49 protein-coding genes (2 of these 49 only partly in view) are annotated in these 57,671 nt (G+C 51.3%); 33 read left to right on the top strand and 16 right to left on the bottom strand.

Features of this window, described 5'->3' with window-relative positions:
- Positions 1-2,889: the 5' portion of a type VI secretion system membrane subunit TssM gene (tssM, locus tag P6574_RS12555; protein WP_310620622.1), read on the bottom strand. Its footprint begins 702 nt before the window's first position; only the first 2,889 of its 3,591 coding nucleotides appear in the window; its start codon is at positions 2,887-2,889; its stop codon lies off the left edge, out of view.
- A 288-nt stretch (positions 2,890-3,177) separates the two neighbouring features.
- Here tssM and tssB point away from each other — a divergent pair, with 288 nt between their 5' ends.
- The 12 genes from tssB to P6574_RS12495 all read left to right on the top strand — a co-directional run bounded on the left by tssB (position 3,178) and on the right by P6574_RS12495 (position 18,061).
- On the top strand, positions 3,178-3,675 hold the full coding sequence (gene tssB, locus P6574_RS12550) for a type VI secretion system contractile sheath small subunit (RefSeq protein WP_310620621.1): 498 nt from the start codon (positions 3,178-3,180) through the stop codon (positions 3,673-3,675).
- Positions 3,676-3,768: 93 nt separating this feature from the next.
- Complete coding sequence (gene tssC, locus P6574_RS12545) at positions 3,769-5,262, top strand: type VI secretion system contractile sheath large subunit (protein ID WP_310620620.1); 1,494 nt, start codon at positions 3,769-3,771, stop codon at positions 5,260-5,262.
- Between the two features lie 14 nt (positions 5,263-5,276).
- Complete coding sequence (gene tssE / locus P6574_RS12540; protein WP_310620619.1) at positions 5,277-5,735, top strand: type VI secretion system baseplate subunit TssE; 459 nt, start codon at positions 5,277-5,279, stop codon at positions 5,733-5,735.
- 24 nt (positions 5,736-5,759) lie between these two features.
- A complete protein-coding gene (tssF, locus tag P6574_RS12535) occupies positions 5,760-7,547 on the top strand; it encodes a type VI secretion system baseplate subunit TssF (RefSeq protein WP_310620618.1) in 1,788 nt (595 codons plus the stop codon).
- Positions 7,511-8,539 carry a type VI secretion system baseplate subunit TssG gene (gene tssG, locus P6574_RS12530; RefSeq protein ID WP_310620617.1) on the top strand — a complete coding sequence of 343 codons (1,029 nt, stop codon included), beginning with the start codon at positions 7,511-7,513 and terminating at the stop codon, positions 8,537-8,539. Before tssF ends, tssG begins: the two co-directional genes overlap by 37 nt.
- An 11-nt stretch (positions 8,540-8,550) precedes the next feature.
- Positions 8,551-10,059 carry a type VI secretion system-associated FHA domain protein TagH gene (tagH, locus tag P6574_RS12525; RefSeq protein WP_310620616.1) on the top strand — a complete coding sequence of 503 codons (1,509 nt, stop codon included), beginning with the start codon at positions 8,551-8,553 and terminating at the stop codon, positions 10,057-10,059.
- 39 nt (positions 10,060-10,098) lie between these two features.
- Entirely contained in the window at positions 10,099-10,659 is a 561-nt protein-coding gene (gene tssJ, locus P6574_RS12520; RefSeq protein WP_310620615.1) for a type VI secretion system lipoprotein TssJ, read from the top strand.
- A gap of 22 nt (positions 10,660-10,681) precedes the next feature.
- Complete coding sequence (gene tssK, locus P6574_RS12515; protein ID WP_310620614.1) at positions 10,682-12,031, top strand: type VI secretion system baseplate subunit TssK; 1,350 nt, start codon at positions 10,682-10,684, stop codon at positions 12,029-12,031.
- Entirely contained in the window at positions 12,031-12,852 is an 822-nt protein-coding gene (gene icmH, locus P6574_RS12510) for a type IVB secretion system protein IcmH/DotU (RefSeq protein ID WP_310620613.1), read from the top strand. Before tssK ends, icmH begins: the two co-directional genes overlap by 1 nt.
- A gap of 15 nt (positions 12,853-12,867) precedes the next feature.
- Positions 12,868-15,579, top strand: coding sequence for a type VI secretion system ATPase TssH (tssH, locus tag P6574_RS12505; protein WP_310620612.1), 2,712 nt, complete (start codon positions 12,868-12,870; stop codon positions 15,577-15,579).
- An 8-nt stretch (positions 15,580-15,587) separates the two neighbouring features.
- Positions 15,588-17,171 carry a sigma-54 interaction domain-containing protein gene (locus tag P6574_RS12500; protein ID WP_310620611.1) on the top strand — a complete coding sequence of 528 codons (1,584 nt, stop codon included), beginning with the start codon at positions 15,588-15,590 and terminating at the stop codon, positions 17,169-17,171.
- A 2-nt stretch (positions 17,172-17,173) separates the two neighbouring features.
- Positions 17,174-18,061 carry a type VI secretion system-associated protein TagO gene (locus P6574_RS12495; protein ID WP_310620610.1) on the top strand — a complete coding sequence of 296 codons (888 nt, stop codon included), beginning with the start codon at positions 17,174-17,176 and terminating at the stop codon, positions 18,059-18,061.
- A 391-nt stretch (positions 18,062-18,452) separates the two neighbouring features.
- On the opposite strand, the gene P6574_RS12490 is transcribed toward P6574_RS12495, so the two are convergent.
- The 3 genes from P6574_RS12490 to P6574_RS12480 all read right to left on the bottom strand — a co-directional run bounded on the left by P6574_RS12490 (position 18,453) and on the right by P6574_RS12480 (position 22,809).
- Positions 18,453-20,138: a cache domain-containing protein gene (locus P6574_RS12490; RefSeq protein ID WP_310620609.1), complete on the bottom strand. Its 1,686-nt coding sequence runs from the start codon at positions 20,136-20,138 to the stop codon at positions 18,453-18,455.
- A 652-nt stretch (positions 20,139-20,790) separates the two neighbouring features.
- Entirely contained in the window at positions 20,791-21,171 is a 381-nt protein-coding gene (locus P6574_RS12485; protein WP_310620608.1) for a DUF4345 domain-containing protein, read from the bottom strand.
- 45 nt (positions 21,172-21,216) lie between these two features.
- Positions 21,217-22,809 (bottom strand): arylsulfatase, encoded by a 1,593-nt coding sequence (locus P6574_RS12480; protein WP_310620607.1) that lies wholly within the window; start codon positions 22,807-22,809, stop codon positions 21,217-21,219.
- Positions 22,810-23,008: 199 nt separating this feature from the next.
- On the opposite strand from P6574_RS12480, the gene P6574_RS12475 reads away from it, so the two are divergent.
- The gene (locus tag P6574_RS12475) at positions 23,009-23,833 is read left to right on the top strand and encodes a hypothetical protein (RefSeq protein WP_310620606.1); all 825 of its coding nucleotides are present in this window, start codon (positions 23,009-23,011) and stop codon (positions 23,831-23,833) included.
- A gap of 82 nt (positions 23,834-23,915) precedes the next feature.
- Here the strand turns inward: P6574_RS12475 and P6574_RS12470 are convergent, their stop codons facing one another.
- From P6574_RS12470 to P6574_RS12445, 6 genes are all read right to left on the bottom strand, one after another.
- On the bottom strand, positions 23,916-25,853 hold the full coding sequence (locus P6574_RS12470) for a nitric oxide reductase activation protein NorD (RefSeq protein WP_310620605.1): 1,938 nt from the start codon (positions 25,851-25,853) through the stop codon (positions 23,916-23,918).
- Between the two features lie 10 nt (positions 25,854-25,863).
- Positions 25,864-26,673 (bottom strand): CbbQ/NirQ/NorQ/GpvN family protein, encoded by an 810-nt coding sequence (locus P6574_RS12465; RefSeq protein WP_310620604.1) that lies wholly within the window; start codon positions 26,671-26,673, stop codon positions 25,864-25,866.
- Between the two features lie 5 nt (positions 26,674-26,678).
- Entirely contained in the window at positions 26,679-28,049 is a 1,371-nt protein-coding gene (locus tag P6574_RS12460; RefSeq protein ID WP_310620603.1) for a cbb3-type cytochrome c oxidase subunit I, read from the bottom strand.
- A 23-nt stretch (positions 28,050-28,072) separates the two neighbouring features.
- Positions 28,073-28,525 (bottom strand): c-type cytochrome, encoded by a 453-nt coding sequence (locus P6574_RS12455; protein WP_310620602.1) that lies wholly within the window; start codon positions 28,523-28,525, stop codon positions 28,073-28,075.
- A 351-nt stretch (positions 28,526-28,876) separates the two neighbouring features.
- Positions 28,877-29,434, bottom strand: coding sequence for a DUF4202 domain-containing protein (locus tag P6574_RS12450; RefSeq protein ID WP_310620601.1), 558 nt, complete (start codon positions 29,432-29,434; stop codon positions 28,877-28,879).
- Positions 29,431-30,183 (bottom strand): Crp/Fnr family transcriptional regulator, encoded by a 753-nt coding sequence (locus tag P6574_RS12445; protein ID WP_310620600.1) that lies wholly within the window; start codon positions 30,181-30,183, stop codon positions 29,431-29,433. The genes P6574_RS12450 and P6574_RS12445 overlap by 4 nt, the downstream gene beginning before the upstream one ends.
- 527 nt (positions 30,184-30,710) lie before the next feature.
- Between P6574_RS12445 and P6574_RS12440 the strand changes: the two genes are divergently transcribed.
- From P6574_RS12440 to P6574_RS12345, 20 genes are all read left to right on the top strand, one after another.
- Positions 30,711-32,387 (top strand): cytochrome D1 domain-containing protein, encoded by a 1,677-nt coding sequence (locus P6574_RS12440; RefSeq protein ID WP_310620599.1) that lies wholly within the window; start codon positions 30,711-30,713, stop codon positions 32,385-32,387.
- Between the two features lie 163 nt (positions 32,388-32,550).
- Positions 32,551-34,341 (top strand): NapC/NirT family cytochrome c, encoded by a 1,791-nt coding sequence (locus P6574_RS12435; RefSeq protein WP_310620598.1) that lies wholly within the window; start codon positions 32,551-32,553, stop codon positions 34,339-34,341.
- 54 nt (positions 34,342-34,395) lie between these two features.
- Complete coding sequence (locus P6574_RS12430) at positions 34,396-34,815, top strand: cupredoxin domain-containing protein (protein WP_310620597.1); 420 nt, start codon at positions 34,396-34,398, stop codon at positions 34,813-34,815.
- Between the two features lie 117 nt (positions 34,816-34,932).
- Complete coding sequence (gene cobA, locus P6574_RS12425; RefSeq protein WP_310620596.1) at positions 34,933-35,730, top strand: uroporphyrinogen-III C-methyltransferase; 798 nt, start codon at positions 34,933-34,935, stop codon at positions 35,728-35,730.
- Positions 35,723-36,025 carry a c-type cytochrome gene (locus P6574_RS12420; RefSeq protein WP_310620595.1) on the top strand — a complete coding sequence of 101 codons (303 nt, stop codon included), beginning with the start codon at positions 35,723-35,725 and terminating at the stop codon, positions 36,023-36,025. The genes cobA and P6574_RS12420 overlap by 8 nt, the downstream gene beginning before the upstream one ends.
- A 14-nt stretch (positions 36,026-36,039) precedes the next feature.
- Positions 36,040-37,191, top strand: a complete 1,152-nt coding sequence (locus P6574_RS12415; RefSeq protein ID WP_310620594.1) for a cytochrome D1 domain-containing protein — start codon at positions 36,040-36,042, stop codon at positions 37,189-37,191.
- Between the two features lie 3 nt (positions 37,192-37,194).
- Entirely contained in the window at positions 37,195-38,187 is a 993-nt protein-coding gene (gene ahbB / locus P6574_RS12410) for a siroheme decarboxylase subunit beta (protein WP_310620593.1), read from the top strand.
- Positions 38,184-38,639 carry an Lrp/AsnC family transcriptional regulator gene (locus P6574_RS12405; RefSeq protein ID WP_310620592.1) on the top strand — a complete coding sequence of 152 codons (456 nt, stop codon included), beginning with the start codon at positions 38,184-38,186 and terminating at the stop codon, positions 38,637-38,639. Before ahbB (P6574_RS12410) ends, P6574_RS12405 begins: the two co-directional genes overlap by 4 nt.
- Positions 38,636-39,124 (top strand): siroheme decarboxylase subunit beta, encoded by a 489-nt coding sequence (gene ahbB, locus P6574_RS12400; protein WP_310620591.1) that lies wholly within the window; start codon positions 38,636-38,638, stop codon positions 39,122-39,124. Before P6574_RS12405 ends, ahbB (P6574_RS12400) begins: the two co-directional genes overlap by 4 nt.
- A gap of 3 nt (positions 39,125-39,127) precedes the next feature.
- Positions 39,128-40,348 (top strand): heme d1 biosynthesis radical SAM protein NirJ, encoded by a 1,221-nt coding sequence (nirJ, locus tag P6574_RS12395; protein WP_310620590.1) that lies wholly within the window; start codon positions 39,128-39,130, stop codon positions 40,346-40,348.
- The gene (locus P6574_RS12390) at positions 40,323-41,855 is read left to right on the top strand and encodes a cytochrome D1 domain-containing protein (protein WP_310620589.1); all 1,533 of its coding nucleotides are present in this window, start codon (positions 40,323-40,325) and stop codon (positions 41,853-41,855) included. Before nirJ ends, P6574_RS12390 begins: the two co-directional genes overlap by 26 nt.
- Positions 41,812-42,555 carry a sirohydrochlorin chelatase gene (locus P6574_RS12385; RefSeq protein WP_310620588.1) on the top strand — a complete coding sequence of 248 codons (744 nt, stop codon included), beginning with the start codon at positions 41,812-41,814 and terminating at the stop codon, positions 42,553-42,555. The genes P6574_RS12390 and P6574_RS12385 overlap by 44 nt, the downstream gene beginning before the upstream one ends.
- Positions 42,556-42,568: 13 nt before the next feature.
- Positions 42,569-42,784 carry a hypothetical protein gene (locus P6574_RS12380; protein WP_310620587.1) on the top strand — a complete coding sequence of 72 codons (216 nt, stop codon included), beginning with the start codon at positions 42,569-42,571 and terminating at the stop codon, positions 42,782-42,784.
- 209 nt (positions 42,785-42,993) lie between these two features.
- Positions 42,994-43,386, top strand: a complete 393-nt coding sequence (locus P6574_RS12375; RefSeq protein ID WP_310620586.1) for a DUF2946 family protein — start codon at positions 42,994-42,996, stop codon at positions 43,384-43,386.
- Entirely contained in the window at positions 43,380-45,602 is a 2,223-nt protein-coding gene (locus P6574_RS12370; protein WP_310620585.1) for a 4Fe-4S binding protein, read from the top strand. Before P6574_RS12375 ends, P6574_RS12370 begins: the two co-directional genes overlap by 7 nt.
- Positions 45,603-45,619: 17 nt before the next feature.
- Entirely contained in the window at positions 45,620-47,548 is a 1,929-nt protein-coding gene (gene nosZ / locus P6574_RS12365; RefSeq protein ID WP_310620584.1) for a TAT-dependent nitrous-oxide reductase, read from the top strand.
- On the top strand, positions 47,549-48,805 hold the full coding sequence (locus P6574_RS12360) for a nitrous oxide reductase family maturation protein NosD (RefSeq protein ID WP_310620583.1): 1,257 nt from the start codon (positions 47,549-47,551) through the stop codon (positions 48,803-48,805).
- Positions 48,802-49,689 (top strand): ABC transporter ATP-binding protein, encoded by an 888-nt coding sequence (locus P6574_RS12355; protein WP_310620582.1) that lies wholly within the window; start codon positions 48,802-48,804, stop codon positions 49,687-49,689. Before P6574_RS12360 ends, P6574_RS12355 begins: the two co-directional genes overlap by 4 nt.
- Positions 49,686-50,507 (top strand): ABC transporter permease, encoded by an 822-nt coding sequence (locus P6574_RS12350; protein WP_310620581.1) that lies wholly within the window; start codon positions 49,686-49,688, stop codon positions 50,505-50,507. The genes P6574_RS12355 and P6574_RS12350 overlap by 4 nt, the downstream gene beginning before the upstream one ends.
- On the top strand, positions 50,504-51,010 hold the full coding sequence (locus tag P6574_RS12345) for a nitrous oxide reductase accessory protein NosL (protein ID WP_310620580.1): 507 nt from the start codon (positions 50,504-50,506) through the stop codon (positions 51,008-51,010). The genes P6574_RS12350 and P6574_RS12345 overlap by 4 nt, the downstream gene beginning before the upstream one ends.
- 137 nt (positions 51,011-51,147) lie before the next feature.
- On the opposite strand, the gene P6574_RS12340 is transcribed toward P6574_RS12345, so the two are convergent.
- From P6574_RS12340 to P6574_RS12315, 6 genes are all read right to left on the bottom strand, one after another.
- Positions 51,148-53,649 carry an SEL1-like repeat protein gene (locus P6574_RS12340; protein WP_310620579.1) on the bottom strand — a complete coding sequence of 834 codons (2,502 nt, stop codon included), beginning with the start codon at positions 53,647-53,649 and terminating at the stop codon, positions 51,148-51,150.
- Positions 53,650-53,909: 260 nt separating this feature from the next.
- Complete coding sequence (phnE, locus tag P6574_RS12335; RefSeq protein ID WP_310620578.1) at positions 53,910-54,710, bottom strand: phosphonate ABC transporter, permease protein PhnE; 801 nt, start codon at positions 54,708-54,710, stop codon at positions 53,910-53,912.
- On the bottom strand, positions 54,707-55,519 hold the full coding sequence (gene phnE, locus P6574_RS12330) for a phosphonate ABC transporter, permease protein PhnE (protein ID WP_310620577.1): 813 nt from the start codon (positions 55,517-55,519) through the stop codon (positions 54,707-54,709). The genes phnE (P6574_RS12335) and phnE (P6574_RS12330) overlap by 4 nt, the downstream gene beginning before the upstream one ends.
- Positions 55,516-56,319 (bottom strand): phosphonate ABC transporter ATP-binding protein, encoded by an 804-nt coding sequence (phnC, locus tag P6574_RS12325; RefSeq protein ID WP_310620576.1) that lies wholly within the window; start codon positions 56,317-56,319, stop codon positions 55,516-55,518. Before phnC ends, phnE (P6574_RS12330) begins: the two co-directional genes overlap by 4 nt.
- Positions 56,320-56,391: 72 nt before the next feature.
- Entirely contained in the window at positions 56,392-57,363 is a 972-nt protein-coding gene (gene phnD, locus P6574_RS12320; protein ID WP_310620575.1) for a phosphate/phosphite/phosphonate ABC transporter substrate-binding protein, read from the bottom strand.
- A 250-nt stretch (positions 57,364-57,613) separates the two neighbouring features.
- Positions 57,614-57,671: the final stretch of a PepSY-associated TM helix domain-containing protein gene (locus P6574_RS12315; protein WP_310620574.1), read on the bottom strand. 1,367 nt of this gene lie beyond the right edge of the window; the window shows 58 of its 1,425 coding nt (coding positions 1,368-1,425); its start codon lies beyond the right edge, outside the window — the gene reads right to left on this strand; its stop codon occupies positions 57,614-57,616.

Here is a 57,671-nt window from a genome sequence, read left to right as displayed (position 1 = left end):
GCTTTGCAGAACCACCTTCCAGCTTTCATCGGCGATCGTGTCAAAGAAGCGGTTCAGTGGCTCAGGCAAATCGACACCAATACGGCGAATGACATAGATGGGATCATCCCCTTCAAGGTTTATTCTTGCCTTGGCCTTCGCAAGGGCCACTTCTCCAGAGCGCTCTCCAGCCTGCCGGATTTCCTTCAAGTACTCATAGAGGCGGTTCAGCGCCACATCCAGATCTTCCAGATAGGTCTTTTCCCCTTCCTCGGCCTCAATAATTTCATTAAGGCGACTGAAGGCTCTGCGAATGCGCAGCCCCTGTTCCCTGTTCAAATCAAAAGGAAGCGTGGCGTCTATGGCCTGCTCCGCTGAGAGTTCAATTGTTTTGGATTTATAGATTTCAGTTTCTTGCTTAATGCGCGTCAGCAAGCGACCCAACGGGTTTTCTGGGCCAGTGATTTCCTCAAGTACATCAACGGCATGATCCACGTTCTGGAATTTTGATATCTCAAGCTGGTTGAGAGCATTGCTCCAGCTTTCAATATAGTGGCTTGCATATCTGGTGGTCACTTTACGGCGAAATGCTTCAAGATCCTCATCGGAGTAATTAACCGTTTCACGCTCTCCAGCAACCCACGCATCCTCGATAGCAACAGTGGTGAGCTTGGAGTTTTGAGGAATAAAGAAATCGTGGAAGGCACCCTTGGTAAAGAATGGTTTCACCGTAACGGGGGTGCTTTCAGTAGCCTCCCTATCAGTTCTGGCAAATATTATATTATAGGCGGGGCCTATGTCATTGCGGAGGTTTACGGGAGAGACCAGCTGCCGGTCAGCAATTTGCTCAATATTTCGATAAAGGCGCAAGTCTCGTGAAATATCCCGAAGATCGGCTTGCGCGACTTTCACTAGATCGTCTTCAAGGTTTGCCTCAAGACCGGCTGTTTCAATAGCAAATTTCAGGTGCTTACGAAGAGAGCGTTGAACCGAAAGGTTTCCCTCGTAACTTTCCTGCCAGTGTTCACTCATCCAATCTAATACCAGCTTGGCATTACGTCGCTCAGAATCGCCAAGCATGAGGTATACCCTGAGAGCTTCCAGCCGTTCATTGCTATCTTTGCCCTTCGGGGTTTGCCCGAGTTCGACGATTATGTTGCGAATAAAACCGGCAATATCAGGAAGGTAATCCTCTTTCAGCATCTCCACATAAGCTGTCTCAATTTCCGGACCGACTTTTCGGCCCTGATTGAGTGTTGCGCTGGATGTCACCCAGTTGCTTTCACGGTAATCCCCAAAAATGGAGGAGGCATCACGCAAGGATTCCAGTGCCGCCAGATATTGGCTTGCTTGGCCTGTCTCCCGTGAATGCTGTGAGTTGCCCAGTTTTTTCTGTTGGAAGTTGTTGGCGACCACCAATACTTCGTCGGCTTTGGCTTTGTTGTCTTGGTAGGCAAGCCAGTAGAAGCTGGTAAAGCCTATGAACAACAGCGTGGAGGCAAACACGGACCCGGCAAACAAGAAGCGCTTTGACCTTTCAATGCGAATATTGTCACCTGCAAGGCCTGCTTCACGGAAAATAACCGAATGCAGAAGATCGCGGGCGAAATACTGTTTTGAACGCCCATTGTGTGCTGGCTGGATAGGGGCATCCATCTCATACTTATGGGAGGCAGCCGTTAGAATAGCATTGATAGGTGCGGCTTCCTGACGACTGGAAGCCATGAATATGCCGCGGACCTGTGGCGCCGTGGAAAAGTTATCGGATTGAAAAGCCTTGCTGAGGAATTCAAACAGAACCTCCCGAAGTCCGGAAAGCTGCCTCCCGAAGGCATAAAGGCGTCTTCTACTATCAGTGGAGCGTACATCCAGAAGTTTGTCCGATAATGTCCGGTTAATGTCCTCCATGAAACCTTCATAGGCTCCATCAAATTCTTTAAGCCAAGAGCTCCCGTCTTTTTCCGGGTAGACATCAAAGGCAAATCCAAAAGGCTCTGCTCTTTGTGAAGGGCGAAGGCCGGCAATAAACTCCTGAAATCCGTCAATAAGATCGAATTTTGTCAAAACCACATGGACCGTAAAACGGGTTCCCAGCTTTTCAGAGAGTTCAATAAGGCGCGCATGGAGCAATGAGGCATTATTTGCACGCGTCTGTGGATCACTGGTAATCAGGTCCACAACGTCAAGACATAGGATAGCGCCGTTAATGGGCCTTCTCGGTCTGAATTCTCTTAGTAAAGAGAGAAACTTATCCCAAATATGCGCGGATTCATCAATGATATCTTTTTTGATCCCAGACCGCTGATGACCAATTATCTGCCCGGCCACATCAAATAGAATCGCGTCATTAGTCACCCAGTAATCAACATCTTCCGTAGGTTCCACATGCTTGGCATCTTCCTGTGAGAAGAAATGTGCGAGAGGGAACTTTAGGTCTGACTCTACAATGAAAGAGGTTTTACCAGCAGCAGGAAAGCCGAGGACTACATACCAAGGCAAAGCATAGAAGGATTGCCGCCCCTTATTTTGCCCGGTCCCCATCCAGTTGTCTTTGACAATCCCCATCGCGGCACGAAATGAACGCTCAAAACCCTCAACTTTTTCCTTGAGTGGATCACGTGGTTTGACGGTCTCGACCTCTTTGGTTCCAGACTTCTTTTTGCGCTTTTGATACCACTCAATGATGAGATTATTTAAGCCCCAGAGAAATATCACCGCCGTAATTGCCACCATTCTAGTGAGCGGTGACGCTAGGGGACGCATGCTTGCGATCTTAATATTTGGCCCGAAAAACCAAATAGAAACAATGCATATGGCGATAAAGATTAAACTTAGAAATAAATATGATTTAATTACGCTTAGTAATTTCTTCAAATGTTTTATAGTGAAAGAAAGTAATTTCGATATCATTTTTCCATACGCAATGTAATTAAAGGCTAAAATAGATCATGTAGAGAGTCTAGTTTGTATTTACATGAAATAAATTTGGCTTCTAGGTGTCGTCGATGATTCGATTTACTATATTTCCCATTAAATAATATTCAAGATTAAATTTATCTTGCTTTTTTTATCTATGAATGTTCAAAAGATGCACTAAAGAATCACTCATATATTTATCTACAATTAAAAGTTGTGGGTTTGTGTGAGCATTTCGAATTGTGTTTTTGAAACTTCTCTTGATTGGAAAAGGTTACAGCGATGTCGGGTAAAGATGGATCAGTCGCTCCAAAGGAAAGAATTAATATACGCTATGTTCCCGCTACAGGAGATCAGCAGGAAGAAGTAGAGCTGCCTCTTCGTTTGGTGATGCTTGGCGACTATCTGGGGCGTGATGAAGAAGCTCCGCTGGAAGAGCGTGACATGCTTTCCGTTGACAAAAACACCTTTGGCTCGGTGATGCAGGAAGCGGGACTGGAAAAAGAAGTTAACGTTCAAAATACCTTGTCAGATGACGAAGATGCTCGCTTGGTGAGTAAGCTAAAGTTTTCATCTTTGAGTGACTTTGAGCCTGATGCGATTGTTAAACAGGTTCCTGAATTAAATAAGCTGATCGAGCTGCGTGAGGCCCTTGTCGCCTTGAAGGGGCCGCTTGGGAACATTCCGGCATTCAGAAAGCGTCTTGAGGCTATTTTGCAGGACGAGGAAGCGCGTAACAAGCTTCTTTCAGAGATAGATGCGTTAGAGAGCAAGGAATAGTCTTCTTTCTTTCAGCCTTCTGAGTGGTTGCGATTTATACGTACCGCTTTGATTAACCTTACCAATTCTTTAGTTCATTTAGGTATATAACTGATGGAAGAAACAGCAAATTCCTCCGCCGAAGTTTCTGGCGAAGGCGTTACTAAAACTCTCTCTCTTCTCGATCAAATCATGGAAGAAACCCGCATTCGTCCCGATGATGCGGAAAGCTATTCCATTGCCAAGCGTGGTGTGGAAGCGTTTATTGCAGATATTATTGCTAATAAGCAAACTGACCAGCGTGTTAACCGTGTGCTTGTGGACCGGATGATCGCGGAACTGGATCAGAAGGTCTCTACTCAGCTTGATCAGATTCTGCATGACCCAGGTTTTCAGGAAATGGAGTCCGCTTGGCGCGGTCTGAAGCTGTTGGTTGATCGCACTGATTTTCGCGAGAATATCAAAATTGACCTTCTCCCAATTTCAAAAGAAAAACTGTTGGAGGACTTTGAGACAAGCCCTGAAGTGGTGCAGGCGGGCTTGTATAAGCACGTTTATGCCTCCGGTTACGGTCAGTTTGGTGGTGAGCCTGTTGGTGCCATGATTGCCAATTACGACTTCGGCCCTAGTGCGCGTGATGTAAAACTCATGCAATTCGTGGCTTCGGTTGGTGCGATGGCACACGCTCCGTTTATCGCGGCTGCTTCTCCGAAAATGTTTGACGTAGATGACTTCGTTGATTTGCCTGCTCAAAAAGATCTGTTTTCCATTTATGAAGGCCCGCGCTTCCGCAAGTGGATGGGGTTCAGGCAAAGTGAAGATTCACGTTATGTGGGGCTGACTTGCCCGCGCTTCTTGCTTCGTACACCCTATGATGAAGAAGAAAATCCGATTAAGTCATTTGTCTATAATGAGAATGTGACGGAAAATCACGACAGCTACCTTTGGGGGAATACATCCTTCTTGATGGCAACGCGCTTGACAGAAAGCTTTGCCAAGTACCGTTGGTGTCCGAACATCATCGGTCCTCAGTCTGGTGGTGCAGTCTACGATCTGCCAGTTCATGTCTATGAAGCCTTTGGTCAGCTCGAAGAGAAAATCCCGACTGAAATTCTGGTCACAGACCGACGTGAATATGAACTTGCCGAGGAAGGGTTTATTTCCCTGACCATGCGCAAGGGCTCTGACAATGCTGCGTTTTTCTCTGCAAACTCTGCGCAGAAGCCAAAGCTTTTCCAGAACACCAAGGAAGGCAAGGAAGCCGAGACCAACTACAAGCTTGGAACTCAGCTGCCTTACATGATGATTGTGAACCGTCTGGCGCACTACATCAAAGTTCTGCAGCGCGAACAGATTGGCTCTTGGAAGGAGAAAGAGGATCTGGAACGCGAGCTGAACACGTGGCTGAAGCAGTATGTTGCTGATCAGGAAAATCCACCTGCCGATGTTCGCTCCCGTCGCCCACTGCGTGCCGCACAAGTGACAGTGTCCAGTGTAGAGGGGGATCCGGGCTGGTATCAGGTTTCCCTGAAGGTACGTCCGCACTTCAAGTACATGGGCGCCAACTTCGAGCTGTCATTGGTTGGCAAGCTTGATACGGATGATTGATCACAGCTTTAGCAATGTCAAAACGGGATGAGACACAGGTTTGGGATAGCGGCTTAAGGGCTGCTAGGGGAACTCTTTTTGAACGGCTGATTGCCGATGAAGAAGATGCTCCTCTTCCCACCGACCGGGATGGAATGAATGCCAAAATTCAGTCCATCAAGCGTCACCTGAAGAAGATCTTGAATGCCAGAGCGGGGGCAGCGCTAGCTGCTCCCGAGCTGGGTTTGGATGATCTTAATGTTGCGAATGCGAGTACGGGAGACTTGTCTCAGCATATCTCCATGTCAATTCGTAAGTGCATTGAAGAGTACGAGCCAAGAGTGACTGTCAGATCAATCGAGTTTGTTCCTGATCCTGATAGGCCATTGAGCTTGCTGTTCAAAATCCAGACAGCTGTCCCTGTGGGAAATCAAAAAGAGCAGTGTGTCATCGATATTTTGATGACGGATGGGCGCGTCTCAAAAGTTTATTAATGCGGTTTTATGCGAGTTTGATTAGTGAAAGCACGTTATTTTCAAGATGAGCTGGCCTATCTTCGGGAAAGTGGCCGCTTCTTTGCACAAAATAACCCGAAGCTTTCCAGATACCTTTCGGAGCGTTCAACAGATCCGGATGTTGAGCGGCTTCTAGAAGGGTTTGCCTTTTTAACGTCGAAGCTGCGGGAAAAGCTTGATGATGAGCTGCCGGAGCTGACGCACTCGGTCATCAACCTATTGATGCCGAACTTTCTGCGCCCGTTTCCGGCAACCACCTTGATGAAGCTTTCACCAGTTGAAAAGGCGTTCACGGAGCGTCATGTGGTTCCGGCGAAAAGCAAGATCCTCTCAAGGGCGGTTGACGATGTCATTTGTCCGTTCCGTACAACAGCAGATACAGACGTTTATCCGCTTGAGATTGTAGAGCAGCATCTGGAAAGGACGCGCCAGTCGACGGACTTGGCGGTGAAGTTCCAAACGCTTTCGGGCCTGCCGACCAGTAAGATCGGCCTGAAGGATTTACGGCTGTGGATGTGCGGTGATCCGGTATCTGCGCAGCTGCTATATCTTTGGATTGGCCGATACCTGAAGAAACTCACACTGGTTATACAAGGTGACGGAGAACAAGGCGAAATACAGCGTAAGTATGACGTACCGCTTCGCCAGCTCAGCCCCGGAGGGTTTGGAGCGGATGAATCAATTCTTCCCAATGGCAACGCCTCCTATGAGGGGTACCGCTTGCTTCAAGAGTACTTTGTGTTCCCTCACAAATTCCAGTGCTTCGACCTGAAGGGGTTAAGCTCTTATTTTCAGTCGGGTTCTGGAATTGAATTTACCCTACTATTTGAATTTGAAAGGCCGCTTCCGCCCAGTGTGAAAGTTCGTCCGGATAGTATCCGGCTTTATTGTGTGCCCGCCGTCAACCTTTTCCAGTATGATGCGGAGCCTATGAATGTGGACCACCGCAAATTGAGGTACCCTATTCGGCCCTCAGGCGATCCGAAAAATTCAATAGATATTTTCTCCATTACTAATGTGGTGAGCTGGCGGGCAGTGGAAGACCTGCATACCCGTTCTCACTTGCGCGAATATCCAACCTTCGAGTCCTTTCACCATGAAGTGGAGCGGGCCGATGGAATGATGCAGATTTATTATCGCTTGCGCCTGCGTGAAGCCTTGCGCGGACGCGGCATGGAACATTTGGTTTCCTTTGTACGCCATGACAGCCAGCCTGCGATACCTGAACACGAAGTGCTTTCTGCTGAGCTTCTTTGTTTTAACGGCCATCATGCGCAGGAACTGGCAACAGGAGATATTTGCATTCCAACGGAAGAAACGCCTTCCTATGTGAAGTTTGAAAACCTGTTGCAACCAACCCAGCCGGTGTTTCCACCTCTTGATGGAAGCCTTTACTGGTCTTTGATTTCCAATCTTTCGCTGAACTACGTGTCCTTGCTCAGTAAAGAAGCCTTGGAGACGGTTATCTCTGCCTACGATTTTCAGGCGCGATCTGACAGGCAGGCGGAGCGGGTCAGCAAGCAGCGGATGAAGGGTATTGTGTCCATTGATACCAAGCCCGTCGATAAGCTGTTTCGTGGGCAAGCGGTGCGCGGCTTAACATCACGCATGACCATGTCGGAAGAAGCTTTCCAGAGTGAAGGCGACATGTATGTTTTTGCCAGCGTTCTAGCTGAATTTTTCTCTCTATATTCCAGCGTCAACTCTTTTCATGAACTCATCATGGAAGGCGTTGAAAACAATGAAGTATATAAATGGCCAGCCAAAATCGGACGACAGCCCCTTATCTAAGGGAGAAAATTCAAGAGGACGCCCGCGATTGGTCATTTTTTCAGGCCGTCGAACACTTGCAGCGTCAGCATGACGACGGGCGGGAAGTTGGAACTCATCTCCTGCCAGAGGAGGAGAAGGTTCTGTTTGCCGTAAATCACGGTCTGGGCTTTCCGATTTCCGACGTTTTTTCCGCGCAGCCCTTCCTCGCGAGCGAGGACGAGCTCAAAGAGGCACTGCCGCTGCTGATTGAAGTGGGCTTCTTGGGCCTGCATGGCACCAGCTCTCCCTTACCCTCCTATTATCAGGAGGTCATTGCCCAATACGATCAAAAGGGGTCGTTGATTAAGGGCTTTTTTGACTTCTTTCATAATCGGGTTCTTGGTTTGCTGCATCGCGTGATGCGCAAGTACCGCTATTACATTCAGTATAAGCCAGAGGCTCAGGACCGTTTTTCCCACCAGATGTTTGCCATTTTCGGGATGGGAGATGAAGACGCTCGCAATTCCTCCGCAATCAATTGGGAGCGGATGCTTACCCATGCGGATGCCCTAGCTTCAAGAAACCGCTCGCCTAGCGTAATTGTGAGCGTTGTTGCCCATGCTTTCTTCCATCAAAGCGTGGAGGTTGAAGAGTGGGTCCAGCGCAAGGTGGATATCCCGGAGGATCAGCGCTCAAGCTTGGGTCAAAGCAATATGGTGCTGGGAGAAAATGCCATTGCCGGAGAGCGCGTACCGGACATTTCCAGCAAATTCAATATCTACCTGAAGAACCTGAAGTTCAATCGCTTCAAGGATTTTCTTCCTCATGGGCGGGATTATAAGCCATTGAGAGACCTCATAGATTTCATGCTGCGCGATCAGCACGCCTATGACATCAAGCTGGGGTTAGCAGAAGGTGAGGCCATTCCAGTTACCTTGAATAAGGACTGTGAAAGCCGTTTGGGCTGGTCTTCATTTCTGGGAGGCAGCGAGGCAGAGGCCCGTGATGTGCTTATAACGGCGCGTTTGTAGGAGGGGCGATAATGAGGCTAATTCTTATTGTCAATAATACAGTCAATCTGGAAAGCGGCGTGACCGCAACCTGCGCCTTTGAAGCTTCAGGGGGGCATATAGGCTCTTCGAAGGAAAGTGATTGGCAGCTTCTGGACCGCGAGCAATCCGTTGATCCGCATCATGTGCGAATTTTTGCGCGCGATAACGTGTTTTGCGCTGAACCGCTTTCTAAAAAAGGTGTTTTCGTCAATGGTTCCAACCGGCCTTTGCCCAAAGGCAAGCAGTTTGGAATATCCGATGGGGACATTTGGGTTCTTGGCAACTTTGAAATCTCCGCATACGTGGCATTTTCAGATGAAGACAAGAAACCCAGCATCTATCAGCGGGAGCAGTGGGCCGGGCGGTTTGCTTCTATTGAAACGCTTATTCCCGGAAGCCTTTCCAGCAAGCAGGATCAAGACCGCATAAGCGCCGAAGCCATACTTGCTGATGGGTCGGCCAGTGAGCTGACCGATGGAAGCTATTTTCAAAAAAAGAAAAATGCGAGCGAAGATAATTCAGATCCATTGGGGCATCTGGATAGCGAAGCTGAAAAGAGCGCGCCGCAGGTTTTAGATATCAACTCCCTTTTTGCATCGGAGCAGACAGTGACCAGTAAAGATCAAGAGCATGAGCTGCTTGAAGACCTCGAACTGACCCCGTCCAATGAGCGTGAAAGCGCTGGACTGGATGACCCCGAAGCGCAGCAGCAGTTTATCTCTGCCCCAAAGCTGGAACACATTTCAAGAGAACACTCACCAGCTGGGCAAACCATTGACAGTGAAATGGATGCTTATCTGGAGCAGCTGTCGGCTGGCGGTGTGCCACAAGCACAAGTGCCGCATTTGAGAGAGCAGGAAGAGTGGCACGGAACCTTGGCAGGTGCTGAAGGCGATACCCAGATGGTGGATCATGTGGTCCTTCGCCCGCTCTTTTCTGCGATGGGCCTGCCCATTGCCGACCTCTCTTTGCCGGAGACGAACCGTATTGCACGGGAAACCGGCGCTGCAATTAAAACTGCGGTGGAAGGCTTGATGAAACTGAATGCCATGCAGGCGGAAAAAAGAGCTTCCGCCCACTCTACCCAGCTGCACCCGGTTGAAGATAACCCCATTCGTCTGGGCGAGCGGCCGGAAGAAGTTATGCGGGACTTATTCTTGGAGCAAAGCCCTGTTTACCTCAGCCCATCAGCTGCAATTGAAGAAAGCCTGACGCAAATACGTCTTCATGAAGAAGCAAGCCAGATCGCCATAGATGAAGCGCTGGACACGGTGCTGGAAGCTCTGGCTCCCAAACATCTGGCCAGACGGTTTGCCCGCTACAAAGGGCACGCACCACGGGGTGGAAACACCGATGCATGGCACTGGCAAATGTATCAGCACTATTACAGCGAAATGAAATCCGGCCGTCAAAAGGGGTTGATGCGCATGTTCGAGGAGGTGTTCCGTCAGGTCTATGACAGGGAGCTGCGCGCGCGTTCCATTGCAGAAGAAATTTAATGGTTCAGGGCAGGCAGGCGGACAGAACGAAAATTAATTATGATGAGAATTCGTAGACTATTGCATTTACTTGGAACAAGACAGGGTGGGGTCCTTGCGCTCATGGCCCTACTGTTTCTGGGTGCTTGTGACGCAGCCAAAATACCTAAGAAAGTTGCCAAGGTTATCGCCGATCCGGGCATTGCCGTTGGAGAACCCAAAGACCAGCCCAGTTTGATTGATATTACGGTTTTCTCCGAACCGGGGGCAAACCGCAATGATGCGGGGGAACATGTTCCCATTGATGTGTGGGTCTTCCAGCTTTCGGATGATGGCAAGTTCTTTCAATCGGAATTTGACGTGGTGACGGAATCTCCAAAGAAGGCACTCCGATCTACGTTTATTGATCTCAGTGAAGTGCAGGTTGAGCCGGGAAATTCCAAAACAATTGATGAAGTGGAGCTGAATAAAAATACCAAGTTTATAGCGGTTGCCGGTGGTTACATCAATTATGACCAAATCGACTGGCGAGCTGTGGAGCAGGTGAAGTCAAAGGGAGAGCTTTACAAGCTTCTCGTAGTTCTGGGTGACAAGAAAATCATCACGAATTTGCATCGGTAATTTTAGCAGGACGACAACAAGAATGTCATTACGCAATCATGTAGTGTGGCGGGATGGGCTGTTTTTAAAGCCGCACCACTTTCAGCAGCAGCAACGCTATCTAGAACATCTGGTGCGCACCCGTATTGAAACTATCGACCCGTACCAAACGGGTCTGTCCAGATTGGAAATCAATCTGGAGAACCTCCTGCACGGCAAGGTTATGCTTAACCATGCCAGCGGGACGTTTCCTGATGGGACAGTGTTTGACGTCCCCGGCGAGACACCGCCGCCCGATGCGCTGGATGTGGCAGACAGGAACGTGGTGAATGAGCGGGTCTATCTGGCCTTGCCGCTGCGCTCCAACGGGATCCCTGAGATCAATGACCCGCTGAGTGCAAGTGATGCGACCCGTATGCGCTTTATTTCCCAAGAGGTGAGGGATATTGCCGGGGCGGATACTGAAGCGTTTCATATTGATGTGGCGCAGCATAAAGTCAAACTGCTGTTGGAGCATGAAGATCGCTCTTCGTATACCTGTTTGCCGATTGCCCGCATTCGGGAAAAGCGTTCTGACGGAACTGTTGTTCTGGATGAGGACTTCCTGCCAATGGCTACAACGCTGGAGGCAATGCCGAGGTTACAAAGGCAGCTGGATGACTTTGTCGGCCTGCTCAAGCAAAGGGCCCGGCAAATTGCTGACCGTCTGGGAGCACCCGGTCAGGGCGGCGTTTCCGAAGTAACAGATTTCTTGATGCTGCAAACGGTTAATCGTCTGTGGCCCGAATTTCGCCATTTTGCCACCATTAAAGGCGTTCATCCCAAAGAGCTGTACCGTGTGTTTGCGGGCGCAGCTGGAGAACTGGCGACGTTTACCCATGAGCAGCGTATGCCAGCTGCATGGCCCGCCTTCCATCAGGAAGAGCCGCAGGTTTGTTTTGAGCCGGTTATCGGGTCACTACGCCAATCCTTGACGGCCATATTCGAGGCGAGTGCAATTGCCCTGCCTCTAACCCGCCAAAAGTATGGGGTGATTACATCACCGCTGAACGACAGAAGCCTACTGGATACGGCGGTCTTTATTGTGGCAGTAAAAGCCAGTGTTCCACTGGATAAGTTGGCAAGAGACTTCCCGTCTCAAACTAAGGTTTCCTCCATTGAACGCATTCGTGAGTTGATCCAGCTCCATTTGCCAGGTGTGGTGTTGCAGCGGCTGTCTTCGCCGCCGCGCCACCTGCCGTATCACGCGGGCTATACCTACTTCCAGCTGGATAGCAATTCCGCTGGCTGGAAATATGTGCGCGATGCCAGCGGGTTTGCATTCCACATTGCTGGAGATTTCCCTGATTTAGATATGCAGTTCTGGGCCATTCGAAACGAGAGGGCAAGCTGATGGCTGAAGTCGCAGGCGTTTTTGCAGCCGAAGAAAATATGGTTGAGGCTTCAAATCAAGAAGCCCTGCCGAAAGGTGAAACTCCTCAGAAAATGAAGGATGTTTCTCCTGTTTATACGCAGCCAATCAGTTTTCCCATTCGCGGGAACAGTCTGAACCCGCTGGTGGATGCAAGCCAGTCTCTCATTGCGCTGATGATCCGCATTCCCGATGTCTCAAGCTTTTCGCAGATTGATCATCTTCATAAGGATGTGAAGACCGAAATTGAATCTCTTGAGTTGGAGCTGCACCGACAAGGATATGACCGGGCAACAATTCTGGCACACCGGTACTGCCTGTGCTCTGCAATTGACGAAGCGGTGATGTGCTCCAAGTGGGGGCAGGAAAGCGACTGGTCCGAGCGCAGCCTGCTGGCCCTGTTCCATAGCGAAACATGGGGCGGTGAGAAGTTCTTTATCGTGCTGAGCCGTTTGATGCGCGATCCCGAACGCTACATTGATCTTCTAGAGTTCCTTTATTTGGTTTTGTGTCTCGGGTTTGAGGGCAAATACCGTGTGATGCATAACGGACGCACACAGCTGGAGGATATTCTTCAGGAAGTGCATGCGGTTATTCAGCGCGAACGCGGTGACAGCCCCGAAGAGATCATGGGCTTTGCCGACAAAATCATCGACAAAGCCCATTATATTCGTAGGCAAACACCCGTTTCGTGGGTCTGGATAATATTCTCGGTGCTTTGCGTCCTGACCTACCTTGGCTTTCTCATTTCAATAAATAATTACACTGGGGACGTCATAGAGCAGCTGCAGGCTATTCTTTGACGTTTTGAGGGCAACATGACACGACTAGATATTAAATCACTTATTTCCCGTTTGAACCTTTGCTGCACCAAGGCCATTGAAGATGCGGCAAGCCTTTGCGTGACCAATTCGAACCGGGAAGTTACCATTGAACATCTGCTTATCGGGCTTGTTGAGCAGCACGAAACAGATTTCCGGCTTATTATGAAAACTCAGGACATTGATCCTGAAAAATTCATTGGGGCAGTGAAAGCAACGTTTCTCCGGTTCCGCCGTACGGAAAGCGATCGAGCACCAACATTTTCTCCGGTTCTTCAGGACATCCTGCAAGATGCGTGGTTGATCACCTCTGTTGAACTAGGGCAAGCCAAAATTCGCTCAGGTGCCATACTGGTTGCCCTGCTAAGTGACCTTGGTCGGTATGCACCTTTTGACTACTATAATAACCTGAAAGATCTTCCCACTGACTTTGTTCTGCGCAAGTTTGATGATCTGACTGCTGGTTCGATTGAAACAGTCCAGCCCTCGCATGCGGGCCTTGAGCAGCAGATCGGTGCCGCGCATGCGGCTGAACATGAGAGCGCTCTTTCCAAGTTTGGAACCAACTTTACCGAGCTGGCTCGGCAGGGGGAAATTGACCCCATCTTCTGCCGTGATCAGGAAATCCGTCAGATTATCGAAATCCTCTGCCGCCGCCGTAAAAACAACCCCATGTGCGTGGGGGAGGCGGGTGTTGGTAAAACCGCTTTGGCTGAAGGTATCGCTTTAAAGATTGTTGAAGGTGATATCCCTCCTTCGCTGGCCGACGTGGAGCTGTGGGGGCTTGATGTAGGGGCGTTACAGGCAGGGGCATCTCTCAAAGGAGAATTCGAAAAACGCCTGAAGGCCGTCATTGAAGAAGTGAAGTCCAGCCCGAAGCCGATCATTCTATTCATTGATGAAGCGCATACCCTGATTGGTGCAGGTGGGGACAAGGGTGGCTCGGATGCGGCCAACCTGCTCAAACCCGCACTTGCCAGAGGTGAACTGAGAACCATTGCTGCCACAACATGGTCCGAATACAAGCTGCACTTTGAAAAAGATCCGGCACTCACCCGCCGGTTCCAGCTTATCAAACTGGATGAGCCAACCGTTGAGCAGGCGATTGTGATCTTGCGTGGCCTGAAGCAGGCCTATGAGAAGAGCCACGGCATTTACATTAGTGAAGAAGCGATCAGCGCCGCAGTCAAACTCTCTGCTCGCTATATAACCGGACGCCAGCTTCCTGATAAAGCGATTGATGTTCTTGATACCGCATGTGCAAGGGTCAGGGCAGGGGATGCAACGCAACCTGTGCTGCTTGAAGAGCTGCGACAGGAAGAGGCGACCCTTATTCGGGAGCGGGATGGCCTGAAGCGCGATGCGTTGGCTGTTCGTTTGGATGAGGCGCAGCAGGAGCGCTTGGGAGCCATAAAGACCCGTCTTGACGTGATCGGGGAACGTGCGGACGAGCTGGAAGGCGAGTTTAACGCACAGGTGGAGTTGGTTCAGGCCTATCGGGATGAGCGCAATATTTTGATGGAACTCCTGGACTCCGATGAGGCGTATTCACAGGACCTCACAGACAGCCAAAGTAAACTTGTGGAGCTGCGTGGACAGCTGGAAAAAAGCCAAACGGAAAGCTCTCTGGTTTCAGTTGAGGTGGGACCGGCTGAGATTGCGGCCATTATCGGTGACTGGACCGGCATTCCGGTTACCTCAATGGTGGAGGATGATTATCACAGACTGCTGACCTTGGCTGAGACAATGAAGCAGACTATCAAGGGGCAGGATCACGCCCTTGATAAAATTGAGTCTCGCTTGCAAGCTTCCAGACTGGACCTTCATAAAAAAGGCCAGCCGCTGGGCGTCTTCCTGCTTGCTGGTCCCTCTGGTGTGGGTAAAACGGAAACCGCTCTGGAAATTGCGCGCCGTTTGTTCGGCGGGGAGCAGTTTATAACCACAATCAATATGTCCGAGTATCAGGAGCGGCATACCCTATCGCGCCTGATTGGGTCTCCCCCCGGCTATGTTGGCTATGGAGAAGGCGGCGTCCTGACGGAAGCCATCCGCAAACAGCCTTACTCCGTTGTTCTTCTGGATGAAGTTGAAAAAGCCGATCCCAACGTGCTCAACCTGTTCTATCAGGCTTTTGATAAGGGAGAACTGGCCGACGGCGAAGGGCGCATCATTGATTGCCGTAATATTGTGTTCTTCCTGACCAGTAATCTTGGCTCTGACCAGATTGAAAACTGGTTTGCAACCGCAGAAGAGGGAAAGATACCAAGCGCCGAAACTATGGCCCGCTCTCTAAATCCTCTGTTTGCGCAGCATTTCAAACCCGCTTTGCTGGCGCGCATGGAGCCCATTGTTTACCTGCCGCTCTCCGATGAAATTATGGCGAGCATTGTCCATATGCGTATTGCCGGATTGATTGAGCTGCTGAGAGAAAACCAAAACATCACACTGGATGTCACAAGCGAAGCTATTGAGAGCATTCAGAAAATGTGCGGCGTTGCTGCGAATGGGGCGCGGCTGGTGGATCAAGTGATCCAGCAAAAGCTTCTTCCGTCAATTTCCATCGAGATTCTGGAGGCAGGTCATAAGGGGGCGCACCTGTCGGAAATCTGCGTGGATTATGAAGGGGACGGTGTGAACAGCTTCACGTTTGCCGCCAAGGTTCTTGAAGAAGAGGAAAACAGCTCCAGCCCGGAAGTGGCTTTGGTCTAAGGGGTCTCATGTCTGAGTGCGCTCTTGTAAACCACCTATTGGCTTTGTCACACTGTCAAAGCGCTGCTCAGCTAGATGCCAGTTTTGCGTCTGGTACCTGCGCCCTTGCCCGTGGCAAGGCGCTGGTGGTTTACACACCTGATGTAACCGGACGCTCTATCATTCCGTTATTGAGTGAAGGGGGCTTTTCCCTGCAAAAGCTCCCCGATCTTCGCATCGGATTTCGCTCTATAAAGTACAGCTGCCTGGAGGTTTTAAGAACAAGGCCAAGTTACATAGAGCTTCCAAGCGCCCGTTTGCCAAATGGAGACTTAAAGCAGGTTCTTTTTGCGGAAAGAGGGCACTTTCGCGCCCACCGAGTTGATATTGAGGCGGCCAAAGGAAAGACCAATGGGAAGTACTATTTTTTCCTCATTGGCGAGCCTTTAAAACAGTCAGACCTTGAGCATGAATACTCATGTTTAAGTCAGCTGAGCGAAGCTTACTTTCAGCTAAAACCGCTGGTTTCGTCCTTTGAAAAGCAGGTACAGCTTAAAAAGGATGGCCCTTTATTAAAGCAAAAAGAAGAAAATCGCTTGGAGGCGATGCTCTCCGACAGGATGGTTGGAGCCTCCGCTCAGATAAGGGAGGTGCGCAGCAAACTGGCTCAGTTTGCACCGAGCTCTTATGCCACCTTGATTACGGGCGAAACCGGAACGGGTAAGGAACTGGCAGCAAAGTCTCTCCACCACCTCTCAGAATATTCCAGTGGTCCGTTCATTGCGGAAAATATATCAGCCCTTCCTGAGCACCTGATTGAAAGTGAACTGTTTGGGTATACCAAAGGGGCTTTTACCGGCGCGGACCAGAATAAGGAAGGTTTGCTGCATCGGGCGGAAGGAGGGACGCTGTTTCTGGATGAAATCGGGGATATGCGCATAGACCTGCAGGTGAAGCTGCTGCGGGTGTTACAGGAGAAGTCTGTCCGACCTTTGGGGAGCGATCACCCCAAGCCCGTTAACTTTAGGCTAGTGACGGCAACCCACCGCGATTTAGCCCTTGAAATAAACGAGGGGCGCTTTCGTGCTGATCTGTTTCACAGAATATCCCAGCTTAGGATTCATCTGCCGCCACTGCGGGAGAGAACGGGGGATATCGGTTACCTTGCCGAGTATTTCTTGAAAGAAGTGGCGTCAAGAAACGGCGAGCAGCCCAAGCATCTTTCAGATGAAGCCTATCTTTTCCTCGATGAGCAAGAATTTTCTGGAAATATCAGAGAGCTACAAAATTGCATTATCAACGCCTCGTTTCTGGCGGGGCATGAGCCTGTGATTTCAAAGGCCTTTCTCAAAGCTTCCATGGTTCCTCAACCTGTCAGCGCAAAAAAGAGCACTGCAGCTAAGTCGGAGGAGGAGACATTGCAGCCTATGGACGGGCATCTTACCGAAAGAGGCTTGAAGGAGAGTGTAAGCCAATTTGAACGGGGTATCTTGCTGTTCGCCTACAATAAATATGCGGGCAACCGCCGCGAAATGGCGCAGTACCTCAACCTGCCACAACGCACGCTCTCCAATAAGCTCAGCCAATTTAAGATTAAAGATCAGGGATTTTAGATATGTCTTTTTTCAAAGTGTTCATCAGGTCATCGCTGATCCTATCCGTTTGTACGGCAACCGTGTTGCCCTTTGAGACCGCAGGAGCGAAGACAACACTTATCGAAGTTGATAGCGACCTACTGGAAAGTTGCCGCTTGGAAGCAGACCGTGTGGACCGGCTGTCTTGTTTTGATGAGCTTCTCGGAACTGGCCTTACTGTAATCTCCAAGGAAACCGAACAGACCTCCAACACGCCTGCGAAAGCCTTGGAACCGGGCCGGTTGGAAGTGCTGGCGAATGAGGTGGAAGACCTCCGGCTTCCCGATGAAGGCGACTGGGTTGTGCGCTATCGTTATGGGACGAGCACAGACCTTTTGACGAAAGCTGAGCTGCAAGACTATATCACTACTTTGAAAAAGCAGGCGAAACAGACGTCCATACAAACAAATAGGGACGCCAGTCCGGAAAAGACAGCGGCATTGAACGGTGAAAAGAGCCAATTGACGTTTAACCCTTCGCTCAAACCCAATGTTTATCTCACAACCCGCGAGCTTCCCCCTTCTGATGTTGAAAGGTCCGCAGCTCTCGCCACTTTGATGATTTCTTGCGAAGAAGATATTACAACAGCCGCCGTGATTCTGGATGATCCTGTGGATCTGCGGCGCGTGTCGGTGAACATTCGTTTGAACTCCAAGCGGACAGATCAGGAAGTTTGGCGAACGACTGAAAACGGGAAAGTTATTCTGGCTCCTCGAGGGCTGGGGAGCATTAAGCAGATTAGCCGCTGGTTTGCCAGCAACCGGGTGCAAATTGACCTGCGCAATGAGGGCAAGCTAAAAAGCTACCTCTTTTCAATCTCAAAACTCTCGCGAGAAATAAAACCGCTCCGGGCCTCTTGTCATTGGTAGTTCAAAACAGGGCTGCCGAGAATTTTGAGCGCCGGAACGGCTTTGGGCTGATTGGAATAAACTTGTTTTTCCCAATTTGAAGTGAAGGGCGACCCCTTCACTTCATAAAGTGCGTTCCATTTGAGGGAAACCAATCAAACGACAGAAATTTCCTCAAGAGAGAGCACTTATACCAAGCAGTATGAACAGGGACCTATAGGGTCATTTATGGATACCGGCTCGGGGGCCAGTATAACCTTGTAGAGATTCTAGAGTGTCGCCCCGGACTTGATCCGGGGACCACGTTCGCCTGCGAGAGGAAACAAACATCTCAAGGTTTCACATAAAACAAAATGGCATTAGAGCACGAGGCGTGAATGTCGATGAACGCGACGTTCTCTAATGGGTGGTGTTATTGCCCCTGTACTTTATCGAGGAAACTATCCGTGCAGCTTACCAGCGCATTGATGCTGTCAGTTATTTGATCGGCACTCTTGCGCAGATCCTCAGCTTTCTTGCGGGTCTCTCCGGCAGAGGAGGCGACGTTGGAGAAGCTCTCATGCGCCGCTTCTGTGCCTTGGGCGGATGCTTGTGAACTCCGGCTGATTTCCTGTGTTGAAGCTTGCTGCTGTTCTATGGAGCCGCTGATGGCCGTCATAAATTCTACAACCTGCTCCACGTTCTGACTGATCTGGTTAAGGGAGGCAACATTGTTCTGCGTTCTGGAAGATGCAGAGGTCACATGGGCTTCCAGCTCGTCAGCGGCCTTTTCAGTTTGCTCTGCAAGCCCTTTTACTTCCATAGCCACGACGGCAAATCCTGCACCTTGTTCACCAGCCCGCGCCGCTTCTATTGTGGCATTCAGAGCAAGAAGTTTGGTTTTATTGGATATGCCTTTGATCTCTTCCAAAAATTCAGAAATGTCCGTGTTTAACCCCTGAAGAACAAGCGCATCCTCACGGCAGCCTTCAGCGCTGGCCTTTGTCGTGTCAACGAAAGAAACTGTCCGGTCAACCTGATGCCGAATTTCCTGAATGGAAGCAGTCAATTCTTCCGAAGCTGACGCAACACTTTGCACTTGGGAGGAAGCCTCTTCAGCTCCTGAAAACGCCATATTGGCACTTTGCTCGGATGTTTGTGCAAAGCCTCGGAATGCATGGGCCGCATTTTTCATATCCTGAGCCAATTCTCCCAGAGAGTTCATTGCCTCTTGATAGTCCTGCCGGAATTGCCCGATAGCGCTCATAACCTGTTTTTCGCGCTTCACGTTCGCATCAAAGTTCCTGCGAACGTTCTCCTCCATCTTTTTATGTTCCGCATTTTGCTCTCTGAACTGGTGCAGGGCACGGTGAACATCCCCTAATTCTCCAGTATCCTTCTTGAACTGGTCATCAAATTGCAGACGCCCGCTTGCAACACTCAAAAGGCTGGAGCAAAGCCAGTCTACCGCTGTGGCGACCCGGCGCCCCATGAGAAGCCCGATAAATAGTGCAAAGAGCACTAGAGGACCCAATATCAGAACGGGTTTGGATAGAGATTCTTTCAGGTTATCAAAGAGTTTATATTTATAGACACCGGAGCCGATAACCCACTTCCACTCGGGAAAGCTGACAACATAACTGATTTTGTCGTTGGCCTCTTTATTTTCATCTATATAATTATACTCAATGAAGCCTTGTCCTTTATAACGGCCTAAGTCGATAGTCTCACGCACATACTCCTTGCCATCAGCGTCTTTGGCGCCGGACAGATCTCGGCCCAAGAGCGCATCATTCAGCGGGTGCATAACTCCCCGATAATCGAAGCCGAAAATGAAAACATATTCATTCCCGTCATACCGGAGGCTTTTGAGTGATTCTGCGGCTCTTTGTTGCGCTTGTTCCTCTGTTAGAGTGCCATTTTCAAATTGTCTGTAGTAACCTTGTGTGATGGAGCGGGCAGAAGATACAACCGCTTTCAATTCATGACGTTTAGCCTCAAGTAAACTTTGATAAAGAACATAGGATTGAAACACTGTTCCTGCAATGAAACAGAGAAAAAGTATGGCAATGGCAATCCATATTCTGCTGCGCAGTGTTTTGGGTTGAAATCTAAGCATAAGTTGCCCCTGAATGTATCTATTTTTGGCAACCTATTCTTTTCCTGATTATGAAAATATTAATAGAAATTAATGTGAACCGGTTTTGAGTTAAATCTCAGAAGGCTTGAAAAGAAAACACAAAGAACAATCTGAAATATTATTCTACCTAGAATGTTCTCAAAAGTATGTTTTTCGTTAGATTAAGACCTACAAAAAAATGAGTTTTATAAGTATTCTCTTATATTATGAAAATAATCATATTTTTCAAATCGTTAAACAAATTACTTTTCTATTATTAGGTGTTTGATTGCTTTACCTAAAGTATCTGAATTTACAATATTACGCTTTGGTTGTGTATATAAAGAGTGGATAACAAAATAGCTCAACTGTATGTGGCAGTTTTTGCAGCTGTAGACAGCTAGTTGCTGATGAAACCTTGACTTTATAACCTCTGGGAGGTGATTAAACTATTGATGATCTGTGGTTGCTTCTCGTAGAAACCGGAAGGTAATTAGAACTCCATTTTACTATTAGTATGCTGTGTGGTTGCTGGCGTTTTGTAACTTGTATCTTACGGTTTAAAATGAGTAATTAAGCGTGAAAATATTTTACTCTAAAACTCTGAATGTAAATATAAATTGAAATTGCGAGCTGCATGGATAGTGCCTGTTTACGGTGCCTTCTTCGCTAGTAAGGCAAGTCCCAGCACGGCGCAGATGATTTCTAGAACAAGGTAGATTATCAATAGTTGGCTCGGGCCCCCGTCCATCATTAGGCTAAACAAGCGTCCAGCTGCAAGGCCCAGCATAAATACCACCAGACTCCACAGGGCAGCTGTGCGAATTGATGCTATGAATGCCCCGCAAATCCAGAAAATCAATGTGGCTAGATAAAGGCCCATCACCGCTCTAAATATGTGAACTTCATTGAGGGTTATGCCTTCAATGCCAAATAGGAAGGACAAACTGACATGAGGGGCTGCGCCATATGAAAGTGCAATGGGAAACAGCGCGACAGCAATAACTATCAGGTAAACACTTCTAATATCCATGAAGGCCTGTCCCTTTCTATTGAGTATTGGAGCGCGAGCGCTCGCTTACTGTGAAAATACATTTTCAAGCAGTTGTTGCGCCTTGTTTTTCCCCGAATTGGCCCCGCTTTTTGGTTCTCTCGGAGGAAATTCTTCCAGCGTTTCAAGATGGTATTGCACCAGACGTTGAACGGGGCCAAACGCCCACATTTTCTTTCCCAGCCACTTTATATACATCCCGGATTCAACTGCCACCTTCTCATAGGGGTCTCTACGTAGATTGTAAAGGATGGGCGCATTGAGTTTGACTTTAGGACCAAACCACCCCTCAGGTTGAATTACAAAATGTGCCTTCCAGTCACCATAGCGTATTGCTTGCAATTCTGTTCGCTCATAGAGAATAACCTCCTTGCGTTTTGACGGGCCGGTACCCTTCAGCAAATCGAGTTGGTTATACCCGTCCAGATGGACTTTATAGCCATCCATTCCCTCTTTTAGTTTAGCCGGCAGGTCTTGCGGGCCGCCAGCTGCCGCAACAAGTGTCGGCATCCAATCCATGGCATCAAATATCTGCTTTTCCACGTGGCCGGCAGGAACATTGTCTGGCCAGCGAATAATTGCGGGCACACGGAAGCCACCTTCCCATGTTGTTCCTTTTTCTCCGTGAAACAAGGTGGTGCCACCGTCGGGCCATGTCAGTGTTTCCGGTCCGTTGTCTGAGGTGAAAATTACAATGGTATTTTGTGAGATACCAAGCCGGTCCAGCGCCTCAAGCGCCTTGCCTACATTGTCATCCAGCTCTTTCATTATCACGTCTTGCAGGCCCAGCCCGTTCCCAAGCTGGTCTTCATATTCCTTTTTCAGGTAGGTCCAGACATGGGCGCGGGCAGGGGCCATCCAGACAAAAAAGGGCTTTTGTTCTTTCACCGACCGTTCCATGAAATCGATGGTGTAGCGGGTTACATCGTCATCCAGCGTTTTTTGCCGCTCTGGTGGAGCGGGGCCCTCATCCTGAATTTTTTGTTTACCAACCTTGCCCCATCTGGGATCAATTGTCGGGTCATCGTCTTCCTGCGCCCAGCTGTGAATCAGGTGGCGGGGGGCAAATTCGTCATTAAATTTGGGCTCGTCAGGCCAGTCTGGATCACTTTCATATTCCATTGCGTTGAGGTGATACAGCCAGCCCCAGTACTCATCAAAACCGTGTACGGTTGGCAGGAACTCATTGCGGTCGCCAAGATGGTTTTTCCCGAATTGACCGGTGGCATAACCGAGCTTCTTTAGCAGCTGGGCAAGGCTCGGGTCTTCTGCACTCAGCCCGATCGGGTCTCCGGGAAGGCCAACGGTGTGTAGCCCCGTACGTATGGGCAGCTGACCGGTGATGAAGGCTGAACGACCGGCGGTGCAAGTGGGCTGGGCATAGTAGTCGGTAAAGCGCATCCCCTCGGAGGCGAGACGATCCAGATTGGGAGTTTCGATGCTTTTAAGGTCCTGACTGTAAACGCCCACATTGTCCCAACTGACGTCATCGGCCATGATGACAAGAATGTTGGGTTTATCTGCGGTCTTCTGCTGCGCACTACTAGAAAATATTAGGGTAATGGATGCAGCTATGAAAAGACATAGTTTAAACCCCAGAGGAAAAGGCCGCACAATCACTGTTCCACTCCACTCATAGTCACAGGCTGCACAGAGTGTAGAAGAGTGCTTTCAAGATCATGTTTGCCAGATCCCTTAAATGTTATGTTTTGGGGTAACTTCCGCAGCAGATTGAAAAAATCCCCTTTAGGATTTCGGAGGGGACGAAAGGGTGGCGCTGTGCTTCATTGCCTAGGGTGGTATCTAGGCGGTGCAAGCTATGAGCGGTCAAAACTTAAGGGTATTTCTGGTTCTTTGTTATGCAGGTGCTTGGGGGCTATCCCACGCAGCACAAGCCACTGACCTTGAAGATACAAAAAATACGAGTGACCAGTTGGAACCCCGATCGTTTTTTGCGAACTGGGAGTTCACCATCCAGCCCTATTTTTTGCCACCTGCCATAACCGGAAGTGCGGCGGTCGGGATACTTCCCGAAACGTCCATTGACTTCAGCCATAGCGATATACTCAATAGTCTCCGCTTTGGAGTGTTGTTCCGGTTAGAGGCGCTTTATCGTCACCGTTTTGGTGTTGCAACGGACCTTGCCTATCTAAATGTCGGTACGGTTGACGAGGATGTCCTCCCCAATGCTAAAGTTCGGTTTAGCGCCGGTCAAACTATATGGGAGAGTTTTGCTTTCTATCGAATTTTGAGTGAACCTCGATACACGTTCGATGTGCTTGCCGGAGCCCGCTATTGGGATACAAATCTCTCACTCGATGTAAGCGGAACGCGCTTTGGTGACTTCTCTTTCGGGCTTGATAGCCGTTGGGTCGATCCTTTTGTGGGGCTGCGCGGGTTATACGGGCTGACAGATCAAATATTCGTTCAGGGGCAGGCAGATATCGGGGGCTTTGATGTGGGTTCCAAGATTGCATGGCATTTGCAAGGTAATTTGGGATACCAGATCAATTCGGACTGGCAAATGATGGCGGGTTATAAGGCTTTGAGCGTGGATTATAACAACCACAAGAGCGGGTCAGACCGCTTTATCTATGACACGATTACGCATGGTCCAATGGTGAGTGTGGCCTACCGTTTCTAGAGTCTATCGCATAAGAGGGGGCGTTAACCGGATGGAACACTGCCCGTGTGCACCCGGTTAACGCCCCCTCTTGTTTTTTTAATTAGCCACCAACCAGCTGACGATAGATTTGAGGTAGAGCCTGTGTCAGCTTGTCCGCTTCAGGAATAACGGCAAAGCCGCCCTGTCCGAAAAGCCTCGGGAACCAGGACTTTGCGGATTTGTCGATGGTGATGCCGAAGACAGCTTGTCCAAGTCTGCGTGCCTCGAGCACTGCCATGCGCGTGTCTTCAATGCCGTGTCGGCCCTCATAGTGGTCAAGGTCGTTCGGCTTGCCGTCTGTTATGACAAGCATCAGGCGGCGTTTTTTGGCTTGGCTTGCCAGCTCTTGTGAGCTGTGTCGAATGGCAGCGCCCAAGCGTGTATAGAACCCCGGTCTCAAACTACCGATTTTCATCTCGACCTGCTTTGACATGGGCTCCCCAAACCGCTTGCAGTTTTGCAAATAAACACGGTGGCGCTTGAGAGAGGAGAAAGCGGTGATGGAAAAGTCATCGCCGCAAGCATCCAGTCCCCACGACAAAGCGGTCAGGGCTTCGCGCTCAATGTCAATTACAGTGCGGTCGGCCACTGCACTTTCTGTAGAGCGTGAAACATCCAGCAGAATTGACACCGCCAGATTGCGCGCTTCTGGAAGTGATTGCAGCCAGATCCTCTCCGACCCTTCACCGGTCGCATAGCGCTCAACGCTGGAGCGAACAGTCGCATCCATATCAAGCTCATCGCCTTCCAGATGGCCGCGGGTGATAACACGCGCGGGCCTCAAGGCTTCAAACTGCCGTTTTACCGCTCGAATGCGGCGGGCAGTGCGAGGGTCCTTGGTAAAGTCGGCGTTCTCTTCCTTGATCTCTGCTTGGCTTGTGAGCGCGCATACATGGTCTTTCAAGTAGACACCGGTACGAACATCCCACTCAGGATAAAGCAGTTTGCCCGACAACCTCTCGCGGTCCACATCTTCAGGAGCAAGGTCCAGATGTAATTTTAGGCGGGTTGCAGGAGCTTTGGAGACTTGTCCAAGACCAATCTCATCGTGATCATCCGCTGCCTTCTTCGCGTTGTCCTCATCATCGTCATCAACGCGGCGGTTGAGATTTAGAAATTCGGTCCAGCTCAGAATTGCTTCGAATTTGTGCAAAATCAGGCTGTCATTGCGCTCTGCCTGATCCGTTTTATGCCGCTTGGCCCGCAGCATTTTCTCGCTGCCACTTTCTGCCGTCCCGTCGGTATCACGCGTTTCGACGGCTTCCCCCTCGTTAAATTCAACAGGCCTCAGCACTGGCCAAAGTGCCACAGGGCGATAAGGTTTATAACCGCGCGGCGCGGCGATATCACAGTAGTTTTCTGTTTCAATGGCGTGTTTGTAAGACAGGGCCAGTTCACCAAGCTCAAGCTGTTCGCCCAGCATGTGACGGATGAGCGCGTCAACCGCCGCCTCAGCCTTGGGCAAAGAGTGTTGCGGGCGCTGCTGAAGCAAGCCATCACACAGCGCTGCGTAACTCTGCTTTAATCCAGGTGCCCCTTTAAGGGTTTCTCGCACCATAACAGTGGCCACTTGTAATGCGCGCAGGTCCGCCCTTAACGGATCTTCATCACCATAGTATTGGGGGGCATGGGCAACAGCGGCTGCCAGCCAGATATAAAGGGCGGAGTTTGCTTCTCGGCTCGGAAAGACGGCAAGGCTTGAGGGCAAACGCAAGGTTTCACCATTGAAACTTGCGTTTGGTGTCAGTTCACTTTCTGTGCCAAGACGGCGCAGAAAGCTTAGCCTGTGTCCCGAGACTTCTTCGGAGACTGGGCGCAATTCCACACTGTGGCTACCTCCCAATCCCCGATATAGCACTGCAAGCCGCCCGACGACTTCATTGAAGTCGACCGCGGCCCCGTGATGCACCTCAGGTGCATCAAGGCGACTTGCGAATGCATGCCATAGTTTCCCGACGGTTTCTTCAGGTTCCCATGGCTCTATGTCGATCTTGCTCATTGGTCAGGCCTCACCCGAAAACGACCACGACAAGATCTTGGAGCCCGCGTTTCACATCCTCATCATCTGTGAGAGGTTCAATCATCGCGGCTTGTATTGCGCGGGGAATGCTCATCCCTTGCGCAATCAGTGTCGCTGCATAAACGACCAAGCGGGTAGAGACGCCTTCTTCCAGATCCTGCCCTTTGAGGGCACGTAATTTACCAGCTAGCCTGACAAGAGACTTTACAGTCGCTTTGTCCAGCCCGCTCTCTTGAACAACAATATCCACTTCTTGCTCAGGGGCAGGGAAGTCGAACTCAAGAGAGATAAAGCGCTGGCGTGTAGATGGTTTGAGTGTCTTTAAAATATTCTGATAACCGGGGTTATAGGAGGCAACCAGCATGAAATCTTTTGATGCCACCAGCTCTTCGCCGGTCCGGTCAATTGGCAGGGTGCGGCGATCATCCGTAAGCGGGTGCAGAACGACGGTCACGTCTTTGCGTGCCTCAACCACTTCATCCAGATAACAAATGGCGCCTTCACGTACAGCCCGGGTTAACGGGCCATCAACCCAAACGGTTTCACCACCCTTCAAGAGGTAACGACCGATAAGGTCTGCCGCCGACAGGTCATCATGGCAGGCGACGGTGTAGAGTTTACGGCCAAGCTTTTTAGCCATGTGGGCCACAAAGCGAGTTTTGCCGCAGCCAGTTGGGCCTTTGAGAAGCACTGGAAGACCGTTGTCATAGGCTGCGGCAAAAACAGAACACTCGTCCGATTGGGAGAGGTAGTAAGGGGCGTCAGCCGCCCCTTGTTTTGTTATTGTTGTTGCTTCCATAGGGTTTACTCCGCTGGAACTTCAGCTGTTGTGCTGCTTTGGATGACTTCCTTGCGCGGTACGGCAACGGAATAGATGAACAAGAACGCACCGATGACGAATACAAAGCCTGCGCCAAAACGCATCCAGTAGAACAGATCCATCTGACTTTGGACTTCCATGTAGTACTCACCCATAACCCGCTGCATGTGGGTTTGAATGGTTCCTGCAAAGGTCAGCACGAATGTCATGAACACCATGCCGCCGGACATGAGCCAGAAAGACGCCATGTTAAGCACTTGGTTGTATGGATCCCTGCCACGCAATATTGGCATTGCGTATGTGAAGATCGCCAAATTCAATGCAACATATGCTCCATAGAACGCCAGGTGACCATGAGCGGCGGTGATTTGAGTCCCGTGTGTGTAGTAGTTCACGCCGTGCAACGTGTGCAGGAAGCCCCAGACACCAGCGCCAAAGAAGGCGAGGGTGGCACAGCCGAGAGACCAAAGCAGAGCGGCCTTGTTCGGATGATCGCGGCGGCCTTTCCAAACCATCACGAAAGCGAATGCCATCATTCCAAAGAACGGGACAACTTCCAAGGCTGAGAAGATGGATCCGATCCACTGCCAGTAACCGGGTGCGCCGATCCAGTAGTAGTGGTGGCCTGTGCCCAAAATGCCGGAGAACAGAGCGGTAGCTACAATCACATAGAGCCATTTTTCAACGACTTCGCGGTCAACACCGGTCAGCTTCAGCATCAGGTAAGCCAGAATGGATGCCATGATAAGCTCCCAGACGCCTTCCACCCAAAGGTGCACAACATACCACCAGTACAGCTTGTCCAGCCCAAGGTTGCTTGGGTTGTAGAAGCTGAACAGGAACAGCAGAGCCAGACCCCAAAGACCAATCAGAAGAATATTCGTAATTGTAGTCTTGCGACCCTTCAAAACAGTCATGGTAATGTTGTAGAGGAAAATCAAAGCGGCAACGACAATGCCCATCTTGACCCATTTGGGTTGCTCAAGAAACTCACGTCCTTCCTTGCCCAGCAGCCAGTTGCCTTCGAACGGGTTGAACACATAGGTCACAACCACACCCAAAGTACCCACTATGAGAATAGCAAGCTGGAGATAAGCCAGTTTGGGCGAGTGCAACTCACGCTCTGCTTCCTCTGGAACAAGGAAGTAAGCTGCGCCAAAGAAGCCGGTAATGAGCCACACGATCAAGCTGTTTGTGTGCAGCATGCGGATGATGTTGAACGGGAGCAGTTCCGACAGGAAGTTGGGTTGAATGTAAACCCACCCTGCGAGCAGGCCGCCCAGCACCTGAATTGCAAATAATGCCATGGCAAAAGCAAAATACGCCAGAGCCACTTTTTGTGTTTGGTATTTCATCTTTCGTTCCCCCTGATCCTCGATTAACCTGCCTCGTTTGGCGGCCAACCTTGTGTGTCAATTTTGTTAGTCCAGATCAGGAAATCGGTTAGGTTGAGGATTTCTTCGTCGGAAAGGTTGAACTGAGGCATCTGACGGCGGCCTTCAATGCCTGTGGGCATGGCTTCCATCCAGCCTTTCAAGGATTCAAATGCTGCTTCACGATCGTCAAGCACGCCCCAGCGCGCCATTACGTTACCAACTTCCGGCGCAAAGTAGGCGCCTTCACCCAAAATGGTGTGGCAGTTGATGCAAGCTTTTTCTTCCCAGATATGCTTACCGGCCGCAACGCTGTCATTCAGCGTTTTTGCGTCAGTGGATGTGTTGTTGATGTAGAGGTGGCTATGTATGGAAAGTGCCACAAAGATGATGATGAAGAATAACGACCCGCCATAAAAAATATTGCGGGTCATGCTTTTTGTCATGACCTCGCGCATCGCGCGTTCCTTTGCCCCTTGGTTGCTCGTAGCTAAAGAATGTCATGGTTCACGGGAAACTTCTTAACCAAAGTCAATCCCACTTGGACTTCGTAGATTTCCCAAGGTGAGTATGTTGGACAGAGGTGGTTTTCCGGCTTTTTTGAGGGGCAAAAGCTGCTGTAAAATGCGGATAGATGACAGTAGGAGGGCGTAGAGGGCGAGCCCTATTTTGTTGTGTGTTGTTGGATGTCATCTCATCTAGAACGTGTTCCGTTTGATTGAGTTCAATCAAACGGCAAGAGTTTTCTCAAAAATAAAGAAGTTAAAGCGCGAGGCGTGAATGAAAATGAACGCAACGTGCTAAGGCGCTTATTTGAAAGCAAGTGCCAGATTTTCTGGTAAGGAGAATTCTTCCAGTACCCTGTTTCGGCCGGCCTCTGACATTTTTCTAGCTGTCTTGTTCACAATGCTCTCAACCTTTTCGGGCGTGTGCTTTGCGGCAAATGGTGCGAAGTACCATTTCAAGAATACAAAACAGATAGTGTCTTCCAAAGCCTGAACATCTTTATCCCGCTTGATCCCTTCCTTGCGCAACATGCGTGCTGCATGGGTACAGTCTTCCTCAGGGTATCCGGCGTCGCGCATAAGGGCGCTGACCCGCTCCGCATGGTGCTTGGCCAAATCCCGTCGCCAAGTGAGGTAGCCAACACGCCCTTCTGGATAATCTTTTCGTTTGAGTATCCACCGCTCTACATGCTGGCCGCGGGCCGCAATCTTCAATACCTCGGAGGCATCGGGAAACAGTCGGTTCATCTCTTCAAACATGCGCTCCCCATAAAGGAGGGCATCCGGACGACCTTCGCTGCTATTGGGGTCTTTGCTATTTGCCCCGTCAATAGCGGCAATAACTGTTTTCATCTGCGTCATTTCATCGAGCTCCAAGCTTCCACGTGATCTGTCTCGGCAAAAGAGCGAAGACGTTCAATATCTTCAATAATAGCGCTGTTTTTCTTGATTTGAACACCTACCGGACGCAGTCGTGCAAAAGAGCGAGAAAGGCTTTCCGGTTTCATGCCAAGACGACCGGCAATGAGAACCTTATCATAGGGCAGGGTCACCATATGGGTGCCGTGCTCAGCGCAGCACAGATCCAGCAAAAACTCGGCAACCCGCTGTGGCCCCGTTTGCGCCTTCAGCTGCTCCAGTTGCGATACCAGAAAATGTAGATGATTGAACGTGGAGGCAAGAATGGTAACAGCCACTTCCGGCTCTTCGCGAATAACATTAAGCAGTGCTGAGCTTGGTATACGCACCACTTCACATGCAGTGACCGCTTCAGCGGAAACAGGATACTCCTTTTTCTGGATAGCGACAGCTTCGCCAAAGCTCTCCCCTTTGGTGAACACATGCACGATAGCTTCACCGCCATTGGGGGTAATTCGGTAGAGTTTGACCCACCCGTCTATGACAATGTGAATTGCTGAAGCGGTTTCACCTTGAAAAAAAAGGGTCTCGCCCTTTTCATAGGTACGCCAACTCGACATGGATAGCAGCATGTCAACGTACTTTTCGGGTAAACTCTTCAAAAGCAATGAATTTTGCGCAATCTGTTTGCGTCGCTCACTCAGCATGCACTGTTCCCTCAGTTCCATAGCGCATTCAATCGTCGTTTCCATTGTGATTTCATGGGCAATCTAGAAAGTTAAACTGCAGTTTGTGCATCTGGCTTTATCACATGTCAAAGTTAATCGGTAAAAAGCGAAAAAAGCGGCCTTTAACGCTGGAAAACCGGGGACTATAGCCTCCAATTTCAGGGGGAAGAGAGGGATCTGCTGCATCTTCCCGCAAATCCCTGTCATAGCACCGTTGAATAGAAAGAGATTCGCAAGGGCTGAAAGCTCAAAAGGACACTCTGTGATCTGGAAAAACCACTAGGGCGAATCGATTACGTGTTCTTTGTCAAAACGAGGTCAAAAGGAAGTAGAGCAGGTGCGCTCCTTTGCTTTTCAAAGAGTATTTATCCTCATGCTTTCTTCTGGAGGTCAATCTGTCACACCCTGCGTGAACTCCCTTAGTTTTCTTTGGTTTCTAGCTGGTTGTCCTATTGGGATATCCACTCGCGGTTGTGGTCTTAACTTAAGTCAAGGAGTCGTCGCTCCGTTCAACTCACTGTGAGCAGGCCTCACCAGCAACGGAGTTTGAAATGTCACAACCAGCAAAGAGACGAGGATCGGGTTTCGCGATGGCGGCCAGCCTTGCGCTCCTGTTAGGCAGTGCAACGGCGCCAGCTTTTGCAGAAGGACCAACCTTAAGCGAGGAAGCGTTCGAGCGCTCCAAGCAGCTTTATTTTGAACAGTGTGCGGGCTGTCATGGTGTTCTTCGTAAAGGGGCTACAGGTAAGAACCTTGAGCCTCATTGGAAGAAAACCGCCGCAGATGGCACCGTCACAGAAGGAGGGACTCTTCAGCTTGGCCAGGATCGCCTAGAGAAAATTATCTCTTGGGGAACCGAAGGCGGCATGAACAACTTCTCGGAAATCCTGACCGAGCAAGAAATCAAGGATATGGCGACCTACATTATGTTGGAACCGCCAAAGCCGCCTGAAATGTCGCTCAACCAGATGAAGCAGACCCGTAAGGTCTATGTGGAAGAAAAGGATTATCCTGATAAGCCTCTGCATGGCCGCAACTGGGAAAACTTCTTTGTTGTGATCGAGCGTGACGCGGGTAAAGTTGCAGTCATCGACGGCGACACCAAGGAAGTTCTGGTTCACATTCCAACCGGTTATGCGGTGCATGTGATCAAGGCATCCGAGCATCACAAACTGGAAGAACCGGAGCAGCCAGGCCGCTTCTGGTACACCATGGGCCGTGATGGCAAGATGACCAAGATCGACCTCTGGCAAACACCAGACAAGATGCTTGTCTCTGAAGTGACTGTTGCCTACGACGCCCGCGATGTGGCCATTTCCGGCGATGGCAAGTACATCATCGGCGGTGCTTACTGGCCTCCACACTTCGTGATTTCTGATGCAGTGACCATGGAACCGCTTAAGGTTGTTTCGACCCGTGGCGTGAACCTGAACGGAGATTATGTAGAAGAAAGCCGTGTGGCCGCTATCTACACAACTCCAAATGAGCCTACATGGCTGGTTGCTGTTAAAGAACTTGGCCAGATGTGGCAGGTCGATTACTCCGATATCGATAATCTTCGTATCGACAAGATTGACTCTGCTCACTTCCTTCATGATGGCTTCTTCGATCCTACAGGTCGCTACTTCCAGATTGCTGCCAACGCATCCAATAAAATGGTTGTTGTCGACACCAAAGATCGCAAGCTTGAAGCAATGATCGATGTTGCAGCGCTTCCACACCCGGGACCTGGTGCGAACTGGAACGATCCTAAGTGTGGTCCTGTTGCAGGCACAACCCACCTCGGTGTTGGTACTGTCTCAGTCTGGGCGAACGACCCAGCAGGCCGTCCGGACGAGGCTTGGAAGAAGTGTTACGAAGTTGAAACAGACGGCCCGGGCCTCTTCATTCGTACACATCCGAACTCCAAGTACGTTTGGGCTGACCAGACCAAACATCCAGATCCTGAAATTCAGCAGGCTGTTCAGGTGATCTCGAAAGAAACCGGTGAGATTGTGAAAACAATCACCATCACCGAAACAGAGGGCAATGCCGCTGTTCACTTCGAGTTCAATGCAGACGGCACTGAAGTTTGGGTATCCAACTGGAATATGGGCGACTCTTTAGAGCCAAACGGTGAAATCGTTGTTTACGACGCTGACACCCTTGAAGAGAAAACCCGGATCAAGGGCCTTTATGCTCCAACTGGTAAGTTCAACGTTCACATTCGTTCGAACCACGTCACCTAATGAGTGAACCTAAAAAAATGAAAGGGGCGGGCGGTTCGTCCGCCCCTTTCATATACACCCCCTCGTGGAGCAAACCTGCCAGAAGCATTTATGAGTGCCACCTTTTCAGGATGGTCCAATGGCACCGCGAGGCTACCGTACTCAGCTACGAGGGAGCTTGGAAATGAGCCAGCCCAAAGTACCGGAAACGAAAAAGCCGATCTGGCGCAGGTATTTCCTCTGGGGGATGCCGGTCGCAGGTATCGCCGGGGCCTTCGTTGCCGGCATTGTTTTTTGGGGCGGTTTCAACACCGCCATGGAAGCGACAAATACAAAAGATTTTTGTGTCTCGTGTCACGAGATGAATGACTTTGTCTATCAAGAATATCAGGGCACAATTCACGATGTGAACCGCTCGGGCGTTGGTGCGGTGTGCTCTGATTGCCATGTTCCCAAAGACTGGACCCACAAAATGATCCGTAAGGTCAAGGCGTCCAAAGAGCTTTGGGGCAAAATGGTCGGCACGATCAATACCCCTGAAAAATTTGACAAGAAACGCATTCATCTGGCCATGAATGAATGGGAGCGGATGAAAGCGACCGACTCTCGCGAGTGCCGGAACTGTCATGATTTCGAATCCATGATGCCGGAGTTTCAGCGTCCGCGTGCCCGTCAGCAGCACATGAACGCCATGGAAACAGGTCAGACCTGTATCGATTGCCACAAAGGCATCGCGCACACAAATGTACGCGATCGGGCACCGGAAGAGTATCTGGAGAAAATTGAAGCCCCGAACTCCAAGTTTGCCCGCGAGATTCCGCAGGCATACCTTGAAAGTCTTGCACGGGTAGAAGCTAGAGAAGAAGCAGAAGCACAAGCGGTAAAGGCTGCAAAAAAGGCAGAGCGGGAAGCTGTTCAGGCTCAGATTGCTGCTGCTGTTGAAACCGCGCTGGCAGAAGAAAAAGCAAAAGCTTCTGGCGGAGCCGATGCTGAGCAGGCGGCAGGGGATGCAGTTGCATCACATGTTGACTGGAACTCTGTTGTACCTTCCGAGCTAACCCTGTTCTATCCCGGTCAAGCATCCTTCGAGTTTGTTCAAAACGGCAAACAACATGGCGGTGCACGCCCGCTGACCAAAGGGGGCGACCAGTGCACAACCTGTCACGCCAAAGAGCTTGAAACAATCGGCAACAAGATTGTGAAGGGGACGGATAACACCGAGCCAACTCCAATTCCGGGCAAGCGCGGTATCATCAACGCAACCGTGCAAGCTGCTCATGACGATGAAAACGTCTACTTCCGTCTGCAATGGCCAGATGCACCGCATGCTCCTGTTCCATTTGTGGAAGGCGGTAAGCTGGATCCGGATAACCAGATCAAAGTGGCCATGATGATCACTGGAACGGGGATCAAAATGGGTGAACAGGTGGGCTGCTGGGCAACATGCCATGCAGACAACACCTACATGCCGTTTGATCCGGATGACGAGGTCATTGCCAACTCCGGTGAGACTGCCGAGCGTTTGAATGCACTCAAGTCTGTCTCCAAGTACCTCAGCGAGTCTCGCACAAAGATCGAGGTCAAAGGTCGCCGCGGCAAGGCACAGGGTGGCTGGGACAAGCTGAAATCCGCTGAAGAGATCGACCAGCTCTTGAATGAGGGAACCTATATGGACCTGCTTCGCGTCTACGCAGATGGCAGCGCGTCCAATGGGTATCTTTTGGAGCGCCGTGTTGAGAATGAAGGCGAAATCAGCGCAACTGCGAACCTTGAAGGTGGCATGTGGACCGTTGTGTTCTCACGTCCCTTGAACTCGAAAGCAGTTGGAGATGTTCCTCTGGAACTCGGTAAAACCTACACAGTAGGGTTTGCCATTCACGATGACTTTGCATCGGCGCGGTTCCACCACGTCACACTCAACACCAGTCTGGCACTGGATGATGAGACAGCGCAAATCAACGTTGTGAAACAATAAACTCAAAGGGCGGCCTAATATTAGGCCGCCCTTATTCTCTTTAGGGCAGGCACTATGTTTTCAAAATTATCAGGTCTCACTCTCGCATTATCCGGTCTGCTGATAATGGGCTCAGATGTGCTGGCTGCCGATGACACCTCAAAATTATGCGCAAAAGCCGAGCAGCGTTATGTGGAGCTATATGGCCAGCCCTCTGCCAAGGTCAGCGATGCGGTTGTTGTGAAGATGTACAAATACCGCTTTTGCCCTGAGAAAGTGAGCGTGCGCGCGGGCACAACTGTGCGCTGGGTGAATGTGGACAAGCGCACCAGCCACACGGTGCATCTCAATGAAACAAACGAGCCTGAATCTCTTCGCCTTTTCCCAAAGGAGACTTTTGAATTCACCTTCTTGTCTGCAGGTGAGCAAAAGTATTTATGTGGCCCCCATTGGGAAACTCAGAAAATGATTGGCATGGTCAGCGTAACACCTTGACGAACATAGATAAAAGTTTTCCAAAGATTGCTGAGCTGCGTTGATTAAAGTCAAGCAAATCCCTCTCGAAATAAGCAATCATAACTTAACAAAAAATCTCAGGAGGTTTGAGGGTTCATGACTGGTAAAGTCTTTCTTATAGGGGCAGGACCCGGCGACGTTGAACTCCTTACCCTGCGCGCTGTGCGGATGATTAAAGAAGCGGATGCCATTGTTTATGACCGTCTGGTTTCCGATGAAATCATGAAGCTTGTTCCCGCCGAGTCAGAAAAGGTTTTTGTAGGAAAAACCCCAAATTTCCATCCTGTTAAACAGGAGGAAATCAACCAGATTCTTGTGGACCTTGCGCTTCAAGGAAAAACGGTTGCAAGGCTGAAAGGCGGTGACCCGTTGATTTTCGGGCGTGGATCCGAAGAAGCCGCGCACCTGCAATCTCACGGTATAGAAGTCCAGTACGCACCGGGAATTACGGCAGCTCAAGGGGCGGCCTCCTCGTGCGGGGTGCCTCTCACGCATCGTGGTCTGGCAACGGGTGTTCGGTATGTGACCGGGCACAGGCAGGCAGATGGTGATCTGGATCTGGATTGGAAAAGTCTGGCCAGTGATGAGACAACACTTGTGGTCTATATGGGCGTTGCCAATATCGGCCAGATCGCCATGCGCCTGATGGCTGCAGGTTTAAATGATAGTACGCCGGTGATGGCAGTGGCCAACGCCACTACACCGCGCGAAACCCGAATGTTCTCTAGCCTTGGCCGCATTGCAAATGATAGCCGTGAAGCGGGGTTGGAAGCGCCTGTTCTGTTCATCATCGGCAAGGTGGTCACCGTGTGCAACGAGTGGCCTGCCGATGCGTTTTTGGAAAAAGCGCGGGAAGATCAGGATCAGTACGCAGAAATGGTCAATCATGCGTAGTTTCTTGCTCCTGTTTCTTTTTATGAGCAGCGCTGCATTTGCTGAAGACGCCATAAACGAGAAAGAGCTTGCCAATCTGGTGCATCAAGATTGCGGTTCCTGTCACGGGCTGACCTTGAAGGGTGGGCTGGGGCCGGAGCTGCGCTCCACTGCAATTTCCCACTACGACGTTGATACCCTCTCCATTGTCATACTCGACGGAATTCCAGGAACAGCCATGCCGCCTTGGCGCCCTCTGATGTCGGAGCGCGAAGCGCGTTGGATTGCTGAATATCTTTTGGAAGGCCCAAAGTGAAAAGGACACCCCATATGAAACGCATTTTCAGTTTGGTTACGGCCCTGTTTTTAATGGGCGGTGCCGCACAGGCCGATGAAATTATCTCAACGGGAGATTTGGGGCTGGTGGTGGAACGGGCCAAAGGATCGCTTGTTCTGATTGATCAGTCCGAGCACGCCGCGATTGACCGTATTGAAGGGCTGGGTGACCTTTCCCACGCAAGTTTGGTTTATTCCCCCGATCAACGCTTTGCTTATGTCTTCGGGCGAGATGGGGGGCTTAGCAAAGTCGATATTGTGGAGCGTAAAGTCGTCAAACGGGTCATTCAAGGCGGCAATTCAATCGGCGGTGCAATTTCCGATGACGGCAAACTTGTTGCTGTCTCGAACTACGAGCCCGGCGGCGTCCGCGTCTTTGACGCAAAAACCTTGGAGATGGTTGCCGATATCCCCACGGCATCAAAAACCATCGGCTTGGTGGACGTTCCGGGCCGTAAGTTCGTCTTTACCCTCTGGGATGATGGTGAAACATGGATTGCGGATTTCTCATCTGACGAGTTAAAGCTTTCCAAAGTCAAGGAAATGGGTACCAACCCATATGATGCGCTGATCACCGAAGATGGTCGCACCTACATCACGGGCCTGTTTGGAGAAGACGGCCTGACCGCATTGGACCTTTGGCAGGAAAGTCCTGAACCAATCCGCGTTCTGCCAAACTATGGCCGTGGAATGAAGGACCTTCCCGTCTACAAAATGCCTCACTTGGAAGGTTGGGCCAAGGCTGGTCAGGAGTTTGTTCTACCCGCCGTTGGTCACAATCAAGTGCTTTGGATTGATAGCAAGACCCTTCTAGAGACAGGGCGTACAGACACATACGGGCAGCCGGTTTTCGCTATGGCACGGCCTGATGGACGCCACATCTGGGTGAACTTCGCCCATCCTTTGAACGACACCATTCAGGTTATCGACACGCTGACCAAACAGGTGGTGCATGAGTTCAAGCCGGGTCCCGCTGTGCTGCACATGGAATTTACGCCGCGTGGGCATGAGGTTTGGATTTCGGTACGTGATGCGGGAACCGTGATGATCTACGACACGCGCACCTTTCAGAAGATTGGTGAGATTAAAGCCGACAAACCATCGGGCATCTTTTTCACCGCACGTGCTCATAAAACGGGGCTGTGAGACATGGAAAAACGTCTTGACCCTCTAGATTTGAGATTGCTGGACGAATGGCAACGGGATTTTCCACTCTGCGCGCGCCCTTTTTTGGTAGTGGCGCAGGAGCTTGGTTGCAGCGAGGAGGAAGTCGTTGACAGACTTGAGAAGCTGCGTAGTTCAGGCCGCATTAGCCGGGTAGGTGGCACCTGCACCCCAAACAGCATATCGGCCAGTACACTGGCAGCAGTGGCTGCACCGCAGGAACGGCTGGCGGAAACCGCGGAAATTATCGGGCGGTTTGAAGGGGTCAACCATTCATACCAGCGGGAGAACTTTTGGAACCTGTGGTTCGTCGCCACGGGGCCAGACCGCAAGCATGTAGAGCAGACGCTGGCGCAAATTGGTATGGAAACAGGCTTGCGCGTTTTGGACTTGCCTTTGGTTCGCCCTTTCAACGTTGATCTGGGTTTCAGCTTGAAAAAAACAAAGGCACACCGTGTTGCTCGCAAAGCAGTGCAAATGGATGTGCTGCAAGAGGGCGATCGGGACATCCTGCAAGTTCTCACAGGGGGGATGCCGATTTGTGAAACCCCCTATCAGAAAGTTGCCAGCCAACTCGGGCGAAGCGAAACGGATATTCTTGCCCGCATCAAGGCTTTGCTTAGTGCGGGTATCATTTCCCGCCTCGGTGTTATTGTGCGCCACCGCCCGTTGGGCTGGAGTTCCAATGCCATGGTGGTGTGGGATGTGGATGCGGGTAATGTTGAGGCGGCAGGCAAAGCACTGGCCGGTACTTCTGGTGTCACGCTATGCTATGAGCGCCGCCCGGTTCCCGGAGTTTGGCCCTACCGCCTTTATTGCATGATCCACGCACGCAGCCGCAGTGAAGCGGGTGAGATTTTGAACAGGGCCCGTGAACTTCCACAGCTCAACGGTGTCAGCCACGAAGTGCTGTTTTCGTGCCACTGCTACAAGCAGACAGGGGCTTTGATTTCTGTGGGACGGGAGGTGGCTGCATGACCACGCCATTGGATGAGATCGACCGCAAATTGATTAACCGTCTGCAAGACACTTTACCTTTGACCCAAAGACCTTTCGCGCAGATCGGGAAAGAGATTGGTATTGACGAAGAGCAGGTGATTACGCGTATTCAAACCCTGCGCGATACGGGCATTCTCACACGCTTTGGCCCGTTCTTCGATGCGCAGGCCATGGGCGGCGCGTTCTGCCTGTGCGCAATCGCCGTACCTGAGGAGCGGTTTGAGAACGTGACAGAGGTAGTGAACGCCTTTCCGGAAGTCGCCCATAATTATCAGCGCTCCCATGAATTGAACATGTGGTTCGTGCTGGCCACGGAAGCGGAAAGTGAAATTGCTGCAGTCGCGGCCCAAATCGAGCAAAAAACAGGTTTGAAAGTTCACTGTTTTCCCAAAGAACAGGAATACTTCATCGGGTTTCGGGTGGTGGCATGACATTAAGCGAACTGGACAGAAAAATCATTGAAGCCACACAAGCGGGCCTGCCCCTTGTTGCCGCTCCCTATGAGGCCATTGCAAAAACAGTTGGCCTCACTGAAGCGATCGTTTTGGAACGGCTGGAGGCCATGCAGGCGCAAGGCGTCATTCGCCGCATTGGCGCGGCTCCAAATCACTACCGCCTTGGCATGACAGCAAATGGCATGTCGGTTTGGGATGTGGAGGATGAAAGCGTAGAAAGGCTGGGTAAGCAAGTGGGGGCCTTGCCCTTTGTCACCCACTGCTACCGCAGACCGCGCGCACTGCCCGCATGGCCCTATAACCTCTTTGCCATGATCCACGGCTCCAGCCGCGAAGAGGTGATCGACAAGCAACAGGAAATAGCTGACTTGCTGGGGGCTTCCTGCAAATCCAATGATATTCTCTATTCCACCCGCATTCTCAAGAAAACCGGGCTACGGCTGCGAAAGAAGGAGGCTTGAAGTATGTTTCGTCTTTCTGAATACATGAGCCAAATAACGACCCCCACGCCGGTTGCTCCCCGTCGCGGCTCGGGTATCGTCAAACCTGTGGTTATCTGGAACCTGACCCGCCGCTGCAACCTCAAGTGCCGCCACTGCTATACGATCTCTGCCGATGTGAGCTTCCCCGGCGAGCTGTCAAATGAGCAGGCATTAGAGACGCTGGAAGATTTGGGGCAGTTTAAAATTCCAGCCTTAATCCTGTCGGGCGGCGAGCCTTTGGACCGGCCGGACCTGTTTCAAATCGCCGCCCGCGCCCGCCAGCTTGTGCGTATGCTGGCCTTGTCCACCAACGGCACGAAAATCCATGGAGACGCTGCCGACCGTGTTGCGGAAATCGGTTTTGATTATGTTGGCATTTCCATCGATGGAATTGGCAAGACCAATGATTGGTTTCGCGGTGTAGATGGTGCCTTTGAAACAGCCTTACGCGGTGTGCGCGAGTGCAAGGCACGAGGCATCAAGGTTGGTCTGCGTTTTACGCTGACTGAGGGAAACTACAAAAGCCTGCCTGACCTTTTGAAGCTTTGCGAAGATGAGGGGGTCGATAAGTTTTACCTCTCCCACTTGGTCTATGCAGGGCGGGGCGACAAACATCGGGGCGAGGATGCGGAGCATCTTAGAACCCGCTGGGGTCTGGACCTTCTTATCGATCACGCGTGGAAGTCTCTCGGCGGCGGTACGCCGCTGGATATCGTTACCGGAAACAATGATGCCGATGCGGTTTATTTCCTGAACTGGGTTCGAACTCGGTTCGGAGAGGAAAAGGCTGCGCATGTTGCAACGCACCTTAAAGCTTGGGGCGGGAACTCTTCCGGACTTGGTGTTGCAAACATAGATACACAAGGGCAGGTACACCCTGATACCTATTGGTCCGACTATACAATCGGCAGCGTAAACGACACGAAGTTCTCGAAGCTATGGACCAGTGAAGATCCGATATTGGCTCAGCTCAGAACGCGGCCACGCCCTTTGAAAGGGCGTTGTGGTGCCTGTGCCTTTAAGGATGTTTGTGGCGGCAATACCCGCATTCGAGCCCTGCAGCTTACCGGTGATCCTTGGGCAGAGGACCCAGCCTGCTACCTGTCAAATGCTGAAATTGGCTTAAAGGGTGAACCAAACGAGCGGGTAACCGTTACCCCATTTAGAGGAAAAAGACATGATCCGGCCCATCGTTTTGCTTAGTGCGGCGGTTCTGTCCGCCGCGCCTGCCTTTGCAGGTCCAGCCCAGCTTTATCAAGATAATTGCGCAGAGTGCCACAGCGCTGACCGTCTGGGCGGTACAGGGCCCGCCCTGATCCCCGAAACCTTGAAACGCATGCGCGGACCCAAGCTGAAGACGGTTATTTCCAATGGCCGCGAAGCAACCCAGATGCCGGCGTTCTCTGAAGTGCTCAGCACCTCTGAGATTGATGATCTTGTAAACTACATCAAGGAGCCTTTGAAAGCTGTTCCGGCTTGGGGGCCTGAGCAGATCATGGAAAGCCGGGTGCTCAATGAGGACTATAAGCATGTAGAGGCTCCCAAGTGGTCCTCTGATCCCATGAATATTACTCTCGTCGTGGAAACAGGCGACCACCATGTGAGCGTCCTGGACGGTGACACATTTGATGTACTGGACCGGTTCCCGACCCCGTTTGCAGTGCACGGTGGACCAAAGTTCACGCCCGATGGCCGCTATGTCTTCATCATGTCCCGCGATGGCTGGGTGCAAAAGTATGATCTTTACGCCCTGCAGGAAGTTGGCCGCACTCGCGCCGGGCTCAACAGCCGCAACATTGCCATCAGTCATGATGGAAAGTGGCTGGCCGTTGCCAACTACCTGCCCAATACACTTACAATTCTCTCAAGCGATGATTTGAGTGTGGCCAAAGTCAAGGACGTGAAGGGCAAAGACGGTACTCCAAGTCGCGTTTCCGCTGTTTATCAGGCCCCTCCGCGGGAAAGCTTTGTGCTGGCCTTGAAAGATGTGCCGGAGATCTGGGAAGTTTTTTACGGGCCGAACCCTCCGCAGATGGGCTTTGCCCATGATTGGCGCATGGAAGGACCTGTGCCAAATCCCGACCCGTTCCCGATCCGCAAAATCACAACACCAGACTATCTGGACGATTTCTTCTTTGATCAGAGCTACGAGTACGTCATGGGCGCTTCTCGCAGCGGGAAGGGGGGACAGGTTATTGATCTTGTGATTGGTCATAAAATTGCTGATTTAGACCTACCCGGTATGCCTCATCTGGGCTCTGGTATCACATGGAATATGGGCAGCTCGACAGTCATGGCAACGCCGCACCTCAAAGACGGCATGATCTCTGTCATTGATATGAAGTCATGGGAAACCGTGAAACGTATAAAAACGCTTGGCCCGGGCTTCTTTATGCGCTCTCATGAGAACTCCAAATATGTCTGGGCGGGTGTGTTTTTTGGTCCCAATAAAGACGCCATGCACATCATCGACAAGCAGACATTGGAGATCGTGCGCACCCTGCGCCCTGTGGAAGATGCAACCGTTGCCCACGTGGAATTCACCAAAAGGGGCAAGTATGCTTTGGTATCAGTGTGGGAGGATGATGGAGCTGTTATAGTGTATGATGCCAAGACCTTGGAAGAGGTACGGCGTTTGCCCATGAGAAAACCATCGGGGAAGTACAATGTCTGGAACAAAATCACCTTTTCAGAAGGTACCAGCCACTGAGGTTTTAATTGTGTCCCACGGCCAGCCCTCTGACCCGCTGGCCGGGGAACTCTATCTGAATAATCTGGCGCAGAAGGTTCTGCGCCTTTTGCCGGATTGGAATGTGTGCTCGGTAACTTTGGCAGCCCCGGGCAGATTGGAACACGTGCTTGAGAAAATGAGAACACCGCCTATGGTGTTTCCGTTTTTCATGTCAGATGGCTGGTTTGTTCGAAAAGCGTTGCCCAAGCGTTTGGGCGAGCGCCGGCTGCAGATATTGGCCCCTCTGGGCAATTTGTCAGATTTGCCTGCAAGAACAGCAAAGTATTTGGCGCAGCAAATGGAAAACCAGCGTTGGAGCGTGGAAGACACACATGTGCTGCTCGCCGCACACGGGTCGGCAAGCGGGCCAATTCCTGCCAGATGCACACGGGAGTTTGCTGATCTGTTGAGCCAGCATCTTGCTTTCAAAGGTATCAGCGTTGGGTTTCTGGAGCAAGGGCCCTGCTTGCATGAGAGCGCAAGACACACGGGGCCACAATCGGTTCTCCTGCCGTTTTTCGCGGGAGATGGAGAACATGTGGTGAGTGATGTCCCACAAGCCCTTGAACGGGCGGGTTATAAGGGGCTGTGTTTGCCCGCACTGGGGCAGTTGGACTTTGTGCCGGAATTGATTGCGGAGCATTTATTAAGAGTGGCCAGTTGCAAAGCTGCTGCCTGAAGGGAAAACATATATGTGGTCGAATAGAAAACTTGCCATTGTGCTGTATCCGTTTGTGACAGCCACCGTTGCTATTAATTTGTTTTTTGCCGCCTTGATTGGAACGTTTGCCGACTTGCCAGCCTTGACGCCGGTCATGTCTTTATGGCTGAGCCTGCCGCTGGGCATTCCTGCCACATGGGCTTCTGTCAAATGGGTGCGTAGCCTTCTTCGGCAAGCCGGAGATTAAACTCTGCCTGCTTAAATTAAACGACACGTGCCGACTGGTCCTTACGGGCAGTTTCTGCTCTGTGTAATCCCGCGTACTCGAGCCGTTTTTCTAAATAGGCGAGAAATTCCAAATCTCTACCATTGCTAGATTGTTTTTATCCCTGCAATTTGGGCGCAGTCTTGATAATTATCAATGAGGGCCGGTGAGGCAGGGTCTACGCCTGCACTATGTTCAACCGTTGGCTCACATATCTAGCTTATGCCATTTTAGCGCTGACTATGACTTTGTCTGGTGTAAAGGCAGAGCTTTTGCGCAGCGCAGGTGCGTCAGCGGATGGGGTGCAGGAAATCGTTATCTGCACCACTTTGGGCCAAAAGACAATTCAATTGGATCAAAATGGAGATCCGATCCCACAAAACCAGAGTGACCGGTCCTGCTGTGAAGGCGTGTGTATTGCCTGCGGCATGTGCCAGTCCTCCATGTTCCTTCCACCAGAGAACTTTCAGCTTTCTGGTCACTATCTGCACTCCATAAATCCAAACAGACTCCGTGACGTCACTGCCGTGCGCCTTGTGCAATCGGCCTCGGCACGCGCGCCGCCGGGGGGGAATCCATGTTAAACTTGTGTTTTCAGCGCATTGCAGCGCACATATGCAGCCTTGTTGCTGTAACATTCATGGCCGTGGCAGTCTTGCACTCTGCCAATGCGCAGGCTCAAAGCCAAAGCTCCTTTCTTGCCCGTTTTCTCCCTCAAATAGCCCCATCCCTTATTGTAGAAGGGAGTGATGCTTATGGCTCGATCCGCCCGGATATTCCTGTGGCGCCCTTGCTCAAAGGGGATAAACAGATCGGCTGGGTCTGGATTACTTCCGATTTCGTTGGCACCACCGGCTACTCCGGCAAGCCCATCCATACAATGGTTGCAGCGGATATGGATGCCCGTTTGCTTGGCGCTCAGCTTATCGAGCATTCAGAGCCCATCGTGCTCGTGGGTATTCCTGATGAGAAAATCAAAGCCCTGACCAGAAGCTACCAAGGCATTGACCTTGTCGATGAAGCGGCTACCGGCGGCCAGTCTCACGATGTGGACATTATCTCCGGCGCAACCGTTACCATTATCGTGATTGACGACACCATCATTCGCTCGGGCTTGAAAGTGGCGCGGGCACTCGGTCTTGGTGGCTTGAAAGGCGGCCAGAACGGCGAGCCCAAGTTCATTGTTAAAGAAGGTGCGAGCGCTGCGACTGACTGGATTGATCTAACCGGAGACGGCACGGTGCGCCGCCTGAGCCTCGATGTTTCGCAGGTTAATAGTGAATTTGCCGGTTCCAACGATCCGCGCGCTGCAAAGCGCCCTGAAAAAGGACCGGACAGTGACACCTTTATCGATATGAATGTGGCGCTTGTGAGCGTACCGTCCATCGGTAAATCTCTGCTGGGCGAAAAGGGGTATGCCAACCTTCAAAACTGGTTGAAGGAGGGTGAACACGCCATTCTTGTGACAGGCCGTGGCCGCTACTCCTTCAAAGGATCAGGTTATGTGCGCGGCGGCATTTTCGACCGCATTCAACTGGTGCAAGGCGACGATAGCGTCCGCTTTAGGGATCGCATGCACCGGCGCATTGGCACTGTTGCAGCGGGTGGTACACCTAGTTTTGCAGAGATGGACCTCTTTAAAATTCCGGCAACTTCCAATTTTGACCCCACACGTCCATGGCGGTTGCAGTTGTTGGTCTCCCGCGCTGTTGGGGCTATCGAGAAGGCATTCGTTTCCTTTGATTTGGGCTACCAGCTGCCAAGTAAATACATGCAGCCCGTGGCCACGCCTGCAGCGCAATCTGCTGAAGCTGCTCAAGTAGCGACAATGGCAGACCAGAGCGAGGCGGCGGCCAAGCAGGCTTTGTGGAAACGCATCTGGTGGCAGAAACGCTATGAGATTGCTGGCCTTGTCGCCATGCTCAGCGTCCTCACTATTGCTTTCTTCTTCCAGCGCTGGATCACGCAATCTGCGAAAACCGTCCTTTGGTTCCGCATGGGGTTCTTGACACTAACGCTGTTTTTCCTTGGCTGGTATGCCAATGCGCAGCTTTCCGTGGTCAACTTGATGGCGCTGGGCGGGTCTTTGGCCTCAGGCTTCAATTGGGACGCGTTCCTTATGGAGCCACTCACATTTATTCTGTGGTTCTCCGTAGCAGCTGCGCTCATCTTCTGGGGCCGCGGCGCATACTGCGGGTGGCTGTGCCCCTTTGGCGCGCTTCAGGAGCTGTCAAACCGTATTGCCCGCGTACTCAAAGTGCCACAGTGGAAGTTGCCGTTTGGTCTGCACGAAAGGCTTTGGGCACTCAAGTACGTTATCTTTCTTGGGTTATTGGGCCTTTCTTTTGCATCCATTCAAATGGCCGAGCGCTTTGCTGAAGTCGAGCCGTTCAAGACCGCCATTATTCTCAAGTTCAATCGCAGTTGGCCGTTCATCCTGTTTGCGCTGGCAGTCTTGATCCCGGGCCTGTTTATCGAGCGGTTTTACTGCCGGTACTTGTGCCCGCTGGGCGGCGCGCTGGCCATTCCTGCAAGAATGCGCATGTTTGACTGGCTCAAGCGCTACCCAGAATGCGGGCGCCCCTGCCAGACCTGCTCCAATGAATGCCCAATTCAAGCCATTCATCCAACGGGCGAAATCAATCCAAACGAATGTGTGAACTGCTTGCACTGTCAGGTTCTCTATCAATCCGAGAACAAGTGTCCGGTAGTCATTCGCAAATTGAAGAGGCGCGCCCACCTTGCGCCGTCTTCTGTCAAACCAGCCGCAAAGAAACCTGCGGAATCACTGGAAGCATGAGTAGAGGAGTTACTCTCATGAGTGGGAAAATGAACGATGTAAAACGCAAAGGGCTGAGCCGCCGGCAAATGCTGAGTGCGTCTGCTGTAGGCACGGGTAGCCTTGCAATGCTTGGGGGGGCAGCTGGTCTCACAGCATCCAGTGCATTATCCCCGGCCCATGCAGCTGGCCGCAGCTCTGAGTTGAAGCCTGGTGAGCTGGATCCTTACTACGGTTTCTGGTCTTCCGGTCAGTCTGGCGAGCTTCGCATTCTGGGCTTCCCGTCCATGCGCGAATTGATGCGCGTGCCGGTGTTTAACCGCTGTTCCGCAACAGGTTGGGGCCAGACCAACGAGAGCTTGAAAATTCTCACTGAAGGCCTGCTACCAGAAACCAAGGAATTTCTAGCCAAACAAGGTAAGAAGACCTATGACAACGGCGATCTGCACCACCCGCATATGTCCTTCACCGATGGCACTTATGATGGCCGTTACATCTTCGTGAATGACAAGGCCAACACCCGTGTTGCCCGTGTGCGCGTTGACGTGATGAAGTGCGACAAGATCCTAGAGATCCCCAACGCTCACGACATTCACGGTCTGCGTCCGCAGAAATACCCGCGTACTGGCTATGTATTTGCCAATGGTGAGCATGAAGCGCCGCTGGTCAACGACGGCACAATTTTGGATGAACCGGATAAATACGTGAACATCTTCACCGCTATTGACGGTGACACCATGGAAGTTGCATGGCAGGTGATGGTTTCCGGTAACCTTGATAACTGCGATTGCGACTATCAGGGCAAATATGCGTTCTCCACTTCCTACAACTCTGAAATGGGTATGAACCTTGCTGAAATGACAGCAAGTGAAATGGATCATGTGGTTGTCTTCAACATTGCTGAAATTGAAAAGGCAGTGAAAAACGGAGACTATCAGGAGCTGAAGGGTGTTCCTGTCATTGATGGCCGTAAGGGATCAAACAAAAAGTACACCCGCTACATTCCAATTCCAAACAGCCCCCATGGCATCAACACAGCACCAGACACCAAGCATGTGGTGATCAACGGCAAGCTTTCCCCGACCTGCTCTGTTCTGGACGTGCGCAAGTTCGACGCCATGTTTGAAGAAGATGCGGATCCACGCTCCGTTGTTGTGGCTGAGCCAGAGCTGGGCCTTGGTCCTCTCCACACCGCGTTCGATGGCAAGGGCTATTGCTACACCACCTTGTTCCTCGACAGCCAGATGGTGAAATGGGATCTGGAAAAATCCATTCGCAAGTTCAACGGCGAAGATGTTGATCCAATCATCTCCAAAGTGGATGTGCAGTATCAGCCGGGCCACAACCACACCACCATGGGTGAAACCAAGGAAGCGGATGGCAACTGGCTCATATCTTTGAACAAGTTCTCCAAAGACCGCTTCTTGAACGTGGGGCCTTTGAAACCGGAAAACGAACAGATTATCGACATCTCCACCGATGAAATGAAGGTGGTGCACGACGGTCCAACGTTTGCGGAGCCTCATGATTGTATCATGGTGCGGGCCGACATTGTGAACCCGGACACTGAATGGAAGCGGGACGACCCTGTCTTTGCTGATGCGGTTGCTCAGGCAAAAGCTGATGGAGTTGATCCGGAATCCGATAGTGTTGTTATCCGCGATGGCAACAAAGTCCGCGTTTACATGACTTCCATGGCACCGGCCTTTGGTCTGGAGAAATTCACCGTCAAGGAAGGGGATGAAGTCACCGTTATCATCACCAATATCGACGATATTGATGATCTGACCCACGGCTTCACTCTCGGCAACTATGGCATTGCCATGGAGCTGGCCCCAATGGCCACATCCTCTGTCACCTTCACTGCGGACAGACCGGGCGTGCACTGGTTCTACTGCCAGTGGTTCTGCCATGCACTGCACATGGAAATGCGTGGCCGTATGTTTGTTGAACCAAAAGGGGCGTAAATGATTATCCCTCGTTTCCTCAGCTGTCTTTTGGCAGGCATGCTTGGGCTTAATGGTGCGCTCGCCGAACAGCGCGTGGAAGCGGGGGGTGACCTTGCAACGCTTATCAAATCAGCCGTCCCCGGTGAGACCCTGCGTCTTGCCGGGGGCGAGCACGTGGGCTCGGTTGAGATTGACAAGCCGCTAACACTGGAGTGTGAACGCGGCGCGGTCATAGACGGGCAGGGCAAAGGCTCCGTTATCACCGTTACCAGTGAAGGCGTTACTATTCGCGGATGCCAGATAATCGGCTCTGGCGATAAGCACGACAAAATTGATTCAGGTGTTCGCCTTTTAAAAGGTGCGACAGGTGCCGTAGTTGAAGGCAACACTTTTACCGGAAATCTTTACGGCGTTGATGTGCACGGGGCAAAAGACGCCAAGGTTTTCGATAACAAGATTATTGGCCGCAAAGGCCACCGCATGAACCGCCGCGGCAATGGGGTTTATGTATGGAACGCACCGGGCACGGAAGTCTCCGGCAATGATATCCGTTTTGGCCGCGATGGTATCTTCACCAACACCTCGCGCAAGAATGTGTTCACCCGCAACACCTTCCGCGACCTGCGCTTTGCAGTGCACTACATGTATACGCAGGACAGTGTGGTGAAGGACAACTATTCCAGCGGCAACCACCTGGGCTACGCCATCATGTTTTCCAAGGGCGTTCATATGGAAAACAACGTCTCCTTTAACGACCGTGATCAGGGGATCATGCTGAACTATGCCAATAAAAGCGTAGTTAAGGGAAACTATGTGTCTGGCCCCAAAGAGCGGGCGCTTTTTATTTACAACTCACACAAGAACAAGATTTCTGAGAACTGGTTTGAAAAGAGTGCCATCGGCATTCACTTTACCGCAGGCTCCGAGCGCAATTCCGTGTTTCGCAACACTTTCGCCAGCAACCGTCAGCAGGTCAAATACGTGGGTGCCAAGTGGATCGACTGGTCCTTGGACGGGCAGGGCAATTACTGGTCCGATCATTCCGCCTATGATCTGAACAACGACAATATTGCCGATAGTCCCTACCGGCCCAATGACACCATGGACCGCATCCTCTGGACCCAGCCCTCCGCCAAGCTGCTTCTGGGCAGCCCAGCCGTACAGCTGGTGCGCTGGGCGCAAAAGTCCTTTCCGGCCACACTGCCGGGCGGGGTTATTGACCGCCATCCTCTTATGAAACCTATCAGGCCACAGGCAATGGAGAAGCTCCAATGACTCTTGATCTCCAAAGGGCCACGGTAAAGCGTGGCAAGGTGACAACGTTAAATGAGGTCTCCCTCTCCGTCGCAGAAGGAGAACGGGTTGCTCTTATCGGCCATAACGGCGCAGGCAAAAGCACCTTGATGAAAACAGTGCTGGGGCTGGTGCCTTTGCACAGCGGCGAGATTTCCGTTCTGGGTGAAAAGCCGGGCAGCGGCACGGCGAGAAAATCGACCGCCTACCTGCCCGAAAGCGTCTCCTTCCATCCAGCCCTCACAGGCCGCGAGCTACTGCATATGTTCGCCGCTATCAAAGGCGAGCGGAAGGGCATTGACCGCCTTCTGGAGCGTGTTGGCTTGGCGGACGCGTCAACCCGTCGAATTGGCACCTATTCAAAAGGCATGCGCCAGCGTCTTGGCCTTGCCCAAGCCCTGCTTGCCCGCCCGCGCCTTGCAATTCTGGACGAGCCTACCAGCGGCCTAGATCCACTTTCGCGCGTGGAGTTTTACAAGCTGGTGGATGAAATGGCACAGGACGGTACAGCCGTTGTCATCTCCTCCCATGCCTTGACAGAGCTGGAAGCAAAAACCGACCGCATCGCGGTGCTCAAAAAAGGGCAGCTTGTGGCCAACGACACCTTGTCTAGCCTGCGCAGCAGGGCAGGGCTGCCGATCCGCGTTCATGTTTCAACCAAAGAAAACAGTAATGCCTATGTGGCCGAAAAACTGGGCGGTGTGCCCGTAAATGGCCACATGGTGGAAGTGATGTGCTCCACCGACCATAAACTACAAATGTTTGGGCGTATTGCTGAAATGGAGCGGATGATCACCGATGTGGACCTGACGCCCCCCTGCCTTGACGACCTTTATAAACACTTCAGCAAGGAGGCTGCCCAGTGAACGCCATTCTCGCTTTTGCCAAGACCGAGTTCCGCATCACCCGCCGCAATCGCCTGCTGCGCGCCGCTGTAATTATCATGGTTCTGTTTTCTTGTGCCTTGACCCTTCTTGGCTCTGGTGCCACGGGTAATCTTGGGGTGGACCTGATGACCGCAGCAAGTGCAAGCCTTGCCACCTTGTCCGTTTACATCGTGCCGCTCATTGCGCTTTTGATGTCGTTTGATGCTATTGCAGGGGAAATGGAGCGGGGCACACTGCCGTTGATCCTCACCTATCCAGCCCCCCGCCTTTCCATCATCATCGGCAAGTTCCTCGCCCACTTTGGCGCGCTCGCCGTTGCCGTGACGCTGGGTTTTGGTGCCGCCGCAGCTGTGGCCGCAAGCACAAGCGGCATTACCGCTGAGGGGATTTTCACACTGCTGAAGCTTCTTGGCGGCACGTTGTTGCTGGGCTCTGCGTTTTTGGGTCTGGGATACGCCATGTCCGCATGGACACAGGCGACAGGGGCTGCAGCAGGTTACGCCATTGGAACATGGCTGGTCTTTGTGGTGCTTTATGATGTGGCACTTCTTGCGGGCCTCATGGTGGATGGCAGCGGGGGAGCCTTCACCAAAGACTTCTTCCCGTGGCTCTTGATAGCAAACCCGGCAGATGCCTTCCGCCTTGTCACTCTTCCCGCAGGCCAAGCGGCAGAACTCTCCTCTGGCATCGTGTCATCAACGGCAGCCTCCGGCCTTGCGCCTCTTCTTTCTCTTTTCCTGTGGCCTTTAGGGGCGCTCATTCTGGCATGGGGCTCAGTGCAAAGGATAAACCTATGAGACTGGTTACTCTTCTATCCCTCGGTTTGCTCCTAGTCGCATGCGGCGGTGAAAGTGATACGGCGAGCAAGCTGCCTGATCCCGTTCCAATGACTGAAGATGCCGTGAGTTTTTATTGCCAGATGAACGTATTGGAGCACCCCGGCCCCAAAGCGCAAATCCATATTGAAGGCATGCTGGCCCCTATGTTTTTTGCGCAGGTTCGCGATGCCGTGGCTTTCTTAAAATCCGAAGAGCGCCCCGGAGATGTTCTGGTGACTTATGTCTCTGATATGTCCAAGGCAGACAGCTGGGAGGAACCTGGCATAGAAAACTGGATTTCAGCAGATGAGGCCATGTTTGTTGTCGGCTCCAACCAAAGCGGGGGAATGGGAGCGCCCGAAGTCGTCCCCTTCAGCTCAAAGGCGTCAGCAACAGCCTTCGCCCAAATGAACGGCGGTGAAGTCGTACCTCTCACAGAGATTCCGGCGGATGCGGTGCTTGGTAGTGTGACGCTGTTTTAGGTTTGCTTTTGTTCCCTGTCACCTGATGTCGCTGAGCGACATCAGGTATATTCCCGCGAAGCTAGACAGAACAGACCGAGGCCTCTGCCCAGCTGCGCCAAAATTGGCAGGCCTCTCACATCACTCCTCTAGCTTCGCTATTTGCTCCTGTAGTCTTCAATCCGCTCCCCTCGCTCAAGAGCTGTTTGCCGCGCCGTCTGCAGGTCCTGCGGGGAAAGGTGTGTGGCCGCCAGATCCCTGTTGTCCATAGCATCTGTATCTCCACTGGCCGCAGCAAGTGTGAACCAGATAAAGGCCTCAGCATAGTCCTGCAGCACGCCTTGGCCTTTGGCGTACATAGTTCCCACATTCAATTGGCCGACTGTACTCCCCTGTTCTGCGGCACTGCGGAACCATTTCATCGCCTCAGCATAATCCTGCGCTGTTCCTTTACCGTTCTTGTGCATCAGGCCTAAGTTATTCTGCGAGGAAGCATCTCCCTGCTCAGCAAGTTCACCATACAACTTTAGTGCCTTTGCATAGTTCTGCGGCACGCCTTGGCCCTTCTCAAACATCAGGCCCAAGTTAAATTGGGCATCAAGATCGCCCTGTGCCGCCGCTTTGCGATACCATTTAAAAGCTTTTGCAAAGTCTTGTGGAACGCCTTGTCCGTCTTCGTACATGGCCCCCATGTTATATTGGGCATGGAGATCTCCCAGCACGGCAGCTTTGCGGTACCATTTTATGGCCTCGATAGGGTCTTGAGGGACGCCTTGCCCGTTGAAGTACATATGGCCCAAGGTGTTTTGGGATTTGGCCATTCCTTGTTCGGCAGCCTTGCGATACCACTTTAGGGCCTCTGCATAACTCTGCCCTGTGCCTTTGCCGTTATAGTACATCCAGCCTAGATTATGTTGGCCTTTAACATTACCCTGCTCGGCCGCCTTGTAATACCAATTGAGAGCCTTTGCGTCGTCTTGTTGCACGCCGAGGCCTTTTTCGTACATGCGGGCTAATAGAAACTGGGCATCTGCGTCACCTTGTTCAGCTGCGCGATGAAACCATTTTCCGGCATCAGGATAGCTTTGTGAGACACCTAGGCCATTGTAGTACATAAGGGCCAAGTTATATTGGGCATAGGCCTCTCCCTGCTCAGCGGACTTACGGTACCACTTAATGGCGTTAGGATAACTCAGCGAGACGCCTCGGCCCGTTTCGTACATAAGGCCCAAATTCAACTGAGCATCAGAATCGCCCTGTGCTGCTGCTCTGCGGTACCACTTATAAGCTTTTGTGTAGTCTTGTGGGACGCCTTGGCCCTTCTCGTATATTGCCCCCATATTATATTGGGCAATTGCAGTTCCTTGCAAGGCTGCTTTTCGATGCCACTTGATGGCCTCAAGATGGTCTGGAACTACACCTTGTCCGTTGGTGTACATTATGCCCAAGAAGCTTTGGGAGAGTGCTATCCCTTGTTCGGCGGCTTTGCGATACCATTTTATGGCTTCAGTATAGCTTTGTGGGACGCCGTGGCCATTGGAATACATGGCTCCTAGGTTATGTTGACCCTTAGCATATCCTTGATCAGCTGCCTTTCGATACCAGTTTATAGCCTCCACATAGTCCTGCGAGACGCCTTGGCCCTTCTCGTACATAAGACCCAAGTGAAACTGGGCACTTGCGTTCCCTTGTTCGGCTGCCTTACGAGACCACTTTACGGCTTCAAGGTAGTTCTGCGAAATGCCTTGGCCGCTAAGGTACATGAATCCTAAGTTGGATTGGGCTTCTGCGTCACCTTGTTCGGCGGCTTTGCGAAACCACTTTATGGCTTCATGGTGATCTTGAGATGCGCCTTGTCCGTTGGAGTACATCATGCCCAAGAAATTTTGGGAGAGTGCCATTCCTTGTTCTGCTGCCTTGCGATACCATTTTATGGCTTCAGGATAGTTTAGCGAGGTGCCTTTGCCGTTGTCGTACATCCAGCCTAGGTTGTTTTGGCCTCTAGCATTCCCCTGTTCGGCAGCCTTGCGATACCATTTTATAGCCTCGGCATAATCCTGCGAAATGCCTTTGCCATTATCGTACATAATACCCAAGTTAAACTGAGCGCTTGCGTTCCCTTGCAAAGCTGCCTTACGAAACCACTTTTCGGCTTCAAGGTAGTCCTGCGAAGTGCCTTGGCCGTTATAGTACATGAGGCCCAAGTTATCTTGGGCTTCTGCATCTCCTTGCTCAGCGGCTTTGCGGTATCTCTTTATTGCTTCTTTATCGTCCTGTGGGAGGTTTAGCCCGATGTCGAACCCAAAGCTCCAATTAAACTTTGTGCTGGAATGTGCCAGTTCATCTGAACTTCGATACCATTTAATGGCATTGACATTGTCCTGCACGGAACCACTGCCAACGTTATACATGAAGTCCAAGTTAAACTGGGCGTTGGCATCTCCCTGTTCGGCAGCTTTACGAAACCACTTTTCAGCCTCTGCATAATCCTTGGGTACAGTCGTGCCTGTCAAATACATGGCACCCAAGTCATTTTGCGCAGTAGGGTCTCCTTTCTCAGCAAGCTGCCTCGTGCTTTCCGAGACTTCATATGTGAAGTCCACTGTTACAAATAGGAAGGCTGCAACTATTATAATTACTAGGAGAATAATGCGGTTCATGAGAGGTAGCCAAATACTTATAGGAAAATTGGTTGGAAGAAAGAAGTGCCTGTATAAGTATAGCAAGCACCGCCTGCAATAAGGCTTATGTACAACTCAAGATTTTGACTTTGAAAAGATGTGAAGAAGCGCTGGTTTAGGCAGCGTTTCGTGATCGGTTCAACCCTGCATAGGAGCCTGATTGGGTGTGTGCTCTACCATGCGGGAAACGCTTTCAGATAAGGAGAAGCTGAAAACAGCTCCTCCCCACCAATGCTCGTTTAAAGAATTTTGCGGCGGAGCCACGCAGCAACCACTTCACCGATGACAACCAGTGCGATGATTGCCAGAAGGATGGTGGCGACTTCCTGCCAGTTGAAGGTGTCGATGGCGCCTTGTAGCAGCACGCCGATACCGCCAGCGCCAACAAGGCCCAGCACCGTGGATTCGCGCAGGTTAATGTCCCAGCGCAAAATGGACACGGCCCAGAAGGTTGGCATGACCTGAGGCACGATGGCGTACATGATCACCTTGAAGCGGGAAGCGCCTGTGGCCTCCAGAGCTTCAACCGGCTTGTTGTCGATTTCCTCGATTGCTTCCCCCAGCAACTTGCCGACAAAACCAATGGAGCGGAACATAATCGCCACGATACCGGCAATCACACCGGGACCAAAGATCGCCACAAACAGTAGCGCCCAGATGATGGTGTTAATGGAACGGCTGGACACCAGAATGAAGCGGCCAATCCAGAGGGTCAGCTTGTTCGGTGTGGTGTTTTGCGCCGCCATGTACGCCACAGGCAGGGAGATCACCACAGCAATGGCCGTTGCCAGTGTTGCAATGTTCACTGTCTCCCACAGCACCTGCAGGATTTCGGCAAGGTTCGTGGTATCGGGCGGCACCATACGGCCAAACAGATCGGCCATCTGGCGCGGGCTATCCCAAACCCATTCCCAGATCACGTTGATACTGGTGATCGACCAATAGATAAGGACGGCACCCAAGAGGAACCACGTGTAGCGGATCATACGTTGGCGAGGCGTAAAACGGGCCCACTCTTCCGGAAAAATATCAGTACTCATTTGATTGACTTCCTGATCTGGCCACTAATCGCCTCACTGATGAGAATGACACCGATGATGATGCCGGTGATGGTCAGCGCAAAGTCATAGTCATAGCGTCCGAATGCGTTGGCGAGTGTTGCACCAATGCCTCCAGCACCAACAATGCCAACCACAGCAGAGGCACGCAGGTTACTGTCCAGCTGGTAGATGGTCAGACCCACCTGACGTGGCATGATTTGCGGGAAGACTGCATAAACAACTGTTGAGAGGAACGGGGCACCAGCAGCCCGCATCGCTTCAACCTGTCCGAAGTCAATTTCCTCAATCCGCTCCGCCAGCATTTTTGCAACAAAGCCGATTGAGTAGACGATGAGTGTCAAAACACCAGCAAAAGGACCAAAGCCAACTGCCTTCACGAAGATGATGGCAACAATAACCGGATGGAAGCTGCGGGCAACGATGATGATGGCACGTCCCAGCATGTAAACCGGCTTGATAGCCACATTACGCGCCGCCATGAAGGCGATTGGGATGGAAAGAGCCACACCGCAAACGGTAGAAAGAATGGCAATCTTCAAGCTTTCCATAAAGCCGTTAAGCAGCAAGCCACCGCGCTCAAAAGCCGGAGGCCATGCGCCACTAAAAATGCGTCCTGCACGGGTCAGGCCCTGACTGGCACGGTTCCAGTCAATCGGCAAATTATAAAGAGTGATCCCGAAATACACCAAGGCCGCGATAATCACGCCCCAGCGAATGTAAGGGTTGGCAATGAATGGTGGTTTCTTCCACGTATCACGCACTAGGGGCTGCGTGTCTTGTTTGCTCATGAAGTGACTGCCCCTAAATCATTCGAGGAAGACGCCTCTTCATCCATTCCCCGGTCAGCGGCCGGTGTGCCAGAGTAGATCTGGTCCATGGCGTCCTTGTCGAGCTTGGCTGGCTCTTCATCAAAAATGATGCGGCCATAACGCATGCCCACGATGCGGTCGGTGTATTCCTTGGCCTCGGTCACGTTATGGATATTGATCAAGACAGGCAGGGAGAACTCGCGGGAGAGATCGCGCAGAAGTCCCATGATCTGCTCGCTGGTTTTCGGGTCGAGTGCTGCTGTCGGCTCATCAGCCAGAAGGATTTCAGGGTCCTGCATCAAGGCCCGCACAACACCAACACGCTGGCGCTCACCGCCGGAGAGTTCATCGGCACGTTTGTTGGCATAATGCGCAATTCCAACGCGCTCCATCAGCTCAAAGGCGCGGCGGATATCGTCTTTTGGATACTTACGGGCAATTGCACGCCATGTTGGCAGCGAACCAAGACGACCAGACTGTACGTTTTCCATTACCGTCAGGCGATCAATCAAGTTGAAGCCCTGAAACACCATCCCAATTTTGTGACGGGCTTTGCGCAGTTCGCGCCGGTTCAGGTTTGTCAGATCAGTGCCGTTCAACATGATTTGGCCGGAGCTTGGCTCCACCAAACGGTTGATACAGCGTAGAAGCGTACTTTTACCAGCCCCGGAAGAACCGATGATTGAAACAACGCTCTCCCCCTTAATCTCTAGGTTAAGGTTTTTCAAAACAGGCTGGCCGGTGTCGTAACGCTTGACCAGATCGGTAATTTTTAACATTTCAGTCTCCAGAATGCAGACCGGAGGCCCAAGGGCCTCCGACTCATTCGTATATTCCAGTATATGCTGTTCTTATTTCAGGCCTTCAGGAGTATAAGTTACGCCGTTCGCAGCCTGAATTGTGCGGATCACCGCCCAGTCCTGCTTGTAGGTGATCGGAATAAACTTGCTCACGCCGGAGAACTCTTTGCCAAGTGTTGTTCCGGTGAAGTCGAAGGAGAAGAAAGCTTCCTTGATCTTTTCAACGACCTTAGGGTCAAGGTTATGAGCGTAGTTGAATGATGTTGTCGGGAATGGGCTGGATTCCCAAATGATCTTCATGTCTTCTTTATCAAACAGATCACGCTCGGCCATACGGTCAACAACTTCAGAGGCAACTGGAGCTGCATCATAATCGCCAGCGACTACACCCAGCAAAGACTGGTCGTGTGAACCGGAGTACACAACTTCGTAGTCTTCATCTGGTGTAATACCAAGACTTGGGAAGAGGGCACGTGGAGCCTGGTTACCGGAGTTGGAAGTTGGAGAAGTATGCGCGATTCGCTTACCAGCCAGATCTTCCATTGTGTTCAGGCCGGAATCCTTACGGGTGTAAACCTGCAATTTGTAGCCGAACTCACCTTCGTCTGACCCCATCAGAGCGAAAGGAACTGACCCTGCCAAGTTCACAGCAAATGGTGTTGGGCCAGTGGAGAAGCCTGCAATGTGCAGACGACCGGAGCGCATTGCTTCAACTTCAGCGGAGTTGGACTGCACTGGGAAGAACTGAACATTCTTGCCGGTTACTTTCTCGAGATGCTCGATGAATGGCGCCCAGATGTCAGCGTAAACAGCTGGATCTTCTGTTGGAGTGTAAGCAAAGACCAATGTGCCGGGGTCAACCAGCTTGTCAGCGGAAGGAGCGTCAGCGATCAAGTCGCCATCTGCATCACAGTACAATACATCAAGTGCGCCACGGTTGGCACAATCATCCGCATAGGCAGCACTACCTGTAAACATGGTAGCTACGAGTGCACCTGCGGCAACACTTTTTAAAAACGTCATTGGTTTCCTCCCAGGAACTGAAATATGCTCAGGCGGCCCCGAGCCTCAGCGGAACGATTTCATTAATTTGTATTGAGGGTAAGTACCTAGATTAGACAAATATTTGCCTATCCACATTAAAATGACAGCCGGGTAAGTTTGTGTTGATTAAAATTTGAAATTGTTGAAAATTTCTCATGCATACTTATTGGTGTGCTAATTGGGTGATGCCCCGTGAATGCAAAATTCGCGGGGCATGTCCTTCATGCCGCTAGGAGAGGGCTTTGCGGAGCCGCGCAATACGGGATATCAAAAGCAGGTCTACGGTC

The sequence above is a fragment of the Pseudovibrio sp. M1P-2-3 genome (genome assembly GCF_031501865.1).
In the GTDB taxonomy this organism is placed as follows: Bacteria; Pseudomonadota; Alphaproteobacteria; order Rhizobiales; family Stappiaceae; genus Pseudovibrio; species Pseudovibrio corallicola.
This window is presented reverse-complemented; position numbering and strand designations above follow the sequence as displayed.

What these genes read in the sequence shown, in the direction of transcription:
- P6574_RS12465 (WP_310620604.1), bottom strand. Translation starts at nt 26,673, where the DNA reads ATGGAAGCAACAACAATAACAAAACAAGGGGCGGCTGACGCCCCTTAC.
- P6574_RS12430 (WP_310620597.1), top strand. Translation starts at nt 34,396, where the DNA reads ATGTTTTCAAAATTATCAGGTCTCACTCTCGCATTATCCGGTCTGCTG.
- tssC (WP_310620620.1), top strand. Translation starts at nt 3,769, where the DNA reads ATGGAAGAAACAGCAAATTCCTCCGCCGAAGTTTCTGGCGAAGGCGTT.
- tssE (WP_310620619.1), top strand. Translation starts at nt 5,277, where the DNA reads ATGTCAAAACGGGATGAGACACAGGTTTGGGATAGCGGCTTAAGGGCT.
- P6574_RS12390 (WP_310620589.1), top strand. Translation starts at nt 40,323, where the DNA reads ATGATCCGGCCCATCGTTTTGCTTAGTGCGGCGGTTCTGTCCGCCGCG.
- P6574_RS12455 (WP_310620602.1), bottom strand. Translation starts at nt 28,525, where the DNA reads ATGCGCGAGGTCATGACAAAAAGCATGACCCGCAATATTTTTTATGGC.
- P6574_RS12385 (WP_310620588.1), top strand. Translation starts at nt 41,812, where the DNA reads ATGTCTGGAACAAAATCACCTTTTCAGAAGGTACCAGCCACTGAGGTT.
- tagH (WP_310620616.1), top strand. Translation starts at nt 8,551, where the DNA reads ATGAGGCTAATTCTTATTGTCAATAATACAGTCAATCTGGAAAGCGGC.
- P6574_RS12420 (WP_310620595.1), top strand. Translation starts at nt 35,723, where the DNA reads ATGCGTAGTTTCTTGCTCCTGTTTCTTTTTATGAGCAGCGCTGCATTT.
- P6574_RS12470 (WP_310620605.1), bottom strand. Translation starts at nt 25,853, where the DNA reads ATGAGCAAGATCGACATAGAGCCATGGGAACCTGAAGAAACCGTCGGG.
- phnE (WP_310620578.1), bottom strand. Translation starts at nt 54,710, where the DNA reads ATGAGTACTGATATTTTTCCGGAAGAGTGGGCCCGTTTTACGCCTCGC.
- P6574_RS12500 (WP_310620611.1), top strand. Translation starts at nt 15,588, where the DNA reads ATGTCTGAGTGCGCTCTTGTAAACCACCTATTGGCTTTGTCACACTGT.
- P6574_RS12345 (WP_310620580.1), top strand. Translation starts at nt 50,504, where the DNA reads ATGAGACTGGTTACTCTTCTATCCCTCGGTTTGCTCCTAGTCGCATGC.
- ahbB (WP_310620591.1), top strand. Translation starts at nt 38,636, where the DNA reads ATGACATTAAGCGAACTGGACAGAAAAATCATTGAAGCCACACAAGCG.
- tssH (WP_310620612.1), top strand. Translation starts at nt 12,868, where the DNA reads ATGACACGACTAGATATTAAATCACTTATTTCCCGTTTGAACCTTTGC.
- tssB (WP_310620621.1), top strand. Translation starts at nt 3,178, where the DNA reads ATGTCGGGTAAAGATGGATCAGTCGCTCCAAAGGAAAGAATTAATATA.
- P6574_RS12415 (WP_310620594.1), top strand. Translation starts at nt 36,040, where the DNA reads ATGAAACGCATTTTCAGTTTGGTTACGGCCCTGTTTTTAATGGGCGGT.
- P6574_RS12380 (WP_310620587.1), top strand. Translation starts at nt 42,569, where the DNA reads ATGTGGTCGAATAGAAAACTTGCCATTGTGCTGTATCCGTTTGTGACA.
- P6574_RS12355 (WP_310620582.1), top strand. Translation starts at nt 48,802, where the DNA reads ATGACTCTTGATCTCCAAAGGGCCACGGTAAAGCGTGGCAAGGTGACA.
- nirJ (WP_310620590.1), top strand. Translation starts at nt 39,128, where the DNA reads ATGTTTCGTCTTTCTGAATACATGAGCCAAATAACGACCCCCACGCCG.
- P6574_RS12435 (WP_310620598.1), top strand. Translation starts at nt 32,551, where the DNA reads ATGAGCCAGCCCAAAGTACCGGAAACGAAAAAGCCGATCTGGCGCAGG.
- tssG (WP_310620617.1), top strand. Translation starts at nt 7,511, where the DNA reads ATGGCCAGCCAAAATCGGACGACAGCCCCTTATCTAAGGGAGAAAATT.
- P6574_RS12340 (WP_310620579.1), bottom strand. Translation starts at nt 53,649, where the DNA reads ATGAACCGCATTATTCTCCTAGTAATTATAATAGTTGCAGCCTTCCTA.
- P6574_RS12490 (WP_310620609.1), bottom strand. Translation starts at nt 20,138, where the DNA reads ATGCTTAGATTTCAACCCAAAACACTGCGCAGCAGAATATGGATTGCC.
- nosZ (WP_310620584.1), top strand. Translation starts at nt 45,620, where the DNA reads ATGAGTGGGAAAATGAACGATGTAAAACGCAAAGGGCTGAGCCGCCGG.
- phnD (WP_310620575.1), bottom strand. Translation starts at nt 57,363, where the DNA reads ATGACGTTTTTAAAAAGTGTTGCCGCAGGTGCACTCGTAGCTACCATG.
- icmH (WP_310620613.1), top strand. Translation starts at nt 12,031, where the DNA reads ATGGCTGAAGTCGCAGGCGTTTTTGCAGCCGAAGAAAATATGGTTGAG.
- cobA (WP_310620596.1), top strand. Translation starts at nt 34,933, where the DNA reads ATGACTGGTAAAGTCTTTCTTATAGGGGCAGGACCCGGCGACGTTGAA.
- P6574_RS12360 (WP_310620583.1), top strand. Translation starts at nt 47,549, where the DNA reads ATGATTATCCCTCGTTTCCTCAGCTGTCTTTTGGCAGGCATGCTTGGG.
- P6574_RS12475 (WP_310620606.1), top strand. Translation starts at nt 23,009, where the DNA reads ATGAGCGGTCAAAACTTAAGGGTATTTCTGGTTCTTTGTTATGCAGGT.
- P6574_RS12485 (WP_310620608.1), bottom strand. Translation starts at nt 21,171, where the DNA reads ATGGATATTAGAAGTGTTTACCTGATAGTTATTGCTGTCGCGCTGTTT.
- phnC (WP_310620576.1), bottom strand. Translation starts at nt 56,319, where the DNA reads ATGTTAAAAATTACCGATCTGGTCAAGCGTTACGACACCGGCCAGCCT.
- P6574_RS12440 (WP_310620599.1), top strand. Translation starts at nt 30,711, where the DNA reads ATGTCACAACCAGCAAAGAGACGAGGATCGGGTTTCGCGATGGCGGCC.
- P6574_RS12370 (WP_310620585.1), top strand. Translation starts at nt 43,380, where the DNA reads ATGTTAAACTTGTGTTTTCAGCGCATTGCAGCGCACATATGCAGCCTT.
- P6574_RS12450 (WP_310620601.1), bottom strand. Translation starts at nt 29,434, where the DNA reads ATGACGCAGATGAAAACAGTTATTGCCGCTATTGACGGGGCAAATAGC.
- ahbB (WP_310620593.1), top strand. Translation starts at nt 37,195, where the DNA reads ATGGAAAAACGTCTTGACCCTCTAGATTTGAGATTGCTGGACGAATGG.
- tssJ (WP_310620615.1), top strand. Translation starts at nt 10,099, where the DNA reads ATGATGAGAATTCGTAGACTATTGCATTTACTTGGAACAAGACAGGGT.
- P6574_RS12375 (WP_310620586.1), top strand. Translation starts at nt 42,994, where the DNA reads ATGTTCAACCGTTGGCTCACATATCTAGCTTATGCCATTTTAGCGCTG.
- phnE (WP_310620577.1), bottom strand. Translation starts at nt 55,519, where the DNA reads ATGAGCAAACAAGACACGCAGCCCCTAGTGCGTGATACGTGGAAGAAA.
- P6574_RS12495 (WP_310620610.1), top strand. Translation starts at nt 17,174, where the DNA reads ATGTCTTTTTTCAAAGTGTTCATCAGGTCATCGCTGATCCTATCCGTT.
- P6574_RS12460 (WP_310620603.1), bottom strand. Translation starts at nt 28,049, where the DNA reads ATGAAATACCAAACACAAAAAGTGGCTCTGGCGTATTTTGCTTTTGCC.
- P6574_RS12445 (WP_310620600.1), bottom strand. Translation starts at nt 30,183, where the DNA reads ATGGAAACGACGATTGAATGCGCTATGGAACTGAGGGAACAGTGCATG.
- P6574_RS12405 (WP_310620592.1), top strand. Translation starts at nt 38,184, where the DNA reads ATGACCACGCCATTGGATGAGATCGACCGCAAATTGATTAACCGTCTG.
- tssK (WP_310620614.1), top strand. Translation starts at nt 10,682, where the DNA reads ATGTCATTACGCAATCATGTAGTGTGGCGGGATGGGCTGTTTTTAAAG.